Annotated in this window: 49 protein-coding genes (2 of these 49 cut by a window edge); 21 read left to right on the top strand and 28 right to left on the bottom strand. The window is 65.9% G+C overall.

The annotated features are described in order from the left end of the window. A protein-coding gene (gene selB / locus FHG09_RS17855; RefSeq protein WP_227492853.1) for a selenocysteine-specific translation elongation factor crosses the window boundary here: on the top strand, positions 1–150 show its end. The gene continues 1,788 nt to the left of window position 1, outside the view; 150 of the gene's 1,938 nt are visible here — the last part of the coding sequence; its start codon lies beyond the left edge, outside the window; its stop codon occupies positions 148–150. Between the two features lie 64 nt (positions 151–214). Here selB and FHG09_RS17850 read toward each other — a convergent pair whose 3' ends face one another. Together FHG09_RS17850 and FHG09_RS17845 are read right to left on the bottom strand one after the other, a co-directional pair. Continuing rightward, a complete protein-coding gene (locus FHG09_RS17850) occupies positions 215–556 on the bottom strand; it encodes a cupin (protein WP_152348986.1) in 342 nt (113 codons plus the stop codon). Position 557: 1 nt separating this feature from the next. Next, positions 558–1,463 (bottom strand): hypothetical protein, encoded by a 906-nt coding sequence (locus FHG09_RS17845; protein WP_152348985.1) that lies wholly within the window; start codon positions 1,461–1,463, stop codon positions 558–560. A 323-nt stretch (positions 1,464–1,786) separates the two neighbouring features. Between FHG09_RS17845 and FHG09_RS17840 the strand changes: the two genes are divergently transcribed. From FHG09_RS17840 to FHG09_RS17830, 3 genes are all read left to right on the top strand, one after another. Further along, positions 1,787–2,377, top strand: a complete 591-nt coding sequence (locus FHG09_RS17840; RefSeq protein WP_152348984.1) for a hypothetical protein — start codon at positions 1,787–1,789, stop codon at positions 2,375–2,377. Between the two features lie 75 nt (positions 2,378–2,452). Further along, entirely contained in the window at positions 2,453–3,028 is a 576-nt protein-coding gene (locus FHG09_RS17835) for an NlpC/P60 family protein (protein WP_152348983.1), read from the top strand. Between the two features lie 458 nt (positions 3,029–3,486). Continuing rightward, positions 3,487–4,092: a hypothetical protein gene (locus FHG09_RS17830; RefSeq protein WP_152348982.1), complete on the top strand. Its 606-nt coding sequence runs from the start codon at positions 3,487–3,489 to the stop codon at positions 4,090–4,092. 51 nt (positions 4,093–4,143) lie between these two features. On the opposite strand, the gene FHG09_RS17825 is transcribed toward FHG09_RS17830, so the two are convergent. The 3 genes from FHG09_RS17825 to FHG09_RS17815 form a co-directional block, all read right to left on the bottom strand. Then, entirely contained in the window at positions 4,144–5,409 is a 1,266-nt protein-coding gene (locus tag FHG09_RS17825; RefSeq protein WP_152348981.1) for a M20 family metallo-hydrolase, read from the bottom strand. 23 nt (positions 5,410–5,432) lie between these two features. After that, entirely contained in the window at positions 5,433–7,178 is a 1,746-nt protein-coding gene (locus FHG09_RS17820) for a thiamine pyrophosphate-dependent enzyme (protein ID WP_152348980.1), read from the bottom strand. A 64-nt stretch (positions 7,179–7,242) separates the two neighbouring features. Continuing rightward, the gene (locus FHG09_RS17815; RefSeq protein ID WP_152348979.1) at positions 7,243–8,574 is read right to left on the bottom strand and encodes an MFS transporter; all 1,332 of its coding nucleotides are present in this window, start codon (positions 8,572–8,574) and stop codon (positions 7,243–7,245) included. Positions 8,575–8,810: 236 nt separating this feature from the next. On the opposite strand from FHG09_RS17815, the gene FHG09_RS17810 reads away from it, so the two are divergent. Beyond that, positions 8,811–9,941: a PucR family transcriptional regulator gene (locus FHG09_RS17810; RefSeq protein ID WP_227492852.1), complete on the top strand. Its 1,131-nt coding sequence runs from the start codon at positions 8,811–8,813 to the stop codon at positions 9,939–9,941. Here the strand turns inward: FHG09_RS17810 and FHG09_RS17805 are convergent. Further along, positions 9,880–11,055: a DUF2332 domain-containing protein gene (locus FHG09_RS17805; RefSeq protein WP_152348977.1), complete on the bottom strand. Its 1,176-nt coding sequence runs from the start codon at positions 11,053–11,055 to the stop codon at positions 9,880–9,882. The genes FHG09_RS17810 and FHG09_RS17805 overlap by 62 nt on opposite strands. 261 nt (positions 11,056–11,316) lie before the next feature. On the opposite strand from FHG09_RS17805, the gene FHG09_RS17800 reads away from it, so the two are divergent. Both FHG09_RS17800 and FHG09_RS17795 read left to right on the top strand, forming a co-directional pair. Beyond that, complete coding sequence (locus tag FHG09_RS17800; RefSeq protein WP_152348976.1) at positions 11,317–12,681, top strand: MFS transporter; 1,365 nt, start codon at positions 11,317–11,319, stop codon at positions 12,679–12,681. Between the two features lie 91 nt (positions 12,682–12,772). Continuing rightward, positions 12,773–14,209: an FAD-binding oxidoreductase gene (locus tag FHG09_RS17795; protein WP_152348975.1), complete on the top strand. Its 1,437-nt coding sequence runs from the start codon at positions 12,773–12,775 to the stop codon at positions 14,207–14,209. 98 nt (positions 14,210–14,307) lie between these two features. Here FHG09_RS17795 and FHG09_RS17790 read toward each other — a convergent pair whose 3' ends face one another. Further along, positions 14,308–15,192 (bottom strand): LysR family transcriptional regulator, encoded by an 885-nt coding sequence (locus tag FHG09_RS17790; RefSeq protein ID WP_193627433.1) that lies wholly within the window; start codon positions 15,190–15,192, stop codon positions 14,308–14,310. Between the two features lie 82 nt (positions 15,193–15,274). On the opposite strand from FHG09_RS17790, the gene FHG09_RS17785 reads away from it, so the two are divergent. Continuing rightward, positions 15,275–16,117 (top strand): DMT family transporter, encoded by an 843-nt coding sequence (locus FHG09_RS17785; RefSeq protein ID WP_227492851.1) that lies wholly within the window; start codon positions 15,275–15,277, stop codon positions 16,115–16,117. Positions 16,118–16,218: 101 nt separating this feature from the next. On the opposite strand, the gene FHG09_RS17780 is transcribed toward FHG09_RS17785, so the two are convergent. Next, the gene (locus FHG09_RS17780) at positions 16,219–17,238 is read right to left on the bottom strand and encodes a siderophore-interacting protein (protein WP_152348973.1); all 1,020 of its coding nucleotides are present in this window, start codon (positions 17,236–17,238) and stop codon (positions 16,219–16,221) included. A gap of 295 nt (positions 17,239–17,533) precedes the next feature. On the opposite strand from FHG09_RS17780, the gene FHG09_RS17775 reads away from it, so the two are divergent. Further along, the gene (locus tag FHG09_RS17775; RefSeq protein WP_152348972.1) at positions 17,534–18,538 is read left to right on the top strand and encodes an ABC transporter substrate-binding protein; all 1,005 of its coding nucleotides are present in this window, start codon (positions 17,534–17,536) and stop codon (positions 18,536–18,538) included. Here the strand turns inward: FHG09_RS17775 and FHG09_RS17770 are convergent. Further along, positions 18,528–19,133, bottom strand: a complete 606-nt coding sequence (locus FHG09_RS17770; protein WP_152348971.1) for a TetR/AcrR family transcriptional regulator — start codon at positions 19,131–19,133, stop codon at positions 18,528–18,530. The genes FHG09_RS17775 and FHG09_RS17770 overlap by 11 nt on opposite strands. A gap of 107 nt (positions 19,134–19,240) precedes the next feature. Here FHG09_RS17770 and FHG09_RS17765 point away from each other — a divergent pair, with 107 nt between their 5' ends. Then, positions 19,241–20,074, top strand: a complete 834-nt coding sequence (locus tag FHG09_RS17765; protein WP_152348970.1) for an SDR family oxidoreductase — start codon at positions 19,241–19,243, stop codon at positions 20,072–20,074. A gap of 134 nt (positions 20,075–20,208) precedes the next feature. Then, a complete protein-coding gene (locus FHG09_RS17760) occupies positions 20,209–21,009 on the top strand; it encodes an SDR family NAD(P)-dependent oxidoreductase (protein WP_227492850.1) in 801 nt (266 codons plus the stop codon). A 3-nt stretch (positions 21,010–21,012) separates the two neighbouring features. Here the strand turns inward: FHG09_RS17760 and FHG09_RS17755 are convergent, their stop codons facing one another. Continuing rightward, positions 21,013–21,591 (bottom strand): TetR/AcrR family transcriptional regulator, encoded by a 579-nt coding sequence (locus FHG09_RS17755; protein ID WP_152348968.1) that lies wholly within the window; start codon positions 21,589–21,591, stop codon positions 21,013–21,015. Between the two features lie 160 nt (positions 21,592–21,751). Here FHG09_RS17755 and FHG09_RS17750 point away from each other — a divergent pair, with 160 nt between their 5' ends. From FHG09_RS17750 to FHG09_RS17740, 3 genes are all read left to right on the top strand, one after another. Then, positions 21,752–23,569, top strand: a complete 1,818-nt coding sequence (locus FHG09_RS17750) for a flavin-containing monooxygenase (protein ID WP_152348967.1) — start codon at positions 21,752–21,754, stop codon at positions 23,567–23,569. Between the two features lie 278 nt (positions 23,570–23,847). After that, positions 23,848–24,699 carry an SMP-30/gluconolactonase/LRE family protein gene (locus tag FHG09_RS17745; protein ID WP_227492849.1) on the top strand — a complete coding sequence of 284 codons (852 nt, stop codon included), beginning with the start codon at positions 23,848–23,850 and terminating at the stop codon, positions 24,697–24,699. 32 nt (positions 24,700–24,731) lie between these two features. Further along, positions 24,732–26,087, top strand: a complete 1,356-nt coding sequence (locus tag FHG09_RS17740) for a D-serine ammonia-lyase (protein WP_152348965.1) — start codon at positions 24,732–24,734, stop codon at positions 26,085–26,087. Between the two features lie 9 nt (positions 26,088–26,096). On the opposite strand, the gene FHG09_RS17735 is transcribed toward FHG09_RS17740, so the two are convergent. Beyond that, positions 26,097–29,327, bottom strand: a complete 3,231-nt coding sequence (locus FHG09_RS17735) for a hypothetical protein (protein WP_227492848.1) — start codon at positions 29,325–29,327, stop codon at positions 26,097–26,099. A gap of 173 nt (positions 29,328–29,500) precedes the next feature. Between FHG09_RS17735 and FHG09_RS20155 the strand changes: the two genes are divergently transcribed. Then, a complete protein-coding gene (locus FHG09_RS20155; RefSeq protein WP_227492857.1) occupies positions 29,501–30,487 on the top strand; it encodes a hypothetical protein in 987 nt (328 codons plus the stop codon). A 21-nt stretch (positions 30,488–30,508) separates the two neighbouring features. Here the strand turns inward: FHG09_RS20155 and FHG09_RS17725 are convergent, their stop codons facing one another. Beyond that, complete coding sequence (locus FHG09_RS17725; RefSeq protein ID WP_152348964.1) at positions 30,509–31,918, bottom strand: APC family permease; 1,410 nt, start codon at positions 31,916–31,918, stop codon at positions 30,509–30,511. Between the two features lie 146 nt (positions 31,919–32,064). Between FHG09_RS17725 and FHG09_RS17720 the strand changes: the two genes are divergently transcribed. Further along, positions 32,065–32,457, top strand: coding sequence for a hypothetical protein (locus tag FHG09_RS17720; protein WP_152348963.1), 393 nt, complete (start codon positions 32,065–32,067; stop codon positions 32,455–32,457). On the opposite strand, the gene FHG09_RS17715 is transcribed toward FHG09_RS17720, so the two are convergent. Continuing rightward, on the bottom strand, positions 32,393–33,319 hold the full coding sequence (locus tag FHG09_RS17715; protein WP_152348962.1) for a LysR family transcriptional regulator: 927 nt from the start codon (positions 33,317–33,319) through the stop codon (positions 32,393–32,395). The genes FHG09_RS17720 and FHG09_RS17715 overlap by 65 nt on opposite strands. A gap of 155 nt (positions 33,320–33,474) precedes the next feature. Between FHG09_RS17715 and FHG09_RS17710 the strand changes: the two genes are divergently transcribed. Continuing rightward, complete coding sequence (locus tag FHG09_RS17710) at positions 33,475–34,812, top strand: aromatic ring-hydroxylating oxygenase subunit alpha (RefSeq protein WP_152348961.1); 1,338 nt, start codon at positions 33,475–33,477, stop codon at positions 34,810–34,812. Next, positions 34,809–36,173, top strand: a complete 1,365-nt coding sequence (locus FHG09_RS17705) for a hybrid-cluster NAD(P)-dependent oxidoreductase (protein WP_227492847.1) — start codon at positions 34,809–34,811, stop codon at positions 36,171–36,173. Before FHG09_RS17710 ends, FHG09_RS17705 begins: the two co-directional genes overlap by 4 nt. Before the next feature lie 9 nt (positions 36,174–36,182). On the opposite strand, the gene FHG09_RS17700 is transcribed toward FHG09_RS17705, so the two are convergent. The 6 genes from FHG09_RS17700 to FHG09_RS17675 all read right to left on the bottom strand — a co-directional run bounded on the left by FHG09_RS17700 (position 36,183) and on the right by FHG09_RS17675 (position 42,032). Beyond that, positions 36,183–37,724: an ABC transporter substrate-binding protein gene (locus tag FHG09_RS17700; protein ID WP_152348960.1), complete on the bottom strand. Its 1,542-nt coding sequence runs from the start codon at positions 37,722–37,724 to the stop codon at positions 36,183–36,185. Further along, positions 37,724–38,557: an ABC transporter ATP-binding protein gene (locus FHG09_RS17695; protein ID WP_152348959.1), complete on the bottom strand. Its 834-nt coding sequence runs from the start codon at positions 38,555–38,557 to the stop codon at positions 37,724–37,726. The genes FHG09_RS17700 and FHG09_RS17695 overlap by 1 nt, the downstream gene beginning before the upstream one ends. Continuing rightward, entirely contained in the window at positions 38,554–39,369 is an 816-nt protein-coding gene (locus FHG09_RS17690; protein ID WP_152348958.1) for an ABC transporter ATP-binding protein, read from the bottom strand. The genes FHG09_RS17695 and FHG09_RS17690 overlap by 4 nt, the downstream gene beginning before the upstream one ends. 2 nt (positions 39,370–39,371) lie before the next feature. Further along, positions 39,372–40,313 (bottom strand): ABC transporter permease, encoded by a 942-nt coding sequence (locus FHG09_RS17685; RefSeq protein WP_152348957.1) that lies wholly within the window; start codon positions 40,311–40,313, stop codon positions 39,372–39,374. Beyond that, positions 40,313–41,251 (bottom strand): ABC transporter permease, encoded by a 939-nt coding sequence (locus FHG09_RS17680; protein ID WP_152348956.1) that lies wholly within the window; start codon positions 41,249–41,251, stop codon positions 40,313–40,315. The genes FHG09_RS17685 and FHG09_RS17680 overlap by 1 nt, the downstream gene beginning before the upstream one ends. A gap of 100 nt (positions 41,252–41,351) precedes the next feature. Beyond that, positions 41,352–42,032 carry a TetR/AcrR family transcriptional regulator gene (locus FHG09_RS17675; RefSeq protein ID WP_152348955.1) on the bottom strand — a complete coding sequence of 227 codons (681 nt, stop codon included), beginning with the start codon at positions 42,030–42,032 and terminating at the stop codon, positions 41,352–41,354. A 45-nt stretch (positions 42,033–42,077) separates the two neighbouring features. Between FHG09_RS17675 and FHG09_RS17670 the strand changes: the two genes are divergently transcribed. Then, positions 42,078–43,046, top strand: coding sequence for a quinone oxidoreductase family protein (locus FHG09_RS17670; RefSeq protein WP_152348954.1), 969 nt, complete (start codon positions 42,078–42,080; stop codon positions 43,044–43,046). An 18-nt stretch (positions 43,047–43,064) separates the two neighbouring features. Here FHG09_RS17670 and FHG09_RS17665 read toward each other — a convergent pair whose 3' ends face one another. Both FHG09_RS17665 and FHG09_RS17660 read right to left on the bottom strand, forming a co-directional pair. Then, positions 43,065–44,111 (bottom strand): proline racemase family protein, encoded by a 1,047-nt coding sequence (locus FHG09_RS17665; protein ID WP_319803271.1) that lies wholly within the window; start codon positions 44,109–44,111, stop codon positions 43,065–43,067. After that, positions 44,108–46,231, bottom strand: a complete 2,124-nt coding sequence (locus tag FHG09_RS17660; protein WP_152348953.1) for an FAD-dependent oxidoreductase — start codon at positions 46,229–46,231, stop codon at positions 44,108–44,110. The genes FHG09_RS17665 and FHG09_RS17660 overlap by 4 nt, the downstream gene beginning before the upstream one ends. A gap of 188 nt (positions 46,232–46,419) precedes the next feature. Here FHG09_RS17660 and FHG09_RS17655 point away from each other — a divergent pair, with 188 nt between their 5' ends. After that, on the top strand, positions 46,420–47,166 hold the full coding sequence (locus FHG09_RS17655; RefSeq protein WP_152348952.1) for a GntR family transcriptional regulator: 747 nt from the start codon (positions 46,420–46,422) through the stop codon (positions 47,164–47,166). A gap of 285 nt (positions 47,167–47,451) precedes the next feature. Here the strand turns inward: FHG09_RS17655 and FHG09_RS17650 are convergent, their stop codons facing one another. Beyond that, a complete protein-coding gene (locus FHG09_RS17650) occupies positions 47,452–48,990 on the bottom strand; it encodes an MFS transporter (protein WP_152348951.1) in 1,539 nt (512 codons plus the stop codon). A gap of 327 nt (positions 48,991–49,317) precedes the next feature. Continuing rightward, positions 49,318–50,862 (bottom strand): aminotransferase class I/II-fold pyridoxal phosphate-dependent enzyme, encoded by a 1,545-nt coding sequence (locus FHG09_RS17645; RefSeq protein WP_227492846.1) that lies wholly within the window; start codon positions 50,860–50,862, stop codon positions 49,318–49,320. 91 nt (positions 50,863–50,953) lie between these two features. Here FHG09_RS17645 and FHG09_RS17640 point away from each other — a divergent pair, with 91 nt between their 5' ends. Further along, on the top strand, positions 50,954–51,958 hold the full coding sequence (locus FHG09_RS17640) for a LysR family transcriptional regulator (protein ID WP_152348950.1): 1,005 nt from the start codon (positions 50,954–50,956) through the stop codon (positions 51,956–51,958). Between the two features lie 141 nt (positions 51,959–52,099). On the opposite strand, the gene FHG09_RS17635 is transcribed toward FHG09_RS17640, so the two are convergent. The 5 genes from FHG09_RS17635 to FHG09_RS17615 form a co-directional block, all read right to left on the bottom strand. Next, on the bottom strand, positions 52,100–53,485 hold the full coding sequence (locus FHG09_RS17635) for a tripartite tricarboxylate transporter permease (RefSeq protein WP_152348949.1): 1,386 nt from the start codon (positions 53,483–53,485) through the stop codon (positions 52,100–52,102). Continuing rightward, positions 53,482–53,904, bottom strand: coding sequence for a hypothetical protein (locus FHG09_RS17630; RefSeq protein ID WP_152348948.1), 423 nt, complete (start codon positions 53,902–53,904; stop codon positions 53,482–53,484). The genes FHG09_RS17635 and FHG09_RS17630 overlap by 4 nt, the downstream gene beginning before the upstream one ends. Before the next feature lie 48 nt (positions 53,905–53,952). After that, positions 53,953–54,888, bottom strand: coding sequence for a hydroxymethylglutaryl-CoA lyase (locus FHG09_RS17625; protein WP_152348947.1), 936 nt, complete (start codon positions 54,886–54,888; stop codon positions 53,953–53,955). After that, the gene (locus FHG09_RS17620; protein WP_152348946.1) at positions 54,885–56,159 is read right to left on the bottom strand and encodes a hydroxymethylglutaryl-CoA reductase, degradative; all 1,275 of its coding nucleotides are present in this window, start codon (positions 56,157–56,159) and stop codon (positions 54,885–54,887) included. Before FHG09_RS17620 ends, FHG09_RS17625 begins: the two co-directional genes overlap by 4 nt. Before the next feature lie 150 nt (positions 56,160–56,309). After that, positions 56,310–57,671, bottom strand: the 3' portion of a protein-coding gene (locus FHG09_RS17615; protein WP_152348945.1) for a helix-turn-helix domain-containing protein. 537 nt of this gene lie beyond the right edge of the window; 1,362 of the gene's 1,899 nt are visible here — the last part of the coding sequence; the start codon falls outside the window, past its right edge — the gene reads right to left on this strand; it ends in the stop codon at positions 56,310–56,312.

Raw genomic sequence — 57,671 nt, 5'->3', positions numbered from 1 at the left:
CTCGCCGGTCTCGAACAGCCGTTCACGACCAGCCAGGCCAGGCAGGCGCTGGGGACGACCAGGCGGACCGTCATCCCCCTGCTCGAGCACCTCGACTCGCGCGGATGGACTCGTCGCCTCGACGGTACGCATCGCGAGGTCGTGCGTTAGGGGAGTCAGCGCTGGTGGGGCGGCGGGGTCTCGGAATCCTATGGTGAGGAGATCTTCGCAGCGCTCAGGAATAGGACGGTTTGTCCACGCTGGTCACCGTGGTGAGCAGGAATGCGCATTCTTCCAGGGCCAGCACCGAGTGGCGCTCATGGGTGAGGATCCACAGTTCGCCGGCCCCGAACTCCCCCTGCATCTCCTCGCCGAGTTCGACCCGTATGCTGCCGGTCAGCACCTGGATGCTGGCCGCCGGGGGCGAATTGTGAGCGGGAAGTCGAACGCCATCTGCCAGAGCGATCACTGATTGGCGAAGTTCGCCGTCGTGGGCGACGAGTTCGGCGCTGCGTCCGTTCTCATTTTCGCGTGCAAGCGCCAAGTGGGATTCGGTCAGTTCATTCAGGTCAGCCATGTCAGTCCTCAGGGTCGTCGGAGTGTGATCCACGATACCCGAGGGCTGCTGCGAGGATGTCGTCCATCGCGGAGGCGGTCAGCGCTCGGCGTTCGTGACGTGGGGGCGGCGACGGGATCCGCTCTCCGCGGACCTTGGCCAGGGCCACCTCGGTGATGGGGGCATGCTGGGGAAACGTTTCGAGCATGTGGATTCCCGCGCGTTCCTTGCCGATGATCTCACCGGTCGCGAGGGTGTGATGCATGCGCGCGGGCCCGAGCACACACCACGAGACGGCGTCGGCGGTCAGTCCTCGCGGGGATGTCAGGAGTCGGCGGAGCAGAGCCCGCGGGGTTCGCCGCGGGCGGTCGCGCAGCTGTGCGGCCAGCGGCATCCAATACTCGCGCAGGTTCGTGCGGATCCAGGGAGCGAGCTCTGCGGGTTCGGGGTCGAGTCCCCAGTCGGCGACGGGATGACCCCGGACGGTGACGCCGCCGTCCTCGAGCTCCTGCCAGATCACCGGGTTGACGTCGAACGCGTCGCCGACGTCGAAGATCTCCCCGGTGTGGGAGGCGATCGGCCGAATCTCGGTGACGGGACGGCTGACCTCGGATTCGGGGATGAAGACGGTGTTGCAGCACGCGCTCACTCCGCGACCGCGTGCCGCACCCAGCGTCAAGCGGGGCACCTGTGTGAGGTGAAGCAGGCGCAGTCGCCGGATGAGATCCGGGCGTGTTCGCCACTCATCGGCGATGACCGCGACGAGGTCGATGTCGCTGCGGCCCGGACGAAAGGCCCCGAGCGCGATCGAACCGGTGACGGCGCAGGCGATGATGCCGCCGGGCAGGATGCGATCGGCGGCGCGCAAGTAGGACCTGACCGCGCGGTCGGTCTCGGCGGGCAGTGCTGGTGGCAGGGGAGGGGGCATGAGATCAACGGTATAGGGACACCGCCGCAGAGTGCGATTGCTGAACCCCTGGACTCCTGGGCTTGTGCAGTGGGTGACTCCTTCGCCGTCGGACGAGCCCGACTGATCCGTGTTCACGTGTTGTTGAAAGCGTGTTGAGACGGCTGTGACGAGATGTTGAAACGGAGTTTGTTGAGGACGCTCTTCGGCTCGGACAGTGTGGAGGACGTGAGCGAATCGGCAGGATCGCTTGCGTGATCGATGCTTGTTTCCGATCGCTTCCCCAGACAGCTCGTCTCGCGTTCTCGCTCACAGCGCCCGCCTCTCAAGAGAACAGGAAGCAGATGAAACTCGCACGCAAGTTCGCGGTGACAGCTCTTACCGTCGCTGTCGCGGTCGGTGGCATGTCCATGGCGACCGCCGCCTCCGCCACGCCGACGTCGGCCTCGGCAGAAGCCGCACCATTCACGAGCAAGGCGCTCGACGGCGGCAAGGTGCCCAGCACCCAGGACGCCACTCAGCTCACCCAGGAGCAGATCGACAATGCTCGGACCATCATCGCCGTCGGCAAGGGAGCAGGACTGTCGACGCAGGCGCAGAAGATCGCCGTGATGACGGCCCTGCAGGAGTCGAGCCTCATGAATCTCGACGGGGGTGACCGCGACTCAGCCGGCCTGTTCCAGCAGCGTCCTTCCATGGGCTGGGGAACTCTGGCCCAGGTGACCGATCCGGTCTATGCCGCGAAGTCGTTCTACGGCGTCAACCCCGAGGGTGCGAACCTCGGTCTCATCCAGATCGAGGGCTGGGAGACGCTCACCCCGGGAGCTGCCGCCCAGGCAGTGCAGGGCTCCGCCTACCCCGACGCCTACGACAAATGGGAACCCCTGGCGACCGAGCTCGTCAACGGCAACCAGGACGTCGCCCCGATCAGCTGATACGCGTCTGTCACTTACCCGAAATCGCCCACTCCGAAGACACACGTGCACACACGAGAAGAATCAGGAGAGAAGATGAAGATCTCGCGCACGATCACAACTGCTGGCCTCACCGCCGGACTCCTCGTCGGCGGCACCATGATGGCCACCGCCCCGGCACAGGCCGACCCAGCTCCCGCTGCACAGGCGACCGCCGGACAGGCAGACTCCGGCACGACCGCCTCGACGCAGGCAGATGAACGCCGAGCCGCGATCATCGACCGCGCCCAGAGGTGGGTCGACCAGGGAGTGCCCTATGACATGGGTGCCTATCACCCGGACCCCGAGGGCAAGAACTACCGCACCGACTGCTCGGGATTCGTCTCGATGGCGTGGGGCCTCGATGACAGCCTCAGCACAGTGACCCTGCCGGACGTGTCCCACGAGATCAGCAAGGACGAACTCAAACCGGGAGACATCCTGATCAAGGGCGGACCCGGCACCGAGGGCGCCAACGGCCATGTGGTGATCTTCAACGGCTGGGCCGACGACGACAAGACCGCGTACCATGCCCTCGAGGAGAACGGCTCCCTCGGTTCGGTCGCCCACGAAGTCTCGTACCCCTACGACCAGGACGACAGCTTCGTCCCCTACCGCCTCAACGGTCTGTGATCCTCAGCTGATCCGAAGACCGTGCTCGACGAGTCTGAGCACTGATCGTCGCCGCGTCCCATGGAGGGCCGCGGCGACGATACATGTGACGAGGGCGTCGGGCCGGAGCCCTGAGTTTTCCCTGGCCCGCGCCTGCAAGCAGCCCGACGAGCCGATCGAGACCCCGGTCACGGGCAGATGAGAGCGCCGCTGGTGACCGCGAGGCGTTCAGCGAACTCTGATCGCATGCACACGGAACCGTGACGATTCGTTGCGACGAGAATGAGCCTCCTCGGAGTCTCTCTGCATTGAACGGGGCCGCTCGGTCCGTCAGTGTGGTGTGGGGCGATTCCACGGCACCTTCTGCTCTGGTGTTCCTGTGCCGACCACAGACCGAATACCGCAGAACACAACACGTATGCCGCGCACCAGGAGTCGCCGACCGGGTCGAGGACCCGATCGAGAGAAAGTGAGAACAGATGAAACGTGCGCGCACTCTTGCGGTGACTGCACTGTCCGCCGCCGTCCTCGCCGGGGGAGTCTCCCTGGCAACGGCGACCTCGGCCTCGGCCGGCCCGATCTCCGGAGGCGTCAGCCAGGAGAACGCAGAAGCACCGGCCGGTGACGGCTCCGAAGCCGGATCGACCGGAGGGATCCACGACCCGGACGAGTTGAGCGAGGAGCAGATCGACAATGCGCGCACCATCATCGGCGTCGGCAAGGGCGCGGATCTGTCGAAGCAGGCGCAGACGATCGCTGTGATGACCGCCCTGCAGGAATCGAGCCTCAACGACCTCGACGGCGGAGACCGTGATTCCGCCGGTGCGTTCCAGCAGCGTCCGTCGATGAATTGGGGATCGGTCGATGAAGTCACCGACACCGTGTACGCATCGAAGGCCTTCTACGGAGTCGACTCCGGAACCGCCAACCCGGGCCTGACCCAGATCGACAACTGGGAGAGCATCGATCCCGGTGACGCCGCACAGGAGGTGCAGCGCTCTGCCTTCCCCGACGAATATGCGAAGTGGGAGCCGCTGGCTGAGAAGCTCGTCGACGACAACCAGGACGTCGACGACATCGACTGATCCAGCGGCGCTGTCAATTGGGTTGTCCCCGCCGCAGCCCTTCCGAAGAGATCAGGCCAAGGCGCCGGCGGCGAGCCGGCGAACCACCTCGGTGAGGTGATGGAGTCCCGAGACGAGATCCTCGTCCTTCGTGAACTCGGCGAGGCTGTGGGAGACCCCGTCGACGCTGGGGATGAAGAGCATAACGGTGGGCACCTCGTCCTTCATGTTCGTCGAATCGTGCCCGGCCACTGTCATCACCCGCGCCGAGGTGAGTCCCAGGTCGTCCGCGGCCGACCGTGCCAGCTCGACCCCGTCCTCGGAGTACGGATTCTGATCCCAGCTGTGTTCGGCGACGATCTCGATATCCACGCGATCATCGGCGCTGACCCGGGCGATCGCGGACATCAGCTTCTCATGGGCGGCGGCGATCACCTCGGCGTTGGGGGAGCGCAGGTCGAGCAGCAGGCTGACCTCACTGGCGACGACGACCGGGGAATTCGGATACACGGTGAGCTGACCGCACGCGGTGTGCAGCGCGCCGGGCTCGAAATCGTCGACGAGCTCACGCGCAGCCACGACGAGACGAGCGGCCCCGAGCAGGGCATCCTGCCGATCCGACATGAGCGTTGACCCGCTGTGAGCCTGAGCGCCGGTGACCTTGAACTCGTACTTGTGTGCCGCCCACGTGGCGTTGACCAGGCCGATCGTCACCCCGTCCTCTTCCATGCTGCGGCCCTGCTGGACGTGGATCTCCGCATAGGAGGCGATCTCGGGGGCGGTGAAGTCACCGCGCTCGCCGATCGCACCGAGCGCCTCGGCGACAGTGGTCCCCGCAGCATCACGCGTGGTCAGGGCCGCCTCGAGCTCGGCCTTGCCGGTGAAGACGTTGCTGCCCATCATCGAGGGCTTGAACCGGGAGCCCTCCTCGTTGAACCAATTGACGACGGCCAGATTGAACCTCGCGCGCGAGGGATCCGCCCGCAGCTCATCGGCGACGGCGAAGCACGCATGCGCCGAGGCCATCACCCCATAGGCACCGTCGAAGCGTCCGGCCGTGGGCTGCGAATCCATATGCGAACCCGTGAGCACGTACGGGGCGCCCGGCACGAGCTCGAGAAGCCCGAACTGATTGCCGATCGCATCCCGGTGGACGCTGAAACCGTGCTGCACAAGCAGATCCTCGAACCATTTCCGCTGTTGCCCATCGGCAGCACTCGCCGCCTGCCGGTCGACCCCGTTCGTGCCCTCGACCGCACCGAAACGCGAATGCACGGCCCAATCGGCGAGGAACTCGGCTTCGCGATCGGCACTGATCAGAGTGAGTGAAACGGTCATGATGGGTCCTTTCGACAATGGGGTCAGTCGGTTTCGTCGGCGGCCGGGGGCTTGGTCGCCGGGTCGATGAGCACGTGGATGAGCGCGGGAGAATCCGAAGCCAAGGCGCGGTCGAGCGCCGGCCCGAACTCCTCGGTGGTCTCGACGCGTTCCCCGTGCCCGGTCAGACCGGACACAGAAGGTCCTGCCCCGTTCCCGGAATCGTCGCCCACCGAGGCGGCCCCGGAGCTGCTCAGATCGAACGCCGTCATCCAGGCCGCGAAGTCAGGGTTGACCATCCGCGTGCCCGAGGGCCGGCCCGGATAGTGGTTCTCCTGGTGGGACACGATCGTGCCGTACACACCGTTGTCGATGACGATGATGAGCGGCTTCGCTCCGTGGGCAAAGGCCGTGGCGATCTCCTGCCCATTCATGAGGAAGTCTCCGTCGCCGCAGATCGCGACGGCTCGCCGGTCCGGGCACGCCAAGGACGCGGCGACCGCTGCGGGAACGGCGAGCCCCATGGCTCCGTTGCGTGCCCCGACGAGGGTCGCAGGTCGTTCGTGCCGGATGAAGCGGTGCCCCCAGATGGTGGCATTGCCCGCCCCGTAGGTCAGGATCGCTTCCCCGCCGAGGCGGTCGTCGAGGATCCCGAAGGCCACCCCCAGATCGACCCCGGGCCGGTCTCCGGCGGTGGCTTGCGAATCGGCGGGTGCCGCCTCGGCGTCGGGTCGGTGAGCGGCGAACCGGGCCTGCGCCGCCGCGCGGGCGTCCCTCCAGTCATCGGTTCGCGCACCCCGCGCAGCGGTCGTATCGAGACTGGTCAGTGCCTCGGTGAAGGATCGTGGTGACGCGAAGATCTGCTGATCGATCCGGCCGGCATGCTGTGTGGCTTCGGCATCCAGGGATACGAGCACCGTCTCGGCGTCGAAGCCGAGGGTGTACCCGTCGCTGGCCACATCGGAACGGGTGCAGCCGACGAAGACGAGCAGGTCCGCCTCGGCGAACCCGGCCGCCACGGCAGCGGCGCGACCATAGCCGAGCCACCCGGCCCACGCAGGCGAGTTGTGCGACAGCGCATCGTAGGCGCGCCAATCGCAGAAGACCGGCACCCCCGCCGAGGCGGCGAACCGAGCGAGATCGGCACCGCAGCCCGACTGCCAACCGTCACCGCCGAGGACGAACGCGGGACGCTCGGCTGCCGCGATGCGGGAGGTCAGCGACTCGAGCTCGGCGTTCGCCGGGATCGGCGGGGCCGCCTCGGTGAGGGGCGGGGCGGGGGAATCGGTGAGACGGACGAGGACGTCCTCGGGCAGGCCGACGACGACGGGGCCGGGCCGACCGGACGCGGCGATGCGCAGGGCATCGGCGGTGAGCTCTCCGGCACGGTGCTCGTCATCGACGGTGAGCACGCGCTTCGCCGTCGAGGAGAACCATTCGGGCAGGCTGAACTCCTGGAACGATTCCCGCGACCGGTCGGTGAGCGGGACGAGGCCGACGAAGAGGACGAGCGCGGTCGCATCCTGCCAGGCCGTGTGGACGGAGATCATCGCGTTCGCCGCACCGGGCCCGCGGGTGACCATGGCGATTCCCGGACGACCGGTCAGGCGCGATTCGGCCAGAGCCATGAACCCCGCGCCGCCCTCCTGACGGCACACCACGGTGTCGATGGACGAGTCATAGAGCCCGTCGAGGACGTCGAGGTAGGACTCGCCGGGGACCGCGTAGACGCGTTCGATTCCCGCGCTCTCCAGGGTCTCGACGATGAGGTGGCCGGCGGAACGCGACATGGGTGTCCTTTCGACGATCGAGCGATGAGGGTCCGAGACTCCCGGCTCAATGGTGTGCTGGTTCTCAGTGTTTGAAGCCGGGCAGGGCGACGCTCATGCGGGGAGCGACATATCCGGCGAAGGCGGTGAACAGGGAGAGGAAGACGAGCATCGCGGCGGCCGGCCACCAGTGGTCACCGGCGGAGGCGACGAAGCTCGTGGCCAGCAGCGGGATGAATCCGGAGATCATGCCCGCGGCATTCTGCGCCATACCCACACCCGTGTAGCGGGTGGTGGCGGGGAACAGTCCGGTGAGCACTGTGCCAGAGGCCGCGTAGGGCAGGGACAGGGTGGACACGGCCAGGGTCATGGCGATGACGACGAGGACCGGATTGCCGGACTCGAACATGAAGAACGCAGGCACCGCGACCACCGCCGAGGCGACTCCACCCCAGAGGATGACCTTCGAGGCTCCGTACTTCGTGCCCAGGGCACCGCCCCAGAGGAGGGCGAGGATCTCGACGGCGGCCGCGACCATGCTGCCGAGCAGGAGGAGCGAATCGTCGTAGCCGAGGATGTTGACCCCGTACCAGACGCAGAACGCGGTGACGAGGTAGAAGCCGCCGACGCCGAGCAGGGCCGCGGCCATGCCGATGATGATCTGCTTCCACGAGTCACGGAAGGTCGTGCGGATGGGGCTCTTCTCGACCTCACCGGACTCTTCGAGCTGACGGAAGACCGGGGACTCCTCGAGGCGGGCACGCAGGTAGATGGCGACGACGAGCAGCGGCAGGGCGATGAGGAACGGGATCCTCCAGCCGAAGGAGTTGAAGCTGTCCTGGGAGAACACCAGGGTCATGACGAAGAAGCCGCCGGAAGACAGGATCGTGCCGATCGGGGAGCCGATCTGCGGGATCGCCGCGTAACGGGCGCGCAGGTGGAGCGGGGCGTTCTCGACGACGAGGGTCATCGCGCCCGACCATTCGCCGCCGACGAAGAGTCCCTGGAGGATGCGCAGGAGCACGAGCAGGGCAGGGGCGGCGAAGCCGATCGCCGCATAGGTCGGCAGGAGGCCGATGAGGCCGGTGACGACCCCGATGCCGATGATCGTGATGAGCAGGACCTTCCGGCGCCCGATCTTGTCGCCCATGCGGCCGAAGATCAGACCGCCGATGGGGCGAGCGGCCAGACCGACGCCGAAGGTGGCGAACGAGGCCATCGCGGCGGCCGTGGCGTTCTCGCTGGTGAAGTACTGGACATTGAAGACCAGGGCGGCCGCTGCCGAGAAGAGGAAGAAGTCGTACCACTCGAGGGCGGTGCCGATCAGGGCGCCGGCGGCGACCTTGTTCGCGTCCTTGATGCTCAGTTCCGTCGTGGCATTGAGCTCGGCGGACGCCGTGATGTTCTGCTCGCTCATGGTTCTCTCCGTCGAGTACTGGGATAGCGGCCCGATCGGCCGCATCCGATTGCGGATGGTGCACTGACCGGTGTGTTCGACCGGCAGGTATCGACCTTACAGAGTGCCACATGTCCTGATCCAGGCACATTTGTCGCCGAAAAGCGGACCGTGTTTGTGCAGATGCACATAATCTTGAGGGTGTGATGGAAAAACAGGATGGAATTAAGGGCACACGACAACTTCGGGACCGGCCGGTGCCCGGGGACGAAGGACGGTGGCTCGAACTCCTCGACGCCCTCGACCTCGACGAGCTGACCGAGCGGTTCATGACGCGCGTGGTCACGGTCTCCGGCTACGATCCCGCCCCGATTCCGATCTCGGAGCTGCGCCGGACCGGGCGACTGTCCTTCTCCACCCTGATCGAGGGGCTGCGGGCAGGCGGTTTCGACGGGCCTGTGGCGGTCTCGACGGAGGTCGGGGTCTCCCGGGCGCGTGCAGGCATCCCGCTCGAGGCGCTCATGACGGCGATCCGGCATGACTTCAATGTGCTCTGGGAGGTGCTCACCCGGGTGGCGAGCCAGGAGGATGCGGAGCTCGTCATCCGCCACACCGGCATCGTCTTATCCACCGTCGACGAGTACGTCTCCCAGGTCCAACAGGCCTACACGGCGGAGCTGGCGCGGATGCGGGCGGAAGAGGATTCGGTGCATGCGGGCCTCATCGCAAGCCTCTTCGACGATCCCGATCCGACCGGCGAGAGGTTATCGACGATCGCGACCGGTCTCGGCCTCGACGTGGACTCACCGCTGCTCGTCATCGCCGCCACCGGGGACGATGTCCGGGCCCTGCGGGTGATCGTCTCCGATCATGCCCGCGCGGGCGGGACCATGTTCACGCACCACCTCGGCGAGGTGCTCATCGCCTTCACGAGTGCTCACGAGACTCCCGGCCACTCCTCGGAGACGCTTGCCCGCAGGATCGCCGAGGCCCGGGTGGGGTATGTACGCGCCGAGAGCATCGGGGCCCTGCGGCGTTCGGCGCTGACGGCCCGAGACCTCGCCGACGTCATCGCCGCTGATGAGACGTCCGCGATGACGTGGCGCAGCGGATGGGCGCGCCTGGCCGCCCGGTCGCTGAACGCGGCGGGCAACCCGATCCTCGCTGATGTCGAGTCGGCACTGTCCGCCTGCGGCCCGGTCGAGCGCGAGCGCCTCATCGAAGCGGTGCAGGTCTACCTCGCTTCGGGCAGCATCGGCGCGAGTGCCGCGCAGCTGTTCTGTCACCGCAACACGGTGGCCAACCGGCTGCGCCGCTTCGCCGAACTCACCGGTGTCGACCCGATGATCCCCGCCGAGGCGGCCCGCCTCGTCGTCGGTTGGGCGTGAGCTGGTCGCGGCGGGACTGCGGCAGTCCGGTGAGGCTCTGCCCGTGTGGTCCGGTCAGAGCGACAGCTCGGCCGTCGACGCTGAGGACGAATCGCCCATCAAGGTTGATACCAAGCGCCTCGAGCTGTGCCCGGTTTTCGGGGAGCACGCCAGCTCCCTCATTGCTGATCCACACGAGGTCTTCGCACGATTGCATGAGCGAAGCGAAGCTGGCACGCGCCTCGGCGTCGACATAGGCCAGCACCGCACTGTGGAACACGACCGGCTGGGTGCCGTCCGGTACCTCGGCGAGCAGGGACTCGACGGTGTCGAGCAGGTCACCGCGGACGAGCCGGGGCGGATCGGCGGCGACGAGTGCAGCCGCCGCAGTGAGCCGTTCGCGTCGCTCATCGTGCTCGGGCCAGATCAGTGAGGTGAGCCATTCCCGCTGGTCAGGTTCGGTGATGTCGAGCGGATTGAGATCGATGCCTGCCCGCCACGCGACCTCGGGGATGCGGAAAGGTGCCTCGACATTAGTCAGTTCGCATTCGAGGACGACCGGACAGGGGCCTTTCGCCGGGTCGAGGCTGACCAAGCGGCCGGACTCCGTTCCGGGCTCCGGCCGGGACCCCGACCCGGACGAAGCGGACTCCGAACTGGGCGATGCGTGCCCGGCACGTTCGGCCCTTCCTTCCGCACCGACCACCTCGGTGAGGGTATAGCGGTAGCTGTAACGGTCGGGATAAAGGCAGAGACCGGCTGAAGCGCCGACCTCGATGAGCGCAAGCGGCCGGTCGATCTGCGCGAGGGCCGGCAGCAGCGCCGCGCACCGGCCGGCCTCATTCGTCTGCGTCGAACGGGCGAACATGAGTTCGCGCACCTTCGCCCAATGATCAAGCAGCCACGACCGCAGCTCAGCATAGGAGCTCTCACCGGCGCCGAGGTGGCGGGCTGCAGCGAAGAGCAGGTTGGCTTGGCGCTTGGGGCGAGGCAGTTCGAGGAGGAGTGCGATGATCTCGTCATCGGCGGACACGCCCTCGGCCCAGGCAGTGTATATCGGGGAGGTGCCGGCGGCCTCGAGACGGGCGAATGTCCGGTAGTAGTCGCGCAGGGTCTCGGCGTCGAGTTCGGACATCGGCTGCACCGTGGCTCCCCCTTCGCAATCGGGTTGTCTGCACTCATCGTAACCAAGTCGCCCAAAGCTAATTCTCGAAACCAGCTGGTCAGTGATCAGGCCCGGGTTCGGCACACGCTGCGTCCCGGTATTCGGAACTTCGCGCCCGAACCCTAGGCCAGCCGCCCGCGCTGTCGTAATGTGTTGCCGTACTGCGCCGACGGCCGCCACCGCGGCGCATCCCGTGCCACCACCGTGGCCGGCCCGATTGAAGGAGATCGCATGTCATCCGAGGTGAGCCCGCCGACCAGCGGACAGACCCCCGCCGATTCGGCCCTGGAGAAGAGGACCCTGCGCAAGGTTCTCCTCCGTCTCATCCCGTTCATCATCGCGATGTACTTCATCAACTATCTCGACCGCACGAACCTCGGCATCGCCGGACCCGGCGGAATGAACGAAGACCTCGCGATGAACGCAACCCAGTTCGGGTTCGCGGCAGGCATCTTCTTCTTCGGCTACCTCATCCTCGAGGTGCCCTCGAACCTCGCGCTGCACAAGTTCGGTGCCCGCATCTGGCTCGCCCGCATCCTCATCAGCTGGGGCATCGTCGCCGCCGCGATGGCCTTCGTGCCCAACCACGGTTGGCTCTACGTCCTGCGGTTCCTCCTCGGTGTTGCCGAAGCCGGCTTCTTCCCCGGCATCATCCTCTACCTCACCTACTGGTTCCCGACCTCGATGCGCGCCCGGGCCACCGCCCTGTTCATGCTCGCCATCCCGCTCTCCAGCGTCGTCGGCACCCCTGTCTCCTCGTGGCTGATCTCCAGCGGCAACGCGATCTTCGAGAACTTCGCGGGCTGGCGCTTCATGTTCATCATCGAAGGCGTACCGGCGATCCTGTTGGGCATCATGTGCATCTTCTACCTCACCGACCACCCGCGCGAGGCGAAGTGGCTGAGCCCCGAGGAGCGCAACTGGCTGCAGACGACGATGGACGCCGAAGAGAAGTCCAAGGAAGAGACCTTCCACTACCCGGTCCGCCGCTCCCTGCTGCAGCCGCGAGTCTGGGCGCTGTCCTTCGTCTACTTCGGCATGGTCTACGGCCTGTACGCCATGAGCTTCTTCCTGCCCACGATCATCTCCGGCTTCCAGGAGACCTTCGGCGTCGAATACTCGATCGTCGAGATCGGCTTCATCACCGCCATCCCCTACGTCTTCGGGGCGCTGGCCATGTACTTCTGGTCCCGCCACGGCGACCGCACCGGCGAACGCGTCTGGCATGTCGCCCTGCCGCTGTTCGTCGGCGGAGTGGCGATCCCGATCGCCCTCTATCTGTCCTCGCCGTTCACCACGATGGTCGCCGTGACCATCACCTGCATGGCCATCTGCGCGGCCCTGCCCACCTTCTGGCCGCTGCCGCAGACCTTCCTCGCCGGGGCCGGTGCGGCCGCCGGGCTGGCGCTGATCAATTCACTGGGCAATTCGTCGGGATTCTTCGCCCCGTACATCACCGGCTGGCTCGCCGATCTCACCGGCACCCAGAATGCCGGTATGTGGGTCGTCGGGGCTGTGATGATCGCCGCCGGAATCGTCACCCTCATCCTCAAGGCCGCTCCCGCGCCCGATAACCTGGACGCGAACCACACGTGAAGGCAGGCAGAGCTGACGTCTCCCGTCACCGAGGCGGCCGATCGTCACCGTGTCCCGTCCGCCTTCGCCGCCACCGATCCGAGGAGCAGCATTGACGACCCCGACGTCCACCGCACCCGACTTCCCCGCCCTCGACCCGACAGCTCTCGACGATCTCGCCGCGCGGCTCAGCCCGGGCGCACTGACGACGGACCCCGACGTCATCGACGCCCACTCCAGCGACGAAGCCCTGTTCTGCCCACGCGAGGGCGCGATCGCCCTGGTCAGGGCCGCCTCGGCGGAGGATGTGCAAGAGGTCATGCGGTTCGCCACCGAGCATCGCATCCCCGTCGTCCCACAAGGGGCACGGTCCGGAATCTCGGGTGGAGCGAACGCCTCACCCGGAGCGATCCTGCTCAACGCGTCGAAGATGAACGATGTCGTAGCCGTGAACGAGGCCGAACGCCTCGTCACCGTCCAGCCGGGCATCATCAACCAGGACCTCAAGGACCACCTCACCCCGTTCGGACTGTCGTACCCACCGGATCCGGGCTCGGTGGCGTTGTCATCGATCGGTGGGAACATCGCGACGAACGCAGGCGGACTGTGCTGTGTGAAATACGGTGTGACCAGGGACTATGTTCGGTCGCTCACGGTTGTTCTCGCCGACGGGACCATCACCACGCTCGGCCCGCAGACGGCGAAGGGTGTGGCCGGACTCGACATGCGGCACCTCTTCATCGGCTCCGAAGGCACTCTGGGCATCGTCGTCGAGGCGACGCTGCGCCTGGTGCCCGCCCTGCCCGAGCCGTTCACCGCGATCGCGACGTTTCCGAATGAGCGCAGCGGACTGCAGACCGTCGCCAACTTCATGGCCGGAGGAGGGGTGCCGAGCCTGTTCGAGTTCCTCGACGGGGCGAGCCTGCGCATGCTCAACGACTATGGCGACTTCGGCCTCGACGGCGATGCCGGGGCCATGCTCATCATGCAGGTCGACGACAACCCGACCGAAGCGGAAGCCGCGATGTCGACCTTCACCGAGGTGGCTCAGGGCTGTGGTGCCCTCGACGTCGCGTACTCCGACGACCCGACGGATTCCGCGGCCCTCATCACCGCGAGGCGGATGATCCAGCCGGCCTACGAGAAGTTCGCGAACGCCCACGGCGGCGGTCAGCTGCTCGACGATGTGTGCCTGCCCCGCACCGCGGTTCCCGAATTCTGCGACCGACTGGCCGAGCTGCGGGCATCATCCGGACTCGAGATCGCTCTCGTCGCGCACGCCGGTGACGGCAATATGCACCCCTCGGTGTTCTTCGACTCTGCGGATGCGGCCGAGACGGCGAAGGCCGAAGAGGTCTTCGAAGAGATCATGCACGTCGGCCTCGAACTCGGCGGCACGATCACCGGCGAACACGGGGTCGGGTTCCTCAAACGTGCCTGGCTGCCGAACGAACTCGACGAGGGCTCACGACGGATCCAGCTGGCAGTGAAGAACGCCCTCGACCCGCAGGGCATCCTCAACCCCGGAAAGATGCTCGCCGAGATCTGAGCCCAGTCGCGACCCTCGGCAGAGGGCGGATGTTCCGCCGAGGCGCACAGGGCTGGCGGCGTGCCCCACCAGGAAGAGGGCTGGCGGCGTGCCCGCAGTCAGCTGGTGGCGAGCTCGCACAGAGCGGTGACCGCATCCTCGATGAGTTCCTGCTGTGGGTGACCCGGATCGCTGATCGCGTGGATGTACCGGATCGGACCGGGAGCTGCCACGGGAACGATCACGACACCCGGAGGCAGAGGTTCGACACCGAGCCTCGGCAGAATCGTCAGACCCAGACCCCGACTGACCATGTGCAGGGCTGTGACGAAGCTGTGGGCCTCATGCTTGAAGTGGACGCGCACGCCTGCGCGTGAGCAGGCATCGAAGAGAATCGTTCGGCACGGGCCGTCCCCGGTGTCATTGTCGATCCAGGGGAAGTTCTCCAGCTCGCTGAGACCGACTTCCGCACGAGAAGCCAGCGGATGGTCCTCCGGCACTGCGACGACGTACGGGTCCTCGGTGAGGAAGTGACCCTCCACCCGCGGCGGGAACTCCGGTGCCGCGGTTTCCGAGATCACCACCTGCAGATCGGAATGGAATGCGGTCCAGGGTCCCTCGGCCAGATTGAGCTGGACGGCGACGTCAGGGTGACGGTGCTCGAGGTAGGAGACGAGTTCCGGCAGCCACTGCGTGCCCGCCGTGCCGAAATATCCGATCGACAGTCGTCCGATTCGATTCTCGTGCAGGTCCGAGATGCGCTGCCCGAGTCGCCCCGAGCTCTCGAGCACGGAGTCGACGTCGGGCATGATCGCGGAGCCGGTGTCAGTCAGGCACAGGCCGCGCCCCTGTCGCTGGAAGAGCGTCAGCCCCGTCTCCTGCTCGAGGAGTTTGAGATGATGACTGACCGCAGACGGAGAGAGGCCGAGATGCTGAGCGGCGGAGCGGACGGACCCGGTGAGGGCAACCGACTTGAACGACTGCAGATGAACCACGTTGTGCATGATCCAAACGTACGGATTCATCGCACAGTCGTGCAATGGTGTGCGCTTTTATTTCATGGTTGAACGCCGAATAATCGGACTCATGAACAGACCGGCAACCGACCTTCGAGACTCGACTCCGAACCTCCAACCACAGGCAGGCCCCCGAGGCCTGCCGTGGATCGCGGCACTGCTCACCATGACCTTCTGGGCGTCGTCCTTCGTCGTCATCCGCGACGTCGGTGAGGCCTTCTCGCCCGGGCCGATGGCGCTGCTGCGCGGCGCATCTGCGGCTGTGGTGCTCTCCGTCTGGATGCTCTTCCGCCGCCCGAAATTCCCCACCCGTGCGGTCACCTGGCTGATCCTGATCCTCTGGGGCGTCGCCTGGTTCGCCGCCTACGTGGTGGTCCTCAACGCAGCCGAACGGTCCATCGACGCCGGCACGGCCGCGATGATCGTCAATATCGCACCGCTCATCATCGCCGTCTTCGCCGGACTCGTCTTCGGCGAAGGTCTGCCGAAGCGTCTGCTCATCGGCATCGTCGTCTCCCTGCTCGGGATCGGGATGATCACTGCCGCCACCTTCACCGGCTACTTCACGATCGGCGGGCTCGTCCTCAGCCTCGTCGCCGCGCTGCTCTATGCCGCCTGCGTGCTGCTGCAGAAGCACTTCCTGTCCAGAGACGACTCCGTGACCGTCACCTGGGCGGGAATCCTCGTCGGGGCACTCGTCAGTCTCGTCTTCGCTCCGGGCCTCGTCGACGAGGTGGCCGCGGCGCCGGTCGAGATGACGCTTCAGGTCGTCTACTTAGGGGTTGTTCCGACCGCCATCGCCTTCAACCTGTGGGGATATGCGCTCAAGTTCCTTCCGGCAGGACTGCTCAGCTCCTCGAGCCTCGTCGTCCCCGCCGTCGTCGTCCTCCTGGCCTGGGTCGTACTCGGATAGGTTCCGCCTCCGCTGGCTGCGGCCGGCGGCGTGCTGTGCCTTGCCGGGGCGGCCACTGCGATCGGACCTCAGATCGCCGGGGCACTTCGCAGGTCGACGACTCAGCCCTCGGCTTTGCCCTGCCGCCAGTAGCCCATGAACGCGATCTGCTTGCGATCGACCCCGACCTCCTGGACGAGGTAGCGGCGCAGACGCTTGACCGGTCCGGCCTCTCCGGCGATCCAGGCATAGAAGGGACGGTCGTCCTCCTCCGTCGCACTCGAACTGCCCTGGGCTGCCTCGGTGAGGGCAGCGGGAACATCCCAGAGGATCTCCTCGTCGATGTTGACATCATCGAGTTCCCGCACCGGACCACTCGGCCCGCCGGCCGACCCTGCCGATCCGGCCCCCGCCTCGGCAGGGATCCGGGTCTCAGAGCGCACGGCCTCACGGACGGCGGGTTCGAGCAGTTGTCCGAAATCGGCGTTGCCGCGCGGCAGCCATTCGATCTCGAAGCCGGCGGGAGCAGTCATGTCGATGATGTCCTCGGCGCTCGGGACCTCGAGAACGGCCTTGCCCAGGGCCTGGCTGTCCTTGAGCGAATCGAGGATCGAGGCGATCGCGGGCACGGCGGTCTCGTCGCCGGCGAGCAGGATCTGGTGGGCGTCGCCGGGGGCGAATTCGATCCCGGCGCACGGGGTCTCCGAGGCACGGGAGGGGCCGATGATGTGGAGACCGTGCCCCACCTCGGCGGCTTCGGCCCATTGGGCCGCCGGACCCGAATGACCGTGCTCATCGGTGTGGAGGACCATGTCGATGACGAGTCTGCGCTCGGCATCGTTCCATTCCCGCACCGTGTAGGTGCGCATCGCGCCGCGAACCTCGGGATCGATCTGCAGCCAGGCCTGGTACCAGGACACACCGGCGGCTTCCTGCTCCGTGAGGAATGCGGGCAGATCGAACTGCGGCACGGCAGCACGCTGAGGAGGGATGACGAGTTTGATCCGCAGGTCACGAGGGTGCGTGTTCGGGCCGAATTCCTCGAGCCCCGCACCCCCGAATGTCACCCGACGGAAAGACGGGCTGAGGTCTTCGACGGCGAGGACCTCTGCTTCGAAGGCACCGATGGGGGCTCGTGACACTGATTCTCCTTCGCATCCCACGACCACAGGGGCGCGGGTTCGTCCCCGCGGGGACGCGTTGTTCGTGTGTGCAGCTGTCGAGGACGTCGGAACATCCACAACACTGCTCTACTCTAATTCAGTAAGGCTAGCCTTTCCAAATAGTGTTACGGTGGTTCCGGTGTCACCACAGGCGTCATCAACAGGGCCAGCTGAGCCGCTCTGACCAGCACTTCCACCGATCCGTCACGTCCAACGTCCCCGCGGGGACCTGCCCGATCCGTCCTCGCCGGGACTCACCCATTCCGTCCCCGCGGTGGCGCTCACCGAAAGGCTCTCGATGCGTCGTCGTCAGCTTCTTGCCCTCTCCGTTCTCGCCCCTTTCGCCCTCGTCGCCTGTCGAGGTGAGGCCGATGGCGCCGCAGGAAGCGGTGCTTCCGGCTCCGCAGGCGGCGTCCCGAACTTCACATACTCGCCCGACGGCTATGACGGGCTGACGATCGAACTCGACCGGCCTGCCAAGCGCATCGCAGCGGACTTCTACTCGGCGGCCGGGCTCGCGCAGTACGGAATCACCCCGGTCGCGGTCTTCGGCTTCGGGCAGAACGAATCCCCGGGCAAGGCCTTCGACTCCGAAGGAGTCGAGGTCGTCGGCACCGATATGGAACTCGATATCGAGGCCCTCGCGGTCGCCGAACCGGACATCCTCGTCGCCTACGGCAATGAGGCCGGGGACGGGTGGACTTGGTGGGACGATAAAGTGAAAGGCCAGGTCAGCGAGCTCGTGCCCTTCGTCCCGGTCAAACTCGGCGGGCAGGGGCCCGATGCGATGTTCGCCCAGTACGCGGCCATCGCAGAAGCGCTGGGCAAGGACACGGACACCGGCGACATCGCGGACAGACGCAAGGACTTCGACGACGCCCGCACCCGCATCCGCAGCGTGGCGAAGAAGCAGGACGAGCTGACCGTGCTGCTGGCGAACTTCACCGCGGAGATCAATTACACCTCGAACTCCCTGGGCATCGCCGAGATGCTCAGCGAGGACGGACTCACCCTCGTCGGTCCCGACGCCACGGGTGAGAGCAGCTGGGCCGAGGTCTCCTGGGAGAAGATGTCGGACTACCCGGCCGACGTGGTCCTCGTCCACGACGCCTCGACCGACTATGAGGACAACCCCGTCTACAAACGGCTGCCCGCAGTGGAGGCGGGGCAGCTGGGCACCTGGGACGACAAACGCGCATACACGTATGACGGCTATGCGAAATGGCTGAACGAACTCGCCGACGTCCTCGAATCCGCGAAGAAGATCGTCAAGGATTGACCTGATCCGCCGGCTCGGTGATTCCCTGCAGTATGACGTCGGTGAGTGCTGCGAATCGGGAAGTCGTGACCGGTTGTCGTGATAGGACGAGGAACACCAGTGAGCCGATCAGAGCATCGACGGCGACGGTGATGTCGGCATCATGGCGGACCTCCCCCGCTCTGACGCCGTCTTGCAATCGCCGGGTGAGGATACTCCTTGCCGGCAGAGTGAACCTCTCCCACAGCCGCTCGCCGACTTCCTCGTTTCCCGCAGCGGCCGAGGCAAGCGCCCTGATGAGGGCGGAACCGCCCGGTTCGTCGACGCTTGAGGTGAACCACCCGACGAGAGTGCGGAGATCGGCGGCGAGGTCGTCGGTTGCTGTTGGCGCCCGTGCCTCCAGCGGAATCACACCGGATAGGACCGCCTCGGCGACGATCTCCGCTTTCGACGTCCACCATCGGTACACCGTCTGTTTGCCGACGCCCGCCGAAGAGGCGATCTCACCAACCGACATCTGCTCGTAGCCATCGCTGATAAGCAGAGTCTTCGTGGCTTCCAGCACGGATCTGCGAGACGACTCTGAGCGGGGTCTGCCGCGTCGGGATTCAGCCATCTCCCCAGTATACGAAGTACCATTACATTTACGAGACGACGAGTCTCGGAACTATGAGCTCCCGACCGCCCCTGGCCGAGGGCAGGAACTGAATAGGAGAGATGAAGATGGGCGAGACGGCAGTCATCATCGGTGTCGGTGGCATGGGCGAGGCGATCGCTCGGCGTGTGGGGTCGGGCAGGGACGTGCTGCTCGCCGATTCCAACCCTGCTGCCCTGGACAGAATCGCGACAGCTCTGAGCGACGACGGCTATTCGGTGACGACCCAGCGAGTCGACGTCTCCGACCGCGATTCCGTGATAGAGCTCGCTGGGAGGGCCGGTTCCCTCGGGTCTGTGGCGCACGTGGCCCACACTGCGGGCCTCTCGCCCGAACAGGCCGACGTCGCCGCCGTGCTCGACGTCGATCTGATCAGCGTCGCCAACAGTCTCGACGAGTTCGGAGCAGTGATCGCTCCCGGAGGGTCGGGAGTCGTCATCAGCAGCATGGCCGGATGGCTCGTCGCCGGGCGGATGTCCGCGGAAGAGGAGACCGCCCTGGCGCTCACGCCCACCGCGGAACTCCTCTCACTGCCGATGTTGCGGGGCCTCTCGGATTCGGGGGCCGCCTACGGCATCGCCAAACGTGCCAATCAGCTGCGTGTCAGCGCGGCGAGTCCGATCTGGGGTCGGCGAGGCGGCAGGATCAACAGCATCAGTCCCGGAGTGATCTCCACTCCGATGGGGCAGCAGGAGCTCAGCGGAGAGTCCGGTGAGGCGATGCGGGCGATGATCGACGGTTCCGGCACCGGCCGGATCGGCACTCCGTCCGATATCGCCGCTGCGGCGGCCTTCCTGCTCGGCCCCGAAACGAGTTTCATCACCGGCGCGGACCTCCTCGTCGATGGCGGAGTGGTCGGCAGCGTCCGTGGAGGTGTCAGCGTGCCCGGGGACGAAAGCTGACGGAATTCGCCGGTCGACTCCGAATGGGCCGTCCGGTCCGACGCGGAACCACCCAGCCAGACGCATGGACGCGCAGCCACGCGTCGGCCCACACATTCAGGCACTGCGCAACACCAGGAGGAAAGGAACACGAAATGACGAACAGCACAGCAGAACAGATGACGGTGACGTCGCAGAACTTCGAGGAAGGTGTGCAGCGTTTTGCCGGACAGACGGTCATCGTCACCGGAGCCGGTTCCGGCATCGGCCGCGCCACGGCGTTGCAGATCCTCGCCGAAGGGGGTCGCGTGATCGCCGTCGACATCTCCCGCGACCGTCTCTCCGAGCTCGAGTCAATGCCCTCGGGGGAGAGGGTCGTCACCGTACGTGCAGATGTCACCGACGAAGAGGACATCAAGGACGTCGTCGACTCCATCGGGGATTCGCCGATCGCGGGGCTGGCCAACATCGCCGGCATCACAGACGGTCATCGGCCGCTTCATGAGACAGAGGACGAAATCTGGCAGAGAGTGATGGCAGTGAACGTCGATGGGCCCTTCCGGCTCACCCGCGCTGTCGTTTCGCGAATGCTCGCGGGCTCCGGAGGCGCCGTCGTCAACGTCGCATCCGAGGCCTCGCTGCGTGGGAACGCGGCGGGCACGGCCTATACCGTGTCCAAGCACGCGATCGTCGGACTGACCCGCAGTGCCGCGTTCCTGTACGGATCCGAAGGCATCCGTGTCAACGCTGTGGCGCCGGGGCCGGTCGCCACAGGTATCGAAGGTGCCTTCGCCTCGGAATACTCGCAGCAGCGCCTCGGGCCCTTCATGCGCATGATCCCGCCGATCGCTGAACCCGAGGCCATCGCGGCGTCGATCACCTGGCTGCTCAGTGCGGAATCGCACAATGTCAATGGCGTCGTCCTGCCCTCGGACGGCGGCTGGTCGGTGCAGTAGAAGTCACTGCGGCGGTTCAGTTGTGAACAGCCCCCGATGGAGGATTGCGCGGACCCGATCGATCAAGGGGCCTGCGGGAGCCTGACGGTCCACGACGAGAACGGTCATCGCCATCGGGAGAGTGAGGAGCATGTCCGCGGCCATCACCGACGAATGCAGCAGGCCCTCCCTGTGGGCTGCCTCCACGAGTGGTTCAAGGGCGGCGAGCGTTCGTTCGGAGAGCTCGCTCGTCGCTCGGGTGCTGCGTCCCTCTCGAGGGCCCTGCGAGATCATCTGAGCGAGCCAGGGCACGTCGAGTTGGACGTCGAGCAGGTAGTGGTAGAGCTGCACCGCCCCGTCGGGTACGTCGGCGAGGGAGGACGCGCGCTGCTCGATGTCAGCCACATTGTCGCGCAGCACAGCAAGCGCGAGGTCCTCCCGGTTCGCGAAATGACGGTGGAGCGTGGTGCGACTCACACCAGCCTCGCGAGCGATCTCATCAAGGGGAACTTCGGTGCCGCGCTCGGCGACGATGCGGCGGGCGGCGTCGAGCAGGAGGCCGCGGTTGCGGGCGGCATCGCGTCGATGGGGGACCTCGGGCATGGCTGCATGCTATCAGCGGTGCAGGGTCGCAGCACTGGACGGTGTGCGGGGGTGATCGGGCGGAAATCTCGAGCCGCGGTTTGCGTGCGAAACGTACATATATGTACGGTTTGGATCGCTCGCACTGATCGTGCGGGCCTTCGACGAAAGGCCCATTGCTATGACCGCTCCTTCGGGATTCACGGAGCTCCCCTTCGACCCCGACGCCTTGCGCGAGAAGTATCGCGCAGAGCGCGATCGGAGGATTCGACCGGATGGCAGCTCCCAGTACCTGGCCGCTGCGGGAGAGTTCGGCTACTACGCCCACGATCCCTATACGCCGAGGACAGAGCGGAGTCCTGTGGCCGATCGTGTCGAAGTGCTGGTGATCGGTGCCGGCTTCGGCGGATTGGTCACTGCGGCGCGACTGCGAGAAGCCGGAGTCGAATCGATGCGGATCATGGATGAGGCCGGTGATGTCGGAGGCACCTGGTATTGGAACCGCTACCCAGGCATCCACTGTGACATCGAGTCATATGTCTACATGCCGCTGCTCGAGGAACTGGGCACAGTGCCCAGTAAGCGCTACGCTCCCGGCGAGGAGATTCGGCAGCACGCGATCGCGATCGCCGAGCACTACGACCTCTATCGTGATACCGCCTTCCACACCCGCGCTACCGAGATGCGCTGGGACGAGGACGCCGACGAATGGATCGTGAGCACCGACCGTGGTGACAGTATGCGCGCCCGCTACGTCATTGTCTCCTCCGGCACGCTGACCCAGCCCAAGCTGCCCGGCATACCGGGGATCGAGGACTTCGGTGGGCACACCTTCCACACCAGCCGATGGGACTACGGCTATACGGCCGGCGACGCCTCGGGCGCTCTCACAGGCCTGGCAGACAAGCGTGTGGGAGTCGTGGGCACCGGCGCCACCGGACTGCAGGTGATACCGCACCTGGCCCGCGACGCTGAGCAGCTGTTCGTCTTCCAGCGGACTCCGTCATCGGTCGATGTGCGCGACAACCGACCGACGGACCCCGAATGGGCGGCGAAGCTGCGGCCGGGTTGGCAGCGTGAGCGGATGGAGAACTTCCTCTCCATCCTGTCCGGGGAGGAAGTGGATGAGGACCTCACCCAGGACGGTTGGACATCCACTGCGCGACTGCAGCGCAAGATGATCAGCGGCGCCGTGGATACGACTCTCGAACCGACGGAAAGGGAAAGACGGGACGAGCTCGCCGACTTCGCGAAGATGGAGCAGATCCGCGAGCGCGTCGATTCCGTCGTCTCCGACCCCGCAACTGCCGCTGCGCTCAAACCTTGGTACAGGTACATGTGTAAGCGACCCGGCTTCAGCGACGAATACCTGCAGGCCTTCAACCGGCCGAATGTCACGCTCGTCGACACGGCGGACCACGGCGGGGTCACTCGCATGACTGAGAATTCGGTGGTCGTCGGCGACGAGGAGTACGAAGTCGACTGCGTCATCTTCGCCACCGGATTCGAGACCGGCGTCTCAGGCGTCATCTCGGGCACTCTTCCGGTGTATGGCCGTCACGGAGTCGAACTGCTCGATGCGTGGGCGCAGGGACCGAGGACACTTCACGGATTCTACTCACACGGGTTCCCGAATCTCTTCCACCTGGGATCGCTGCAGAACGCGAACGCAGTCAACTTCGTCCACATCCTCACAGAACAGGCCGAACACATCACCGCTGTGATCGCGGCCGCCAGGCATGCGGGCGCTCGCCGCGTCGAACCGACCGCGGAGGCGGAGCAGGAATGGTGTGAGACCATCCGTGAGGTCGCTGCCGACAACTCTGCCTTCCTCGCCGAATGCACACCTGGTTACTACAACGGCGAAGGGGCAAGGACCGGGAAGTCGAACTCCTACGGTCCCGGGCCCATCGCCTTCCACCGGCTGCTGGCGCAGTGGAGGTCCGAGCGCCTCTCCGAGGTGCTCGTGTCGTGTGAAGTCGAAAGCACGGTGGCCTGATGCTCGACCGTGATGCCGCCCCGGCTGCCGGTCCGTCGCGCTCGAGCGGCACTGAGGACGAGTCGACCATCCGGTCGGCGGCGCACTCGACGAGCCGTCGTGCGCGGTTCTCGCGTGGACGAACCGCTGGTCTGGCAGGTGGCGTCCTTGTCTTGACGCTGACGGCCTGTACCGCACACTCCGGTGCAGGGTCCGCCGAAGAAACCAAGCCCTCAGCCGTCGGGGAGATCACTGCGGAGAGAGTCCTCAAGGTCAGCGAGCCGCATGAGGAGACGGGCATGACTCTGTTGGAGGGGCCCACATTCGACGATGAGGGTAACCTGCTCCTCGTCGATGTGACGGCCCCGGCGCGGGAAGACAAGGTGATGCGCATCGATCTCGACTCCGACCGGGTGACGCGGTTCCATACCGATGACAAGAGCGCATTCACCTCAGCACAGTGGGGGCCGAACGATGACAGGCTCTATCTCACGGACTATGCCGGAGGGCGCATCATCTCCGTCGGATCCGATGGAGATGATGCGAAGACGGTCTTCGAAGGAGATGTCGAGGGGCGACAGATGCACCCGGACGACCTCGCCTTCGATTCCGATGGGAACCTCTTCGTCTCGGACTCCGCTGCGACCGCCTATCCGGATGCGGAACCCGCAGGCAGGGTCATTCGCATCGATGCCGACAGCTCCGAGGCCACCGTTCTGGCGAAGCGACAACCAAATCCCAACGGAATCTCACTCGGTCCCGACGATGATGAGCTCTGGGTCAGTCAGCTCGATGCCGACCGGCTCGACCGACTCCTGCTCAACGATGACCATACGGCGGTGACCACGGGGCACACTGCGTTCCACATCGACGGCGGCGCGGCTCAGACGGACTCCAACGGGATCGATGCCGAGGGCAATGTCTATCAGGCGATGCACGGCATCCCCGAGATCCGCGTACACAGTCGTCACGGTCAGCACCTGGCCACGGTCCGCATCCCCGACGGCGACGATGAACTCGAATCCGCGACGAACATCGCCATCAGACCGGGAACCGACGACGCCTACGTCACCGTCAGCGGGCCCGAAGGCGGCTTCGTCTACCGCTTCGATGCTTTGGGGGAGGGCACACGACAATCCAACGGAGGCTGAGCATCTGCGTCTGGCCCGGCTACCATCGGTGCATGAGCGAACTGCCTGACGAACTCAGCACCGACGAGATCATCCGATCCCTGGCAACGGGCCGACCGACCATATGGGTTCGGTCCAACCCCACCGAGGCGGCCCTGCCCGATCTCGCCGAGGTCATGGACTCCGCGGCGGCCCGGTTCGACCGCTTCGCCCCCTGGTTCGCCGAGACCTTCCCGGAAACGGCAACGATCCCGGCCGAGCTCGAATCGGCATTCCCCGAGGCCCGCGGCGGGATGATCGAATCGGCCCTTGTCCCCGCCCCCGCGACGCAGCAGCGCCTCGACGGTCTGTTCGGATCGGACTTGGTCGGACAGCTGTGGCTCAAGCGCGACGACAGCCTGCCGGTGAGCGGGTCGATCAAAGCGCGAGGCGGCTTCCACGAGGTGCTCGAATTCGCCGAGGCGGTCGCCGCCGATCGCGGCCTCGACGCTCATGATCCCGCCACCTACTCGAGCCCGCAGTTCCGGGAGATCGCCGCGAACCACCGCATCGTCGTCGGCTCGACGGGCAACCTCGGGCTGTCGATCGGAATCCTGAGCGCTCGCCTCGGATTCGCCGCCTCGGTGCACATGTCCGCCGACGCCCGCGCCTGGAAGAAAGACCGGCTGCGCGATCACGGAGTCGACGTCATCGAACACGCCGGTGACTTCGTCGAAGCCGTCGAAGCCGGCCGAGCCTCAGCGGAAGCCGCCGAGAACACCCACTTCGTCGACGACGAGGACTCGGTGAGTCTCTTCGCCGGATACTCGGTGGCCGCACTGCGGCTCAGACGGCAGTTCGACGCCGCCGGAGTGACCATCGATGAGCAGAATCCTCTCACCGTCTACCTGCCGTGCGGAATCGGAGGCGGTCCCGGGGGAGTGACCTTCGGACTCAGACGCGTCTTCGGTGCTGCGGTGCGCTGCGTCTTCGTCGAACCGAGCCAGGCACCGGCGATGTTCCTCGGCGTGCGCACCGGTCGGCACAGCGACATCTGCGTTCAGGACATCGGACTGACCGGAGCCACCGCCGCCGACGGACTGGCGGTCGCCCGCCCGTCACGATTCATCGGACCGACGATCGGGCCGCTGATCTCCGGTTTCGCCGCCCTCCCCGACGAGGTCATCCGGGCCGGAGTCGGCGTGCTCCACGAGACCGAAGGCATCGATGTCGAGCCCTCGGCGACCGCTGGGCTGACCATTCCGTGGCGGATGGGCGACGCAGCGGCTGCGTCTCCGTCGGGCGTCCACCTGGTGTGGCTCACCGGTGGGGCGATGGTGCCCGACGATGAGCGGGCTGCCTACGTCGATGAAGGACGAGGGCTGCTGGAGAGGATCGGCGGCGCCGCCTCGGCGATATTCGTCGACTGACGCGCCAGCTCACCAGTCCCAGGGGTCGTCGGTGACGGTGATGACGACCTTGCCGTCGACGATCTCAGCCGTGCCGGTGAGGTCGAAGGTCACGGTGTCATCGAAGGGTTCGGACTCGTCGAACATGTCGTAGCTGCCGGTCACGAGCGCCTCACCGGAGGTGTCCGAGGAGATCAGCCACGCAGGTCCGCCGTTCGGACCGGTCGCATCCGCGGGATCCGAATACTGGTCGGCACCGATGGAGTCATCGGCGACGGTCACCGTCGGATACGACGAGATCGACCACGTGAGTCCGGTGGCATCGAAGCTCTCCGCCATCGAGGAGCCGAACGGGCACCCGTCGGGCTCGGCGACGGTCTTCTTGGCGCAGCTGTCGATGAGGGTCTTGACCTGCTTGTCGACCTCGCTGCGGAACGCGTCCGAGGGGTGGGCGGCAAGCAGCGGCGTCTCCTCACCCTCCATGTCCGCGTCGTCACCGAGGAAGGCCCGCACCTCGACCGCGTCGGCGGTGATGAGATCGGACTTCTCAGCCAGATCGATCGTGTAGAGACCGGGGAAGGCCGGCAGGGACAGCGTCGACCCGTCGCTGTCGACATCGATTCCGTTGACCTTGACCTTCTTGAGGCCGGGAGTGTCGACGGTGAGGGTGAGCAGATCCGGGCTCTTGAGCGCCCAGTCGTCGAAGAACAGCGCCTTCTTCCCCGCCTTGTGCAGGGTCAGGGTGCTGTTGCCCTTGGACCCTCCGACGTCATAGGTGACCGCGACCTTCGCTGTGTCGCCTGCGAACTCGGCATCCTCGACGGTGACATCGCCGGGCAGCGCCTTGGATCCTCCGAGGACGTCGTTCGTCAGCAGGGTCCGTGACTCCTGTGGAACATCGACGTCGGCGACCTTGAGCGCACCCTCGGCGTCTCCGTCGGAGAGCTCCGCGAAGTACTTCTCCACCGTCGCTTCAGGACCGAACATGTGACCATTGAGCTGGGTGACGACGATGAGCGCGGCGACGAGGAGAAGGACGGCCCCTCCGGCCACGACCGACACCAGCGTCGTCTTCTTCTTGTCGAAGGGTTTGGCCGGACCCGCATACGGCTGCGCGGCGTACATTCCCTGCGGAGCCGAGTACGACTGCTGCCCGGCCGAACCCTGCGGGTAGGCATAAGGCTGCTGGTCTGACGGTGTCGGATCCTGCTGCGGCCCGACCGGGGCGGAGAACTGCTGCGGACCCTGCGGCGGCCCGACCGGTCGGCCCTGCGAGCCGAACCCTTGAGGCGATGCCGGCTGACCCTGATATTCGCCGGGCCCCTGCGGACCGAGTTCGCCGGGGACGGGGCCGACTTCGCCGGGGACGGGAGCGACCGGCGGCGGGGTCGGGGCGGTTGCCTGGGCCAGATCGGGATGAACGAAGGCGAAACGCGGTTCGCTCATGCCCAGATACGGTCCCCAGTGCGGATGCACGGTCCGTCCGGCGGCGATCCGTGCCAGGGCCGGGAAGGTGAGGGCGAGCCGTGGGCCGAGGGTGCGTGAGAGCACCTCGATGATCCCGCCCCAGACGGCGAAGATGAGGAACGTCCAGGCAAGGGGACCGATCCCGGCACGGGCCGCACCGGACCCACCGAAGTACATGGCCGCCTCGGCGGATCCGGACATCGACAGGTTCGCGGGAAAGGCCAGCAGCGACAGCAGGCCCCAGACGAGGCAGAACGCCACCGGCAGCTTCCAGGCACTCGACCACTGCTGTTTGTCCTGGTTGATCACGGTCCAGGCTGGACGTCGGGTGACGGTGGCGACGATCGTGGCGATCAGCACCGCGACCGCAACGACGAGCAGTCCCAGCCACAGCAGGCCGGGAGCGTCGCGACTGAACAGGGTGAGGCTTTCGCTGAACGAGTCCGAGTAGAAGCCCAGGTCACCCTGGGCGGTGGCGCTGATCCCGCCGAGGTGGGTCAGCGAGGTGAGGATGAGCCCCATGTTGACGAACGTCAGCAGCACCAGCTGGCCCGGCATCTCGACGGACAGCGGCAGGACGAAGAGCGCGACGATCGAGAATACGGCCACGCAGAGGGCAAGGTGGATCCAGGTCACCAGCAGCGGAGGGACCGCCCAGCGCAGGAACGGTGCGCCGATCGCCTCGGTGCCTTTGAAGTGCCCGGCGACCCGACCGGCGATGCTCGCGACGAGGATGACGAGCAGAGGCAGGAAGAACGACCTGACGGTGACCGCCGAGTAGGAGAAAGTGAGAGCACCGTCTTCTTCGAACGAGGAGAAGCGGGCGGCGAAGATGACCTGGAGGAGGAAGAGCACGAGCGTCATCGCCAGGGTCGCGAGCCCGATGCGGATCCACGTGGACACCCGATTGGGTGCAGGGGAGCGGCGTTCGCTGATCTTCGTCATCCACCACAGCAGACCCACGATGACGATGGTGACCAGCAGAGGTGCTCCCGTGGTGAAGAGGCTCAGCTGGGCATTGAGGCTGTCAGGGGCGTTGATGTCCAGGCGCAGCGCCGCCGAACCGAACAGAGACAGCGCCATGAGGATGAACGGCAGGGCGTAGCTGAGGCTGTCGAGGTTGAAGCCGGTCTCCTCGGTCAGGGAGCTGAATTCTGACATCGACGCGAGGATGACCGTGAGGGTGATGGAGACGATGATGCCGCCGAGGAGGGCGATCCCAGGCGGGATCAGGGCCGTCTTCCACGTGGATCCCTTCGCCAGCGCCGAGGCGAACTTCGACCTCGGGACATGTGCCGGGTAGCCCGGTGGTGCCGGGTAGAGCATGGGACCGGATTGGACGGATTGGTAGCGGCCTTGCTGGTGAGGGACTTGCTGGTAGGGGCCCGAGCCCTGCGGGAAGGCTCCGTGTTGGTAGGGATCGGGTTGGTTGGGGCCGGCGCCTCGAGCGTATGGACCTGCCGTCTGCGGATGCGAACCCGAACCCTGGGGGTACGCGCTCGCCGCTTGGGGCTGAGGGCCGGTGTTCGCAGAGTCGTTCTCGGCGGTGTTCTCGTACGGATCGACTGTCTGCGGGATGGTGGGCGTGCCGTCTTCCGGAGGCGCCCAGCGAGCAGTCTCTTCGGTGGCCTGACCCTCCGGGGCCTCGGCGTCGACGCTCTTCTCGGATTCAGGGTCCGGCTCGGGTTCGGCGCTCGCCTCATCAGAAGGCTCGGGACTCTCCTGAGCCTCGGCGTTCCGATCCTTCGGCTCCTCGGCGGCGGTCGGTGTCGTCTCGTCGGATTCGTCGTCCATACCCAGTCCTCAAATGCCGTTGCCCGACAGCTCCGCAATGTAGTTCAAACCGAAACAATCAACTGAGCAGATCAAGCATGTGTAGTTCACAACTTATATTAGGCTGTTAATGCAAGAGAAGTTCTATATCGGGACTTTTTCTGGAATACGGCGTGATCGATCTGGAGTTGCGGATGAGTACGAACCCTCCCGGACGCGGGGATGAGGACGAATGGGACGTCAACGACCGGTCGGGAAGCCAATGGTCGCCGCAGCCCGGATCTCAGCCGGGATCCCAACCGGGCCCTCAGTCGGGCAATGGCTGGGGCACGCCACCTCCGCCACCTCAGCCGCCGCAGCGCCCGTATATCCAGACCCCGCACCCGCAGAGCGGCCCGCCTCACCGCGCCGGGCAGCCTCCCCAGCAGCAGAGCGGCCCGCCTCATCCTCAGGGCACCCAGGCCCATCCCGTCGGCGGCCAAGCACACGCCGCAGGCATGCCCCCGCAGCCCGGCCAGCCCGCACACCAGCAGCCCTTCGCCTATGGACCGGGACCGTACCAGCCGGCCGGACAACCTGCGCAGAAGAAGCGCGGCGGACTGATCGCCCTCTTCGCCGTCGTCGTCATCGTGCTCGCCGTGGGCATCGGCTGGGGCGCGGCGACCTTCTTCTCGCAGGACTCCGACGACCCCGCCACCGTCGCCTCCACCGATGAACCGACAAACGCCGACAGCGAAGACGGTTCGGCCGCAGCCAGCGAAGCGCCCGAACCCACCGAGACCGAATCGGCGCTTCCTGACGATCCGAAGAAGGCCCTCGAACAGCTCGCCGACTCCGACGGTCAAGCGGCCAAGAGCGAACTCGACGGCAGATGGGTGCCCCAGCTGAGCTCGAAGAAGGTCGGCCTCGAAGCCGAAGGAAAGACCTGGGACGAAGAGGCGATCCTCGAGGAATTCGAAGGACTGCGCGAAGAGTTTCCACGAGTGAAACTCCTCTGGTCCGGCGACTTCGACAGCTTCAAGGAAGACGACTTCTGGGTCACCGTCGTCGGCATCGGCTACGACGACCCCGACGACGCTCTGTCGTGGTGCTCATCGCACGGACTCGGACCCGACAGCTGCTACGCCAAACAGCTCAACACCTCCGGTGGCCACGACGGAACGACCCGCCTGCAGGACTGACGGCCCCCTCGCCGAGGAGGCTCAGACGTGGGTATGCCGTCGGTTGTTGACAGCGAAGACCGCAAGCCCGATGACGAGCCAGACGCTGCCGATGACCAGGGCCAGAGGATTCGCGCTGACGAGGACCGCGATGAGCAGCCCGGCACCGATGACCGGGACGACGCCGTGATTGAACCAGTTCGGGGCCTCCCCGCCCTGCTTCTTCACCAGGAAGTATCCGACCACTGAGGCCTGGAGGAACACGAACGCCGTCAGCGCCCCGACGTTGACGATCGAGGTCAGCTGGTCGAGACCATCGGCACGGGTCGCCGCCCACCCTGCCACGATGACATTGCCGCCGGCGGCCACGAGGATCCCCTTCCACGGAACACCGGTCTTCGGGGCCACCTCGGCGAGGAATTTCGGCACCTGCCGGGACCGTCCCATGTCCATGAGGATCCGGGAGCCGGCGGCCTGACCGATCATCGCGGAGAACGCCGCCCCCACGGCCTTGGCCAGGGCGAGCAGCCAATGCAGCCACGAGCCGAGAGTCGAGTCGACGGCACTGTAATACGCCGCCCCTTCGAGCGCGGGATCGGCCTGCAGCTGCGCCGGGGTCAGCGGTGAGAGCAGACTGCCCACCCAGGTCTGCGCGACGAAGAAGACGCCGGCGAGCACGAGGCAGATGAGCGTGGCCCGACCGACGATCCGCGGCCCGCCCTTGGCCTCCTCGGAGAACGTCGCCAGTGAATCAAAGCCGAGATATGACAGGACAGCCACGGACACGGCCGCGAGCACCGCGGTCACGGAGAACGCATCCACCCCGGTCAGAGGGGTCATCCATCCCCGCGTCGGACCATGCTGGAGAAGGTAGGCGATGCCGAGGACGAGGACCAGGGCGAGGACGGCCACCTCGGCGAGTACGACTCCGGTGATCACGCGGGAGGCGACCTTGACCCCGGCGAGGTTGAGGCCGGTGGTGAGGACGACGGCCACGGCCACGAACACCCAGACGGGCAGGGCCGGGAAGATCGAGTTCAGGGCGATTCCGGTGAACAGATAGGCGACCGAGGGGATGAAGAGATAGTCGAGGAGGATCATCCACCCGGCGACGAAGCCGGCCGGTCTCCCGATTCCCGCCGAAGCGTAGGCGAAGACCGTTCCCGCGCGGGGGACCTCTCGTGACATGCGCATATAGCTGACCGCGGTGAAGGCCATGACGATCGTCGCGACGATGTAGACCAGAGCCACTGCACCGCCCGAACGGGCGTCGAGAGTGCCGAACACTCCGACGGCGGCCGCCGGACCGATGAAGACGAGACCGAAGAAGACGAGTTCGCTCAGGCCGATCGTCCGTCGCAGGCTCCCCCCACTCGCCGAGGCGGCCGTGCCCTCGGGCGCTGATGGATCTGTTCCGGTTCCGGATCGGTCGTCGGCAGTCGTGTCGTCCATCGTGGTGCCGTCCCTTCGCAGCGAGGTTCGATTCGCTATGTTCCGTCCGCGGTGTGCGATCGGGGAGTGTGCGCTTCAACTCTACGCGCCGGTCATGGTGTGGTTTTCGGTCCCCGATAGGATCGGGGGAGACGAAGGAGGCCCGGATGACGCATCACCCGCACATGATCCGGCCCGGTGGGTTCCCGCCGGGTGGGGTGCCTGCGAAGAAACCGTCCGTGGTGCCGGGAATCCTCCTCATCATCGCCGGAGTCCTCGGGCTCGGTGTGGGGTTGTGCATCCTCGTCATCCCCATGTTTCTGTTCCTCCTCGGAGGCGGCGGGAACGTCGATGCCTTCGACGATTTCGCCTCCGGCTTCTACACCACCGGGTTCGTCGTCGCCGTCGTTTCCGTTCTGGTGCTGATCGCCGGGATCGTCCTCACCACCGTCGTCGCCAGAAAGCGACGCAGAATGCGACCGCAGGTCTGGATGGTCAGGCCCCCTGGCGGGTCGCAGATACGGCAGCCTCCCGGAGGACCTCCAACGCCGAGGCGATGATCGGCTGAGCGCCCGAACCGCGGCGAATGCCGGAGAGGATCTTCCGCGACGGCACCGGATCTCCGCGCAGCGGCACCCGAACCACATCGAAGCCATCGGGCAGGCGGGCCAGACGAGGAATGAGCGCGACCCCGAGCCCCGCCGAGACCAACGACGCCCCCGTCTCCCACTCCCGTGACTGATGGCCCTGCTCCGGTTGGAAGCCGGCCGCCGCACACGCCGTGCGCACCAGACGGTGATACGGCGAACCCGACCGATCGAGGATCCAGGACTCCTCGGCGGCCTCACTCAACGGCACCGACGCCTTCTCGGCCAGACGATGCCCGACGGGAACCAGCAGATCGAGACGATCGCTCAACAGTGCGGACTGCTCGAATCGAGGATCGCTGCGCGGCGGCAGCGGGTCGGTGGCCACGACCACGGCGACATCGGCGTGGTCGGAGACGAGAAGATCGAAACACTCTTCGGGATCGGCTTCGATGATGGTGACTTCGGCACCCGGGAACCGCTCCATCACCGTCAGGGCCGTCGGTGGCAGCAAGGCGGCCGCGGCAGTGGAGAACCCGCACAGGCGCAGCCGCCTGTTGCGCGTGTCGTGCCCGGAGCCGAGGCCGTCGAGCTCCCCGCGGATCTCCTCCCACCGGTTGAAGAGCTCCTGCGAACGCTCGAGGAGGAGCTGACCGGCGCGAGTGAGGACGAGACCGCGGCCGCGCGGTTCGACGACTTGCACACCGAGGTCCTTGGACAAGCCTCTGAGCTGGTGCGATACGGCCGAAGGGGTGTACCCGAGGCGGTGTGCCGCCTCGGTGAGGGTGCCGACTTCGGCGAGGACCCGAAGGACGTGGAGACGTGGATCGATCATGCAATAGTATTGCACGTTTCGGATGAAGAAGATTCGCTTTTCTTCAGCATACCTGTGGCGGACACTGGGGGCAGGAGTACGAACTCCCGGGCCGCGGCCGGCGAAGGGGCCGGCAGGAGAAGCGGTCGAGACATTACGACGAGGTGGTGGACGAAATGACTCTGGCACCAGAGCAGAAGAGAACCGATTCCGGCGCGAGCGGTACTGGAGCGGGCGGGCACGGCAGGACCGACATCGACCGACTCATCGACGAACGCGTACCCGGCTACTCGTTGGCGGCACCGTTCTACATCAGCCCGGAGTTCTTCGAGCGCGACATCGAGGCGATCTTCGCCTCGACCTGGATCTTCGTCGCCTCCGCCGCCGAAGTGCCCGAAGCCGGCGACTACCTCACGATCGACATCGGCACCTACTCGGTCATCGTCATCCGCGATGACGATGGGGAGATCCGCGCCCACCACAATGTCTGCCGGCACCGGGGCACCCGACTGCTGGGCGACCTGTCCGGGTCGGTGGGCAACATTGTGTGCGGCTACCACCAGTGGACGTACACTCCCGCAGGCGAGCTCATCTCCGCGGGCGTCCAAGCTCCCGGTTTCGATCGGACCTGTTTCTCGCTGCGCTCGGTGAACGTGCGCGTCATCGGCGGGCTGATCTTCATCTGCCTCAGCCCCACCCCTCCGGACGATATCGACGAGGTCGCCGCCGTCATCGAACCGTATCTGGCAGGGCATGACATCGCCGGAACGAAGGTGGCTGCGCAGAGTGACCTCATCGAGGACTCGAACTGGAAGCTCGTCATGGAGAACAACCGCGAGTGCTACCACTGCGAAGCCGGTCACCCGGAGCTGACCTGCACATTCTTCCCCACCTACGGCTACGCACCCGACGAGATTCCCAAGCGTCTGCAGCCGGCTTACCAGCGTTACCTCGACGCCGAGGAGCAGTTGCGTGCCGACTGCGACCGCAACGGCCTGCCTTATGCCCTCGTCGAGGAACTGAGCGGACGGCCGACAGGGTTCCGAATCGAACGGGCCGCCCTCGATGGGCGGGGTGAGTCGTACACGATGGACGGGTCGGCCGCCTCGGCGAAATTGTTGGGCGAGCTCGACACCTTCGTTCTGGGCCGGGCCTCGCTGCACGTGCAGCCGAACATGTGGTTCCATGCGATGGGCGACCATGTGGTGACGTTCAGTCTGCTGCCGCTGGCCGAGGACAAGACGCTGGTGCGCACGACCTGGCTCGTCCACGCCGATGCGGAAGAAGGCGTCGACTACGACCTCGACAACCTCACAAAGGTGTGGATCAAGACGAACGAACAGGACGCGACCTTCTGCGAACGCGGGCATCTGGGCATCTCGTCGCCGGCGTATGAGCCCGGCCCCTACGCACCGACCGAATCGCAGGTCGACGACTTCGTCACCTGGTACATCGAACGGCTCCAGGCACACAAGGAGCTCAACGCCCACAAGGAGAAGGGAATGCGGCGATGAGATACCGTCACTCGACGCTGGCATCCAGGCTCGTCGACGCGGCAGCTGCGGCAGTCACTGCAGCAGAAGATGCGGCGACTCTGTCTCCGGCAGGCAAGGCGACTTTCCGTGTGCCCGCGAGGACCGGGCGGGCCTGGGCCGAGTGGCCTGCCCAGACGAGCGCGGCCGCCGGGGCTGCCTGGCCCGCTCAAGCGACCATGGCTGCTCCGGCCGCCCCGTCCACGTATCCGGCTGCGACTACCCCGGCCGTCCCGCCTGCCCCGACCGGTCAGCTTGCCGTCGTGGAGGAGCCGCTCGACCCGGAGCTGCTCACCGGACCCGTCGAGGTCACCGGCATCACGCAGGTCACTAACGACGTGAAGACCTTCGAGCTGCGGGCGGGGTGGATGTCCGCCGTCGACTTCGCGCCGGGCCAGTACGTGACGATGCGCATCCCCGAGCTCGGACTCGAGCGCTGCTATTCGATCTCCTCGGCGCCCTTCGGCGCGAACATCTTCACCATCACGGTCAAGCGCGTGCCCGGAGGGGCGGTGTCGACCCATCTGCATGACAATGTTCAGGTCGGCGATCGGCTTCACGCGGACGGGCCCTACGGGCTCTTCAGTACGAGCTTCCATCAGGCCGAACGCCACCTCTTCCTCTCCGCCGGCTCCGGGATCACCCCGATCATGTCGATGGTGCGCAGCCTGCTGGCCCGACAGGGCGGGTTCGGCACCGACATCGTGTTCGTCCACAGCGCCTCGACGCCGGAAGACATCATCTTCCGAGCCGAGCTCGAACAGCTCGCCGAGGTCGCCGGGGTCAGCGTGACCATCCTCTGCTCCCGGGGCACTGAGGCGGAGACGTGGACCGGCCGTCACGGTCGGATCGATGCGGCCACCCTCGCCGAGGTGATCCCCGACGCCGCCGATCGCGAAACCTTCGTCTGCGGCCCCGGTCCGTACATGGACGCGGTGCGTCCCCTGCTCGCCGACGCGGGGGTGTCGCAGGCTCGGACGCATGAAGAGTCGTTCGTCTTCGCCACCTCACCTGCCGATCGTCTGGCCAGGACCGGGGCGAGGGCGAAGGCCGCAGGCGGGGCCGCTGGAGTCACTGGTGTGAGCCATGCGGTCGAGTTCACGGTCTCCGGGCGCGTGGTCGACTGCGATGAGTCCACGACCGTCCTCGACTCCGCTCTGGACGCTGGACTGTCAGTGCCCTCATCCTGCTCGGAAGGCGCCTGCGGAACCTGTAAGTCCGTCCTCGTCAGCGGGGAGGTCGAGATGAAGCATGCCGGTGGGATCCGGCCGAAGGAGATCGCCGCCGGGAAGTTCCTGCCCTGCTGCTCGACGCCCCTGACCGACCTCGTCGTCGAACGGTGAGTGGCTGCCTCAGTGTTTGAGCTTCGTCTCCTTCAGCCCGTAGGTGCCGAGAACATAGGGCTCGAAGTCGACGACGTCCCTGCTCATTCCGTACAGCGCTCTCTGGTAGGCGATCGGAACGATCGGTGCCTCCTCGGCGACCTGCTGCTGGATCTGGGCGTACAGCTCGTTCTGCTTCTCCGGATCCTCTTCGGCCACGGCCTCCTCCGCCCACGTCTCCACCTTGGGATTCGCATAGCCGGAGCGGACTCCGGAGTCGTCGGTGACAGCGAGGAAATTGATCATCTGTGAGGTGTCGGAGACATCGGAAGTCGCATAGCTGACCTGGACTTGGAAGTCACCGTTCGTCCGGTTCGTCGTCAGTGTCGCATCGTCGAGCTTCTTGACGTGGACGGTCAGCCCGATGTCCTGCCACGCCTGCTGGGCGATCTGCGCCAGCAGCTCACGATCGGCGACACCCGAGGGAATCTGAATGGTGATGTCGATTCCGTCGGGATGGTCGGACTCCTTGACCAGCTGCTTGGCCTTCTCCATGTCGAACTGGCTGCTGTCGACCTTGTCCGCATGACCCGCAAGGCCCGGTGAGATGAACGAAGTCGCGGGCTTGGCATAGCCGGCGTAGACCACCTCGACGATGGACTTGCGGTCGACCGCATACGACATGGCGCGGCGCAGCTTGGGATCGTCGAGCCCCTTCTCCTTGTTGTTGAGGTTGAAATAGAGGATCTTCGTCGAGGTGAAAGCCTGGGCATTGATGTCCTGAGAGCGTGAGAGCTGACTCATGCTCAACGGTGCAGGTTCCTGATTGATATCGGCCTGGCCTCCCTGCAGCTGCAGACGACGAGTGTTGTCATCGGCGACGACGTTGAAGGTCACGGAATCCAGTGAGGGAACGCCCTTCTCCCAGTAGTCCGGGTTCTTCACCAGTTCGAGACTCTGCCCCTTATTCCATCTGCCGACCTCGAACGGCCCTGTTCCGTCGGCATGTGCGGCCATGTACTCGGCGTCGTGTCCGCCGAAGTCATCGGGATAGATCGATGCGGCGAACAGCGCCATATAACTCGGCAGAGGACCCCATGGCTGCTTCAAGTCGATGCGCACCGTCTTGTCGTCGACCTTCTTCACGTCTCTGATCGGATCGAACTCGGCCGCCCAGAGGTTGTTCTCATCCTCCTGATCGCGGGCATAGTTGAGGGAGAAGACGACATCGTCGGCATCGAGCGTCTTGCCGCTGTGGAACTTCACTCCCTCGCGCAGGTGAAAAGTCCAGGACATCTTGTCCTTGGACTCCTCCCAATCGGTTGCCAGACCCGGTTCGACCCCGGACCCGTCGGGTTTGTTGAGGGTGAGAGTCTCGTAGACCTGCTGCAGCGTCCAGATGTCTTCGTTCTGGGTCGTCGTCGGCGGCAGAAGAGTGGTGGCATCGGCGGCGCGAGCGAAGACGAGATCGCCTCCGGGACGAGCGGTCTTCTCCCCTCCCGAACCGCACCCTGCGAGGACCAGGAGGCAGGCACAGAGCGCTGCAGTCACTGCTGCGAATCTTCTGGCCATCACCCTTCGCCTCCTCGGATCCGGTTGAGGTAGGCGCTGTGGAAAGTCGGTATCGCCTTCAGCAGCGTCTTCGTGTAGTCGTCGCGCGGGGACGTGAAGATCTCCTCGGTCGTGTTCTCTTCGACGAGGCGGCCACGGTGGATGACGTAGATCCGCTCGCACAGCTTTCGGACGACGGCCAGGTCATGGGAGATGAAGAGGATCGACAGGTCGAGCTCCTCCCGCAACCGGGCGAAGAGCGCGACGATCTCCGCCTGAACACTGACATCGAGGGCGGAGACTGCCTCATCGGCGACGATGACGCTGGGTTCGACGGCCAGGGCACGAGCGATCGCCACCCTCTGCCTCTGTCCGCCTGACATAGCGGTCGGGGTGCGGTCGAGGAACTCCTCGGGCAGCCGCACCATCTCCATGAGTTCTCGGCAGCGGTCGCGCAGTGCAGATCCGGAGGCGAGACGATGATGACGGATCACCTCGGCGAGGGTCGCCCGCACCGTGTAACGGGGGTCGAGGGAGGCGAAGGGATCCTGGAAGACCATCTGCACGATCCGCCACTGTGCGCTCGTGCGCTTCTGCGCGAACTCCCTGCCCTCGACGCTCACTTTTCCGTCGTAGTCTCGCTGGAGTCCGCAGATGACGCGGGACAGCGTCGATTTTCCGGACCCCGACTCGCCGACGAGTCCGACGATTTCGCCGGGTCGGACATGCAGATCGGCGGAATCGACGGCGGTGAAGGCTCGATCTCCGCGTCCGAAGGTGACGGTGACGTTCTCGGCGCGCAGGCCGAGCGACGGTGCCGGCGTCGGCGAAGGCTGAGTCGGGGTCTCGATCATGGCGCCTCCTCGGCAACGCCCTCGTCGATGCGCGGAGTCGCTGTGAGCAGTCGACGCGTGTACTCCTCCTGAGGGGCGTCAAAGACGTCCTGCAACACTCCGTGTTCGATGATCTGTCCGTCCTTCATCACGCTGATCGTCGAGCAAAGCTGAGCGACGACCGCGAGATCGTGCGTGACGTAGAGCAGGCCGAGCCCCTCGTCCTGCTGCATGGAGCGGAAGAGGTCGAGCACCTGGGCCTGGATCGTCACGTCGAGCGCGGTCGTCGGTTCGTCACAGAGCAGAACCTGCGGCTCCTGAGCCAGCGCCGCCGCGATCATCACGCGCTGACGCATGCCGCCGGAGAGCTGGAACGGGTAGTTCGACGCTCTGCGGTCGGGCTCGGCGATGCCGACGCGGTCCATGAGCTCGACGGCGAGGTCGTGTGCCTGCCTCTTCGACAGTCCCCTGCGCTCGGCGATGGCATCGGTGATCTGGCGTCCGACCTTCATCACCGGGTTGAGTGCGATGGCAGGTTCCTGGAACACCATCGAGACGCCGGTGCCGCGGATGCGCTGGTCGAACCTTCCTCCTGGCCCGGAGGAGAGGATGTTGCGACCGTCGAACCGGATCTCTCCGTCGACGACGGTGGCTCCGGGTGGAAGCATCCCGAGGACGCTCCGCAGCGTCATCGACTTACCCGACCCCGATTCGCCGACGAGCCCCATCGGCTCACCGGCCTCGAGGCTGATCGACACATCATCGAGGATCCGGCGTCGACCGGCCTCTCCGTCGATGTCGACGGTGAGCGAGTCCACTTCGAGGATGGGCATGATCACCTCTTCGGTTTCAGTGTGTTCGTCAGTCCGTCGCCGATGAGCGCCAGTGCGAAGGACACGATGACGACGGCGAATCCCGGCCATAGGATGAGTCCGTAGTTGCCGGTGCCCATGTACTGCTGACCGTCATTCATCATCTGACCCCAGTCGGCGGTCGGTGGGACGATGCCCATGCCGAAGTAACTGAGGGTGACGACGACTCCGATGTTGAGCACGATGTCGGACATCGCGTAGATGACGCCCTGGCTGACGGTGTTCGGAATGATGTGGCGAGACAGGATCCGGGGTGTGCTCAGACCCGAGGCGCGGCAGGCGGAGATGAACTCCTGCTCTCTCAGGACGAGCACCTCGCCGCGGACGATGCGGGCGTAGGCCACCCAGGACACGGCGCTGATGGCGACGAAGATGCTGCCCATCCCGTTGCCCATGACGAAGACGAGCACGATGACGAGGACGTAGAAGGGGAACGCCGAGACGATATCGGCCAGGCGCATGATGACGATGTCGACCCATCGGCCGAAGTACCCGGCCAGCGAACCGAGGACGGTGCCGAGGAGGAAGGGCACGATGACGGCGACGACGGCGACGATGAGGTCGACGCGTCCCCCGTGGAGGAAGCGGGAGAGGACGTCACGGCCGAGCTGATCGGTGCCCAGTGGGTGCGCGACCGAAGACGGGGCGAAGGTGTTGAGCAGGTCCTGCCGGTTGGGATCATCGGTGACGAAGAGCGGCCCGATGGCGAGCAGCAGCACCATCGCACCGAGAATGACCGCACCGATCCACAGCTGCAGATTGTGCCGCCGCAGGAACGCCGGCAGGGGAAGCGTGAACCGTGCGGTCGGCGTCGCCCGGGACGCCGTGCCGCCGCGGGTCCGCGGTGGCTTGCCTCCGGAGCCACCGGGGCCGGCCGTCGCGGGGGAGGTCATCGGTTCGGTCATCAGGCCCCCAGACGCACGCGCGGATCGACGAGGCTGTAGACGACGTCGGTGAGCAGGTAGACGAGGACGACGAGGACACCGAAGATCACGGTCAGGGCCTGCACGACGTCGTAGTCGCGGGCGAGGACGGCTTCCATGAGGAGTGAGCCGACTCCGGGTATCGCGAAGACGTTCTCGACCACGAGCGCACCGCCGACGAGGTGGCCGACCTGGATGCCGAGGATCGAGACACCCGTGATTCCGGCATTGCGGAATGCGTAGTCGATCACGGTCCGCTTCCTGCTCAGTCCCTTCGACAGGGCGAAGTTCGTGTACTCGGCCGACATCGAATCGTTCAGTGCCGCCGTGAGGCTGCGGATGAGCACGGGGCAGATCGTCAGCGCCACAGCAAGTCCGGGCAGGACGAGGGAGTAGAGGTGCTCACCGAAGTTGCTGCCGTAGCCGCCTACCGGGAAGATTCCCAGGTTCACGCCGAGGACGAGGATGAGCAGCGTACCGACGAAGAACGCCGGCATGCCTTGGACGGTGGCGGCGAAGACCCTGGACACGATCGCCGAGGCGGCTGATCTCTTTGCGGCCACCCACAGTGACAGCGGGACGGAGATGACGACAGCGAACACCAGGGACACGAGCATGAGCAGCAGCGTCGCCGGCATCCGCAGCTTCAGCAGCTCGAGCACCGAGGTCTGGAAGATGAATGACTGTCCGAAGTCACCGACGAGGAGGCCCGCGAGGAACTGGAGATACTGGATGATCATCGGTTCGTCGAGACCCCAGGCCTGACGAAGCTGAGCGACGTTCTCCGGAGTGGCTTTGTCGCCGAGATAGGCGGCGGCGGGGTCCCCGGGGGCAAGCTTCATGAGGATGAAGGACAGCGTGGCGACACCGAGGACGATCGGGATCATCAGCAGCACACGCCGGAGGATGTACTTGCCCACGGCTGGCCTCCTGCGACTCCGAAGTGTGACCTGGATTACACCTGTCAGTCTATTCGCACTACGGCTTGCCTCTGCGATTCGGGATGCGGCGTGTCGGTCCCTACTGTGAGGCGATCGCGGTGACGATCGTCTGGATCTGAGGGATCAGTTCGTCGAGTGCGCGCCCCTGCCTGTGCAGCCACTGATCGATCTGTGCGGCCGACAGAACTGCCATGACCGCCTCGGCGCGGGTTCGGATCAGATCGGACTCGGGTGCGTTCGCTGCCGACGGCTCGGGGGTCTCGTTCGTCCAGATGTCGGTGATGAGGATCTCCACGTGGCGTCGCCAGAAGGGGTAGGTCTCTCGGTCGAAGCGTCCTTTCGGGGAGCTGCTTTCGGTGAGGAGCACGAGGTCGAGATTGCGCGCGATGTGGTTGAGGTAGGCGGCGACGAATGCTCGGAGGCGCTCGCCTCCTGAGGCGCCGGGCCCCAGTGGGGGCGGCCCCTGCAGCATTTTGGCGTGCATGTCCCTGACGCGGTCATCGAGCAAGGCGGAGGCGATCCCCGCCTTGTCGGTGAAATTGCGGTAGAGGGTGCCTTTGCCGACCCCGGCACTCCGCGCGAGTTCGTCCATCGTCAGCCCGTCCACTCCGTGCTCGACGAGGATGTCAGCGGCCGCATCGAGGACCTTCCGCCGATTTCTCTGCGCATCGGCGCGCAGAGGTGCCTGCGAGGGGACCAAGGGGAGAAGCTTCTCGTCCCCACTTCCATAAGCGGACTGCGGTCCGATAATCTCTTCCATACCCGGACTATAGTCCGCATCGATCTCGACTTCGAGGAGGCAGCAATGACATCGATCATCGTCAACGAACACGGTGGACCCGAACAATACGTGGTCACCGCTGATGACTCCAGCACATCCGCCGCGCCCGCCGAGGGTCAGCTGCAGGTCAGTCTGAGCAAGTCGGGAGTGAACTTCCTCGACGTCGTCCAGCGACGTGCCGCCCTGCCCACCCCCTTCCGCGCCGGAGTCGAAGGGGTCGGCACGGTCACCACCGTCGGTGACGGAGTCGACGGCTTCTCCATCGGCGATCGCGTCGGCTGGATGGCCGGCGGTCAGGGAAGCTTCTCAGCGACCGCGCTCGTCAATGCCGACAAGGCAGTGCCGCTGCCGGATGACATCGATGACGAGACCGCTGTTGCCGCCCTCATGCAGGGCATCACCGCCCACTATCTGACCACGGACACCTACCCGGTCTCATCCGGCGACGTCGTCCTCATCCACGCGGCCGCCGGTGGCCTCGGTCAGCTGCTCACCCAGATCGCGGTGCTCAAGGGAGCCACGGTGATCGGCACGACCTCCTCCGAGGCCAAAGCGGAGATCGCCCGGAAGAACGGCGCCGCCCACATCTTCGGCTACGAGGACTTCGCCGAGAAGACCCGCGCAGTCACCGACGGCCGGGGCGCCTCGGTCGTCTACGACGGGGTCGGCAAGACCACCTTCGACGGCGACCTCGAAGCCGTTGCTACCCGCGGCACCATCGTCGTCGTCGGCAACGCCAGCGGACCGGTCGATCCGGTCGACGTCAATACCCTCAACACCTCGGGCTCGCTCTTCCTCACCCGTCCCACCGTCGCCGACCATGTCCGGACCCCGGAAGAGCTCCGCACTCACACAGACGAGATCTTCGGTTGGATCCGCAGCGGAGACCTCAAGATCGATATCGGCGACCGGTTCCCCGTCACCGAGGTGGCCGCCGCCTTCACAGCGCTCGAGTCCCGGGCGACGACCGGAAAGATCATCCTCGAGCACTGATCGACGAGGAACGGAGACTCACCGCAGCACGAACCCGGGCACGAGGTCATCGAGCGGGTCGATCTCGAAGGTCGAGGTTGCCACGCGGTGGGCACTGCCGCTGATGACCGGAACGACGCCGTCAGCGGTCTCCTCGAGCACTCTCGCCCGAAAACGCGTGCCGACGATCGACTCATGGATCAGCGTCTGCCCCGGTCGAAGCTCACCGGTGGCATGGAGAGCGGCCACTCGAGCCGCCGTTCCCGAACCGCAGGGTGAGCGGTCGACCTGACCGTCGGCGAAGACCGTGACATTGCGCTGATGCAGCGCCCCGTCGGGCAGGATCCCGAACCGGTCGACGAAGATCGTGCCGTAGACGCCGGAGAGGCGGTCGTCCTCGGGATGGACGGTGTGCGGATTCTCGGCGAGACCCGCCTTGATCTCCCTGCCGACGGCGATGAGCGCGGTGAGATTCTCGGGAACGACCTGGCGACCGGGGGTGCCGAACCCGGTCGCGTCGACTGCGGCGGCGTCGAACTCCGCGGTATCGACGATCGCGTAGATCGCCCCACCCCATGCGAGGTCGACCGATACCGGTCCCCGGCTCGTGGGCACTGTGATCCGAGAAGTGATGAGTCGACTGGGCACATTGACGAAATCCACCGAGGTGGCCCGCCTCTGAGCATCGGTGTGCACCTGCGCACGCACCCGACCCGAGGGGACGTCGATCGTGACCTCGGTGATCCCGGACGGGTCGACGGTGACGATTCCGGACGCCACCGCCCACGCCCCGAGCGCCATCGTCCCGTGGCCGCAGGCCGTGGAGAAGCCGTCCTTGTGCCAGAACAGCACCCCGAAATCGGCCCCGTCATCGTCGGGGGCGGTGATGAAGCCGCCGTACATGTCCGCATGACCGCGCGGCTCGAAGCACAGCAGCCTGCGCAGATCATCGACCGCCGAGCCCGGCACGGCCAGCGCCCGACGCTCGGCCACGCTCGCGCCGGGGATGTCCACGGGCGGTTCGGCCACGATCCGGAACGGTTCGCCGGCAGTGTGGAAATCGATGCTCGTGCAGATCGTGCTCACAGACCCATGCCCACTCTCAATCCTTCCAACACCGCCGCATGCACATTGCGGGAGGTGACAGCGTCACCGATCCGGTACAGCGCGAACTTCGGCCCCGCCTCGGCGTCGGTGGATGTGCTCTCCGGGTCGGCACCGGAATCCGGCTGAGGCCGTCCCCGCACCCACGCCTCGAGATCCGTCGCTCCGTGGTTCGACGACTGCGATTTGAGCTCGAAGTAGACCTCATCGTTGGGGGTCGTCCCGAAGTCGACGACCACGGCATCGGTGACGACCTCGGTCTCCCGATCCGAATAGTCGTTGCGCAGCATCGCCACGATCTCCTTCCCCTCGATCCGCGGCTTCTCCGTCAGGCGCTCGCCGAGGCGGACCTCGACCCCGAATTCGGAGAACGCCTGCAGATAGGCGGGGGAGTTCATCGATCCCACGTCGATGCCGATCGTGCGTTCGGGGCTGACGTAGGTGACCTGCTGGCCGCCCCGAGCCAGACGTTCGACGGCGTCGAGGGCGGGGTAGAACCCGTGGTCGTCGAAGACGAGCACCCGCTGCTTCGACTTGAGCCGGTCGTCCATGACGTCCCAGACGTCGAAGCTCGGGCCCTGCTCACGGAAGGGATACCCGGCGTCGGGGACTCCTCCGGTGGCGACGATGACGACGTCGGGGTCCAAGGCGAGGATGTCGTCCGCCTCGGCGAAGGTGTTCAGGCGCAGATCGACACCGTGCTTCCTGCACTGCTGGGCGCGCCAGTCGATGATGCCGATGAGGTCGCGGCGACGCTGCGAGCGGGCGGCGAGGCGGACCTGCCCGCCAGGGGCGTCCTCGGCCTCGAGCAGGGTCACGCGGTGCCCGCGCACGGCGGCGACGCGGGCGGCTTCGAGCCCGGCGGGACCGGCACCGATGATGACGACATGCTTGGATCCGGTCTCGACGTCGTGGGGGATCTCCTGCGGCAGGTCCGCCTCCCGGCCGCTGGCCGGGTTGTGGATGCAGGTCGCCGCTCCCGAGGTGTAGATGGAGTCGAGGCACATGTTCGCACCCACGCAGGGCCGGATGTCATCCTCGCGCTTCTCCTCGATCTTCGTCACCAGATACGGATCGGCCAGCTGTGCTCGGGTCATGCCGACGAGGTCGAGGCAGCCGTCCTCGATCGCGAAGCGGGCGGTCGGAGCGTCAGCGATGCGCGCGGCGTGGAGAACGGGGAGATCGATGGCCTCACGGATGCGTCGGCAGGTTTCGAGCCAAGGTGCCGAGGGTGTGCCCATGCCCGGGATCGCCTCGGCGAGTTCCCGGTCAGAGCTGATCGTCCCGACATTGAGGTTGAGGAAGTCGATGCCGTGGGCCGCATATTCCGTGAGTGCCTCGATGGCCTGCTCCTCGGACGTGCCTTCGGCGACCTGCTCGAGCACTGACATGCGCACGCCCAGCGCCATTCCGGTGGACTCCTTGCGCATCGCGTCGATGATGCGCAGGGGGAACCGCAGGCGGGCTGAGAGGTCTCCGTTGTACTCGTCGTCCCGGTCGTTGAATCGGGAGGCGAAGAAGTAGTCGATGAGGTGTCCGGTATGGAGGAATTCGAGCCCGTCGAAGCCGGCCGCCTTCACGCGCGCCGTGGCCGCGGCGAAGTCGTCGACGACCCGCTCGATGTCGAAGTCCTCCATCGCCTTCGTGAACGAACGATGAGTCGGCTCGCGATGGCGGCCGGCTGAGATCAGCGGCAGCCAGTCGGCAGTGAAGTTCGAGTTCCGCGGCCCCAGATGCGTGAGCTGGATCATCACCGCAGTGCCCTCGGCGTGGCAGTCCTCGGCGATCGCGGCCAGCCACGGAATGACCTCGTCGGTGGAGAGATCGACGTTGCCGAAGGCGGCGGGGGAGTCCTTGGAGACTGTTGCCGAACCTGCGGTCATCGTCAGGCCGACTCCACCACGTGCCTTCTCCCGATGGTAGAGGCGGTAGCGGTCCTTGGGCATGCCGAGTTCCGTGTAGGCGGGTTCGTGGGCAGTGGACACGATGCGGTTCTTCAGTTGCACCGGCCCCAGCGTGAACGGTTGGAGCAGCGGATCGGCGGACGCTTTCGCCGCGGGCGTGGTCGGTGCAGATGTGCCGGGTGCGGGTTCGGCAGTCATGGGTTCCTCCTTCGTTGCAGGAACGTCATTGTGGGAACGACTCCGGTGAGGAGTCGAGGTGGGTAATCGATTACCGACTACCTACGTCAATGGTGCGATCTCGCGGTTATGCTGTCAATAGTCGGCGAGCAGATCGGGGCTCAGAGATCGAGCCGGCGGGCCGACCGCGATTCGAAGGGGTGTGTGAGATGGAGCGAGTGAGACCGCAGGCCGAATCGCTGCGCGAGCAGGCATTGGGCATCATCCGCGATGCCATCACCGCAGGTGAGCTCGCGGAGGATCGCATCTACTCCGCTGCTGGCCTCGCCAAGCAGCTCGGCATCTCGCTCAGCCCGGTGCGTGAGGCGATGATGGCGCTCGTGACCGAAGGGACCGTCGAAGCCGTGCCCAATCGCGGCTTCCGCCTGGTCACGATCACCGAGGCGGACCTCGAGGAGATCATCGCCATCCGCGTCCTTCTCGCCGTTCCGGCCGCCCGCAGCCTGGCCGAGGCGGGCAGCGATGACATCGTCGGCCGTGCGGCGGACGCTGACGGCGAAGCAGGCGGGGCGAATGCAGGGCCGATCTGGGCGATGAAAACAGCGACCAAGGCCGAGGCGATCGCACGACTGCGAGATTTCGCCGAGGCGACTGTCGCCGCCGCCGTGGCCGGCGAATTCGCGGAGTTCTACACGCAGGACCGCCGGTTTCACGAGGCTCTGCTCGAGTTCGGTCTCGGCGGGCGGGCGGCATCGATCAGTCTGCGCCTGCGCGATCAGTCCCGCCTCTACCGGCAACAGGACCACATCGGGGCCGTCGCAGTGGACTCGGCCGGCGAGCTGCCGAGAATCGTCGATCTCATCGAAGCGGGAGACTCCGCCGAGGTGGCCGAGCTCGTGACGTCGAACCTCTACTTCTTCAAACGGTTCCCGGCCACGACGGACGCCGAAGGCTGAGTCGTCACTGTCGAGCCTTGCACCTTTCGACAGACGCGCTGCGGCTTGAACGAGGCGATTGCGGCGCCGTTGCATCGATGCGACCTGGCGAATCGGCACACCTTTTTCTCAACTGCACAGGGAGGAACGTGAGGAGTTCAGAGAAGACAGTGCCGAAATAGCCTTGGCTGCCTGCCCACGCCTACGAACCGCACCGAGAAACGACGCTGGGCCGCCCGGAAACGGAACGGCCCAGCTTCTTCTGCACTCGATCTGGCATCGCAGCCGATCAGGTTCTCACCTCGATCAGGCAGGTGCCTTGTCGGGGTCGATGTCGACGATCGGCATGGAATCGATGTCCATGTCCGGGTTGTCCGCCTGGGTCCGTGCCAGCTCCTCGGCCTCTTCGTGGGTGTTCACCGTCGGGAACGAGCCGGGCAGCGGCCTGTGTGCCGATTCCTTCATGAGCAGCACGGCGACGAGCGCGACGACCGAGAAGAACATGATGTAGAACGCGGGCATGTACGAGTTGCCGGTGAGGTCGATGAGTGCCTGAGCGAACAGCGGCGTGGTGCCGCCGAACAGGGAGACGCCGAGGTTGAACGTCAGCCCCATCGCACCGTAGCGCGACGCGGTCGGGAACAGAGCCGGCAGCGTCGAGGCCAGGCACGCGATGTAGAACCCGGCGGGCAGGGCGACCATGAACAGGGCCACGATCACCGCCCACATCTCACCGATCTGCATGACGGCGAACGCGGGAACGATGAGGACGATCGTCATGATCGCGGCCGCGAGAAAGACGAACTTGCGTCCCAGCCTGTCGGAGAGCCTGCCGATGAGCGGCAGGCACAGCGACATGATGACGAGGACCGGGATCGTGGCCACGGCGGCCTGGACGTTCGAGACCTTGACGGTCTCTTCCAGATAGGTGGGCATGAAGCTCGTCAGTGCGTAGCCGACCGTCTGGGAGCCGGCGACGACGGCGATGCCGATGAGGATCTCCTTCCAGAAGTGGCGGACGACGCCGATGAGACCGTGGCGGGCGTACTTGTCGTCCTTGACCTTGACGTCGCGTCCGGCTTCCTCGCTCGACTCGAAGCTCGGGGTCTCCGGGATCTTCAGACGGAACCAGATGGCGACGGCACCGAGCGGGATGGCGATGAGGAACGGGATCCTCCAACCACCGTCGAGCATGGCGTTCTCGCCGTTGATGGACGTGGTGACCACTGTTGTGATGGCCACGGTTCCGGCACCGGCGGCGAAGCCGAGGTATGAGCCGACATCGAGCCAGGAGGCCCAGTAGCCGCGGGACTTGTCCGGAGCGAACTCGGAGACATACGTGGTGGCACCGGCGTACTCGCCGCCGGTGGAGAAGCCCTGGATCATCTTGAGCAGGTAGAGGGGGACGATCACCCACAGGCCGACCTGGGCCGCGGTCGGCAGGACGCCGATGAGGGCGGTGGCGGTGGCCATCGTGGCCATCGTGAAGAACAGGACCTTCTGTCGTCCGATCTTATCGCCGAGCGGTCCGAGCACCATGCCGCCGAGCGGGCGGACGAGGAAGGACACGGCGAAGCCGAGGAGGGTCACGAGCAGACCCATCTGTCGATCCATGCCTTCGGTGAAGACCGAGGTCATCGTCACGGCCAGGTAGCCGTAGACACCGAAGTCGAACCATTCCATGAAGTTGCCGACTGTGGTGCCGCCGATGGCGGTGCGGATCGATTTTGTTTCGACGACGATGCAGTCATCGGCCTCGAACCGCTTCTGTTTCTTGATCGCACGCCGTTCCCTGCGGGTCGGCTTCTTGTCTGTCTGCGCGGGTCTGTCGTGGGCCTCTGGCATCAGTGGTTCCTCGTTTCAGCTGCTGCTGGGCAAGTTGCAGTGCCGAGTCGCCGGAATGGAGCGAACTCTGCGCGGCAGTTGCTGTCGAATTTCGACAATGCAGAACATCCTTACGTGGCGGTGAAAGCATGTCAATAAAAATTGTGACACAGTTCACGCCGAATGCACCCGCGGGCAGTTGCCTTCGTTGGAATCCGTCCAGTGGTCCAGAAGATACGCAACAAGGATATAGCCTAATTCGCAGTGCCCCTTGTCCAGTGACGTTGTCGCCCGAGGACATCGGGATCGGCCGGAGCGCTGACGGAGTGCTGACGGAGCGCTGATCGATCAGTACCTGACGACGCGATAGGTTTCGAGGCCGGGATCGACGGCGCCGCGGACGTGACCGGAGGGGCTCGCCGCCACGGCCTGGAGGAAGCCGATGGTCTCGCCGGTGATCTCCTCACCGGGCAGCACATTGGGGATCCCGGGCGGGTACGCAGCCAGCGAGCTCACACTCACCCGTCCGACCGCCTCGGCGGCGGTGACGAGTTCGGAATCGGCGAAATACGCCTCACGCGGGGTCATCGCCAGCCGGCCGGCCGTGGGCAGCGGCGGGAGGGCGGCTGCCGGGCTCGTCGCCGAGGCGGAGTCCGCGGTTTCGAGGCGCAGGGTCTCCAGGGCATCGATGAGGCGGCCGATGTCCGGGGACTTTCCGATGCCGATGAGTGCGACGAGGGTGGTCGCCGTCGACATCTCGGGGAAGATGTCGAACTCCTCGGCCAGGCGCTTGCGGACGGTGTGTCCGTCGAGGCCGGTGGCGGTGATGTCGATGGGCAGGCGGAACGGGTCGATGTCGACGACGTCGGCATGGCCGAGGAACTCGCCGGAGAGCAGGTGGTAGCGGTCGGTCGCCTCGATCTGCGCGCGGATCTGGCGGATGTTCTCCAGCGAATCCGTGATCGCCTCGGTCGAGGTCATGAGTTCGCGGCGGGCCAGGTCGATCGAGGCCATGAGGTGCGCGTTCTCGCTCGTGGAGGCGGTCATCATGAAGGCGCGGGCCAGCGCCGGTTCGAGACGATCGGCGAACTCGGTGTCACCGAGGTGGAGCAGCGCGGACTGAGTGAGCGAGCCCGCGAGTTTGTGCGTGCTCATGATGACGATGTCGGCGCCCTGGGTGACGGGGGAGGCCGGCAGGTCCGGGTGGAAGCCGAAGTGGGCGCCCCAGGCGGCGTCGATGATCAGTGCCGCACCCGATTCGTGAGCCGCCTCGGCGAGGGCTTCGACGTCGGCGACGGCACCGAAGTAGCTCGGGGTCACGAGGTAGACGGCGGTCACCGGCTCGGGATGACTGCGGATGGCCCGGCGCAGGGCGTCGGGGGTGACGCCGTGGGCGATGCCGTTGACCTCGTCGACGTTGGGGTAGACGAAGCCGGGGTTGAGTCCGGCCAGCACGATGCCGTCGATGAAGCTCGAATGCGCGCTGCGCTGGGCGACGACGCCGGACCCGAGGGTGCCGACGGCCAGGGCGGCCATGCGGTTGCCCTGCGAGGAGCCGTTGGTGAGGAACCAGGTGCGGCGGGCGCCCCAGGCCTCGGCGGCCAGGCGCAGGGCTTCGTCCTTCGGGGTATCGACGCCGAGGTCGATGCCGTCGAAGAGCGGGGGGATGTCCAGGGAGAGGGTGTGCTCGCCGAAGAATTCGGCCTGACCTGCGGAGATGCCCTCAGTCGTGCCTCCGTGTCCTGGGGTGGACAGGAACAGCGAGTTGCGGTCGGCCGCGTGTGCCAGAGCTTCGGCATAGGGTGCGCGGGACTGCGTGAGGGCGGGATGCGTCGGTGACCCCGAGGAGGTGTGCGGGGCCGGGGGCATGGGGGAGTCCTGGTGCACGGTCATGCGTCCAGATTAAGGAGGCGAGCAGGTCCGAGAGAATAGCAACTTTCCTCCCTTGCTCTATAGTCAGTATTGAACTCAATGGGGGAGAGCAATGGGACCTCTGGATACTCGCGGGCTCACCGCTCTGCGTGCCGTCGCCGAGACCGGATCCGTGGCCGCGGCCGCCGCGCAGCTGCAGTGGAGCCAGCCGACGGTCAACCACCATCTGCGCAATCTTGAGCGGGCACTGGGCGCCACTCTGCTCGATCGCACACCGCGCGGATCGCAGCCGACGACCGTGGGCAACCTCGTGGTGACCCGGGCCGTGGAGATCCTCGGTCTGTGTCAGCGGCTCGGTGCCGAGGTGGCCCTCTGGCGGGAATCCCAGGCGGTGCCGGTGCGCATCGGGGCCGTGCCGACGGTCGGTGCCCGTGTCATCCCGCGCCTGCACGATCAGCTGCAGGTCCGCCCCAGGTGGCAGACCCGTGATGAGGCGGTCGCCGGCGACCGGACGGATGTCCTCACCGCGGCCCTGGACGTGACGATGGACGAGCACGCGAAGCTCGTCTCCCGGCTCGAATCCGGTGACCTCGACCTCGCACTGCTCGTGTCGACCGATCTCGATCGGACGTGGATTCCGACGACGCTCACCGCCGCCCACCTGTATTCGGAGAGGCTGTTCCTGTGCGTGCCGAAGTCCATCGGCCCGATCGGCGTGGACGACCACGGGCTGCCGGACCTCAAGGCACTCGTCTCACAGACCTGGGCGTTCAGCATCGACCCCGGTGACGCCATCGACGAGGTGGTCCGCTCCTTCTGTCTGAGCGCGGGGTTCGAACCCCGGGTGGGAATGCGGATGGATGACTATGCGGCCATCAACCGGATGATCTCGGCGGGATTGGCGGTGGCGATGATCCCCGAGTCCTCGCTGTCGACCGACCCGGACATCGAGGTCATCCCGATGCCGCTGAGCGACTGTCGCCGCGATGTGCTGCTCGTGTCGCGTGCCGCACAGTCGCCGGTGCGCACCCGCCACGATCCGATCGTGGATGCGCATAACGCCGCCATCGCCGAGGTGGTCGCCGACGTTCGTACCGTCACCCGGCAGTGGCGGTGATTGCGCGAATCCGGACCGAACCCATGGCCCAGGTCCGTTTGTGGTCACTGCGCCGAGGCGGGGAGTCCATTTCTGCCGATTTCCCTCGGCGCAGTGACCACAGACGGCGGTTGCTGACGATCGTCGGATTCGCGCGGTCACTCACAGGGCGAGGAGTGCGGGCACGGTGAGCACGGCGACGTAGTAGCCCATGAACTGAACTCCCGCGTGCATGCCGATGAACCGGTTGAACAGGCCGCCGACGAGTCCGACGGTGAGCGTCACGCCCAGAGCCAACAGTCCGCCTTCATAGAGGCAGATGACGCAGATGAGCGCGGCGAAGCCGGCGATGATCGCTTCGTGGGAGACCGACTTCATCACCCAGGTCGCCGCCCGATGGGCGTTCGTCATCACGAAGGGGTAGGCGATGGCGACGGCGATGATCGCCGCGATGACGGAGAAGAGAGCGAACTCACCGGTCGTGAGCAGGTCGTGGAGATTGTTCGTCGTTCCCGCCTCAGCATCGAGGGTATAGACGGGAGGAGCGTTGAACAGCGGTCCTGCGGGACCGGCCGCCATCGGTGACAGCGGCAGGCCGATCGCGATGAGCGGGATGAGAGTCTCGGCGATGTAGGTCGACTCTGTGGTTCCGTTGCGGACAGTGATGACGGTGGTGAGTCGTTCGTACCCGTTCTTGACCCGGCTTCCGACGATCTCGCCCATGAGCACAGCCATGGCGACGGGGGAGAAGACGAAGGTCGCGCTGGTGATCGCCGCTGAACCGCTGGTGTATGCCAATTGCTTTCCGGTCAGCACCTTGAAGGGGTTCGGCATCCTCGATCCCCCTGCGGGCCGGACGTCGGGGGCAAGGTTGAATTCCCGCTTGCCCGACTGCTGCATCGAGCGGCGTCCGACGGGGGAGAGCGCGGCGAACAGGTCGAAGATGAGCGGTCCGGTGGCGATGCCGAGGAAGAACGAAGTGGTGAACGTCGCTTCCTTCTGCTCCATGATGAAGGCCTGGAGGCCGACGATGAGCAGGACGAACGGGATGAGCCCGGCGATCGCAGCGAGCTTGCCCTTCGAGGTGTAGGCGACGAGGACGGCCGCGGCGATGAAGATCCAGGGCGCGGCAGCGCCGATCGCCTCGGCGAATGGGGTGAGTACGAGGGCGAACACGATCGACAGCGGAATGGCGATGGCCACCGAGACGACTCCACCGGAGATCGCCTTCTGCAATGCGATATGCGGGATTCCGAGCGACCTCAGCAGCTGCGCCTCACGCAGCATCGGCACCGCTGTGGTGTCACCGGGGATTCCGAGGAGAGTCGTCGGTACGGCGTGGGAGATGTGTTTGGCGATGATCGCGGCGAGGAAGAAGGCGATCACCCCGGCAGGCGGCACCCCGATGAGGATGACAAGCAGCGCCAGCGGTGCCACGATCGCCGTCTCGTCCGTGCCCGAGATCAATCCGATTCCGGTGAAGAGCACCCCGGCCAGCAGCGCCATCCCGACCGCCCACAGGATCGGTTCGATGAGTTCCGCAGTCACTGGTGCCCACCCTTCTCCTGGGCGCGCGCCTCATGGTTGTCGACGAGGGCGTCGAAGAGACCGAGGGCTCGGACTTCGGCTTGAACCGCCGGACCGAGGTCGCGGGGGTCACCGAGATCCCCGTATTCCTCGACGACCTCGTCGATGATCTCCTGGCGGCTGCGGGTGTCGGCTGCCGAGGTGGTGATCACTCTCTTGGGTTTGAACAGGAGCCCGGAGATCACGGCGCCGACGATGCAGCCGACGACGCCGACGAGGAGCGCATAGGAGTGACCCAGCGCTTCGTCTCCTCCGGCGGCGAAGAGATGATCGGCGATGAGATAGGCCGGGACTGCCGTCCCGACGGCTATGGCGATACCGCCGATGAGATGTCTGGGGTCGACGGTGTCATTCCACACCTCGAGCAATTGCGGCATCATTGCCTGCCTTCTGTCGGCCGACGGCTGTCGGGAACGTGAACGATGGAACTACCGGCCTAGGACGGCCGAGGATGTTGCGGATGGAAGCGGAATGCCGAGCTGCTCGCCCAGCCACTGGCTGACCGTCGCCACGGCGTCGATGTCGACGCCGGTCGAGATGCCCAGACCCTGGAGCATCCAGAGAAGATCCTCGGTCGCCAGGTTTCCGGAGGCGGTGCGGGCGAATGGGCAGCCACCGATCCCTCCTGCCGATGCGTCGAACTGACTGACACCTGCTTGAAGCGCGGAGTAGACATTCGCAAGCGCCTGGCCATAGGTGTTGTGGGTGTGCAGGGCGATCCGATCGATCGGAATCCCGGCGCCGACCAGGCTATCAAGAACAGCGGTCACATGACCGGGAGTCGCGGTTCCGATGGTATCGCCGAGCGAGATCGTCAGGCAGCCCGCATCGACGAGGCGACGCGCAGCTGTCGCGACGCGTTCAGGATCGACCGTGCCTTCCCAGGGGTCCCCGAAGACCATCGACAGATAGCCGCGCACCCGCAGGCCCGCCGCAGTCGCCGCTCGTGCCACCTCGAGGCTGCGGTCGGTGGTGTGTTTGAGGGAACCGCCGAGGTTGGCCTGCGAGAACGATTCGGTGACGCTGATGAAGACCGAGGCATCCTTCGTTCCCGCCGCGACGGCATCATCGAGACCCCTCCGGTTCGGGACGAGGACGGGGAACGCGATATCGGAGTCCAGGTCGAGCTCTGCGAGCACCGATCGGGTGTCGGCCATCTGGGGAACGGCTCGCGGAGAGACGAAGCTTCCGGCTTCGATGGTCTTCAGGCCGGCACCGGAGAGCCGCCGGATCAGTTCGAGCCGGGTTGAGACAGGAAGTGTGCGTGCTTGCGACTGCAGACCGTCTCGAGCGCTGACTTCGCAGACACTGACCTCGGTCGGCAGGTCCGACGGCGCGAACTGCTGTGGAAGCTGTGCCGTCATCGCGACCCACCGGCGCGGAGTTCGTCGAGGATGGACTGGACCCTGTCGAACCGGAATGCCTTCTCTTCGATCAGGCGGTCCACGATGATCGCGGTCTCCCCGGCGTTCGCTCCGGCAGAGGCAGCGAGGTTCTTCGCATGCAGTGACATGTGTCCGCGCTGCACGCCCTCGGTGGCGAGAACTCGCAGTGCCGCGAGGTTCTGCGCCAAGCCGGCGGCGACGATCATCTCGGCGAGATCCTGTGCGCTCGCCACCTCGGCGATCTGCAGAGCTGCGCGCGCGGCGGGATGGACCTTGGTGGCGCCCCCGACGAGGCCGACCGGCATGGGCATCTCGAGGGTGCCGACCAGGTCGCCGTCGGCATTCCTCTCAAACGTCGAAAGAGAAGAGTAGCGGCCGTCGACGAGCGCATGTGAGTGCGCTCCGGCTTCGACCGCGCGGGTGTCGTTCCCGGTGGCGAGGACGACCGCGGAGATGCCGTTCATGATGCCCTTGTTGTGAGTGGCCGCTCGATAGGGATCGGCTGCGGCGAGTTCGTAGGCATGGAGGATGTTGTCGATGACGTCGTCTCCGCCGAGCAGATCCCTGTCGAAGACTGCCCGTGCCCGAGACAGTCGACGGTCCGCCTTGTTGGTGAGGATGCGCAGGAGTGCGTCACCTCCGGCGATCGCTGCCACGGTTCCGGAGACCGCCTCAGCCATCGTGTTGACCGCATTCGCCCCCATTGCGTCTCGGACATCGACGAGGAGGTGGACGAGAACATATGTCGTCGTCCGCGCCTCGACGAGGCGGACCTCGATGCCCTTGACTCCGCCGCCGACCGCGACGAGCTTGGGGTCCTGCGCATTGGCCAGGTCGATGATCTCTGCTTGGCGTTCGAGAACACGTGTGCGCGCGGCCTGTGGGTCCGCCACGTTGATGAGCTGGATCTGTGCCTGCATGACGGGCTCGGTCGAGCTTGTGAAGAAGCCGCCGTGAGGTCGTGCCATCCGTGCTGCGTTGCTGGCGGCGGCGATGACCGAGGCCTCTTCGGTCGCCATGGGTACGAGCACGTCGGTGCCGTTGATCGTGAAGTTGGTGGCTGCCCCGAGAGGAAGCGAGAACACGCCGAAGATGTTCTCGCTGAGGTTGGCGGCGGCTTCTGGGCCGAAGGCGTCCGCATCGAGCTGGCTGAACAGTTCGGCGTCGAGCCCGGTCGAGGCTGCAACGGCTTTCCTGCGCTCGTCGACCGACATGTTTCGGAAGTCGGCAATTCGGCTGTTCTCTGCCATCGTAAGTCTCCAGTCAGGTCGTCTTCGGCCGACATCGGCCGTCAGTCGGAGTTCCTCCGCAGAGATCAGTCAAACAATGCACGCGCGAATCTGCCATGTCCGTTTCGGACGTGAATGTCGCTCAGCTATGGCTGTTCCAGACATGGAGGCTTAGAAGCATGACTTCAGTTTGTCCAAGCGGAGCGCGACCTGGAGGCGGAACGCCCGCTCCGGTGCCCTCCACTCCTGACCGAGCACGAGATCGGCTCTCTCCAGCCGTTGCTTGACGGTGTTGACATGCACTGACATCTGAGTCGCGGTTCTGCGGATGTTCATGCCGGACTCGAAATACTCCCGCAGCGTCGAGAGCAGCTCGGCTGAATGGGCTCGGTCCCATCGGCGCAGCGGCTCGAGCATCCGTTGCATGAATCTCTCCGCCTGCTCCGGCGCGGTGCCGAACATTGCGGTGTAAGGCGCGAAGTCCTCCGTGGGAAAGATTCCTTCGCTGATGCCGAGGGAATTGAGGATGCGGATGCACGACCACATTTCGTCCTCGGCAGTGCGCAGCTGCTTCCGGTCGTAATCGGTGTCGGAGATGATCACCAGCGAACTGTCGAGGGCGCCCGACTCTTCGAACAGGGTCTCCAAGGTGGGCCTGTCGCGGATCACGGCGCTGGGGAGGAGCACCGTGATCCCGGGGGACCGCTGCGTCATGAGGATGCGCGGCTCCACGCGGACCAGGCGCGCGCCGATGCGGTCATCGTTTTCGATGTCGCCCTGAATCGTCATCAGTCTCCACGGGCCGGAGAGACTGAAGCTGCCGGTTCGGGAGCGGGCCTCGAGTTCACTGAGATCACGCGTGCCGGCAATGATGTCGACTGCGAGTTCTCCGCGGACCCGGTTCTCGGCATCGGCCCGGGCCTGTTCGTTCATTCGGATGAGCGCGAGCGTCTGCGCCGCCTGGGCGACGATGTTCGCGTCGCCGTCCGCCGGTTCGTCGTTGAAACGGACGAACAGTCCGCTGTGCTGTCGGCGGTGGGACGCCACCGAGGCGACGTACAGGTGCTGTGCACCAGCGACCTGTGCGCTTCGGCCCGTGGCTCGGCTGTGGCTCAGCGCCGTTCGGACGTCGGCATTGTCCACCGTGATGCCGTCGAAGAACGCCTCATCGGCGGGGAAGCTCGGAGCCCCGAGGCGTCCGCTGTCGACGACGATCACGTCGGCCTCGAGCAATTCGGAGATGGCGTCGAGAACTGCCGGGACTCCTCGTCCCTGCAGCACGAGCTGCGTCAGCTGCTCCTCGACCTCGACAAGCCGTCGGAGGGTGCTGGCCTGCGCGGCTGCCGTCTCCTCGGCTTCCGCGGAGGCCTGGGCCGCCTCTGCGAGGTCTCCCATCAGCTGCGCCGTCTTCAGCACCACGGAAGCGTGGTCCGCGAGAGCCGACAGCAGGGTGATCTCGTCGGTGGTGAAGTCATGTGGGTAGCGGTTGGCGGCGAAGAGGGCGCCGAGGACTTCGCCGTCGACGACCATCGG

The organism is Brevibacterium sp. CFH 10365, assembly GCF_009299785.1.
GTDB classification, from domain to species: Bacteria; Actinomycetota; Actinomycetes; order Actinomycetales; family Brevibacteriaceae; genus Brevibacterium; species Brevibacterium limosum.
This window is presented reverse-complemented; position numbering and strand designations above follow the sequence as displayed.

Coding starts and splice junctions, on each gene's coding strand:
- FHG09_RS17785 (WP_227492851.1), top strand. CDS start 15,275: ATGAACAGACCGGCAACCGACCTTCGAGACTCGACTCCGAACCTCCAA.
- FHG09_RS17800 (WP_152348976.1), top strand. CDS start 11,317: ATGTCATCCGAGGTGAGCCCGCCGACCAGCGGACAGACCCCCGCCGAT.
- FHG09_RS17840 (WP_152348984.1), top strand. CDS start 1,787: ATGAAACTCGCACGCAAGTTCGCGGTGACAGCTCTTACCGTCGCTGTC.
- FHG09_RS17815 (WP_152348979.1), bottom strand. CDS start 8,574: ATGAGCGAGCAGAACATCACGGCGTCCGCCGAGCTCAATGCCACGACG.
- FHG09_RS17625 (WP_152348947.1), bottom strand. CDS start 54,888: ATGACGGCACAGCTTCCACAGCAGTTCGCGCCGTCGGACCTGCCGACC.
- FHG09_RS17655 (WP_152348952.1), top strand. CDS start 46,420: ATGGAGCGAGTGAGACCGCAGGCCGAATCGCTGCGCGAGCAGGCATTG.
- FHG09_RS17850 (WP_152348986.1), bottom strand. CDS start 556: ATGGCTGACCTGAATGAACTGACCGAATCCCACTTGGCGCTTGCACGC.
- FHG09_RS17745 (WP_227492849.1), top strand. CDS start 23,848: ATGACTCTGTTGGAGGGGCCCACATTCGACGATGAGGGTAACCTGCTC.
- FHG09_RS17685 (WP_152348957.1), bottom strand. CDS start 40,313: ATGACCGAACCGATGACCTCCCCCGCGACGGCCGGCCCCGGTGGCTCC.
- FHG09_RS17645 (WP_227492846.1), bottom strand. CDS start 50,862: ATGACCGTGCACCAGGACTCCCCCATGCCCCCGGCCCCGCACACCTCC.
- FHG09_RS17750 (WP_152348967.1), top strand. CDS start 21,752: ATGACCGCTCCTTCGGGATTCACGGAGCTCCCCTTCGACCCCGACGCC.
- FHG09_RS17715 (WP_152348962.1), bottom strand. CDS start 33,319: ATGATCGATCCACGTCTCCACGTCCTTCGGGTCCTCGCCGAAGTCGGC.
- FHG09_RS17725 (WP_152348964.1), bottom strand. CDS start 31,918: ATGGACGACACGACTGCCGACGACCGATCCGGAACCGGAACAGATCCA.
- FHG09_RS17820 (WP_152348980.1), bottom strand. CDS start 7,178: ATGTCGCGTTCCGCCGGCCACCTCATCGTCGAGACCCTGGAGAGCGCG.
- FHG09_RS17660 (WP_152348953.1), bottom strand. CDS start 46,231: ATGACTGCCGAACCCGCACCCGGCACATCTGCACCGACCACGCCCGCG.
- FHG09_RS17695 (WP_152348959.1), bottom strand. CDS start 38,557: ATGATCGAGACCCCGACTCAGCCTTCGCCGACGCCGGCACCGTCGCTC.
- FHG09_RS17830 (WP_152348982.1), top strand. CDS start 3,487: ATGAAACGTGCGCGCACTCTTGCGGTGACTGCACTGTCCGCCGCCGTC.
- FHG09_RS17720 (WP_152348963.1), top strand. CDS start 32,065: ATGACGCATCACCCGCACATGATCCGGCCCGGTGGGTTCCCGCCGGGT.
- FHG09_RS17755 (WP_152348968.1), bottom strand. CDS start 21,591: ATGCCCGAGGTCCCCCATCGACGCGATGCCGCCCGCAACCGCGGCCTC.
- FHG09_RS17650 (WP_152348951.1), bottom strand. CDS start 48,990: ATGCCAGAGGCCCACGACAGACCCGCGCAGACAGACAAGAAGCCGACC.
- FHG09_RS17740 (WP_152348965.1), top strand. CDS start 24,732: ATGAGCGAACTGCCTGACGAACTCAGCACCGACGAGATCATCCGATCC.
- FHG09_RS17760 (WP_227492850.1), top strand. CDS start 20,209: ATGACGAACAGCACAGCAGAACAGATGACGGTGACGTCGCAGAACTTC.
- FHG09_RS17845 (WP_152348985.1), bottom strand. CDS start 1,463: ATGCCCCCTCCCCTGCCACCAGCACTGCCCGCCGAGACCGACCGCGCG.
- FHG09_RS20155 (WP_227492857.1), top strand. CDS start 29,501: ATGAGTACGAACCCTCCCGGACGCGGGGATGAGGACGAATGGGACGTC.
- FHG09_RS17700 (WP_152348960.1), bottom strand. CDS start 37,724: ATGGCCAGAAGATTCGCAGCAGTGACTGCAGCGCTCTGTGCCTGCCTC.
- FHG09_RS17705 (WP_227492847.1), top strand. CDS start 34,809: ATGAGATACCGTCACTCGACGCTGGCATCCAGGCTCGTCGACGCGGCA.
- FHG09_RS17675 (WP_152348955.1), bottom strand. CDS start 42,032: ATGGAAGAGATTATCGGACCGCAGTCCGCTTATGGAAGTGGGGACGAG.
- FHG09_RS17670 (WP_152348954.1), top strand. CDS start 42,078: ATGACATCGATCATCGTCAACGAACACGGTGGACCCGAACAATACGTG.
- FHG09_RS17805 (WP_152348977.1), bottom strand. CDS start 11,055: ATGTCCGAACTCGACGCCGAGACCCTGCGCGACTACTACCGGACATTC.
- FHG09_RS17765 (WP_152348970.1), top strand. CDS start 19,241: ATGGGCGAGACGGCAGTCATCATCGGTGTCGGTGGCATGGGCGAGGCG.
- FHG09_RS17710 (WP_152348961.1), top strand. CDS start 33,475: ATGACTCTGGCACCAGAGCAGAAGAGAACCGATTCCGGCGCGAGCGGT.
- FHG09_RS17835 (WP_152348983.1), top strand. CDS start 2,453: ATGAAGATCTCGCGCACGATCACAACTGCTGGCCTCACCGCCGGACTC.
- FHG09_RS17735 (WP_227492848.1), bottom strand. CDS start 29,327: ATGGACGACGAATCCGACGAGACGACACCGACCGCCGCCGAGGAGCCG.
- FHG09_RS17825 (WP_152348981.1), bottom strand. CDS start 5,409: ATGACCGTTTCACTCACTCTGATCAGTGCCGATCGCGAAGCCGAGTTC.
- FHG09_RS17620 (WP_152348946.1), bottom strand. CDS start 56,159: ATGGCAGAGAACAGCCGAATTGCCGACTTCCGAAACATGTCGGTCGAC.
- FHG09_RS17640 (WP_152348950.1), top strand. CDS start 50,954: ATGGGACCTCTGGATACTCGCGGGCTCACCGCTCTGCGTGCCGTCGCC.
- FHG09_RS17790 (WP_193627433.1), bottom strand. CDS start 15,192: ATGCACAACGTGGTTCATCTGCAGTCGTTCAAGTCGGTTGCCCTCACC.
- FHG09_RS17770 (WP_152348971.1), bottom strand. CDS start 19,133: ATGGCTGAATCCCGACGCGGCAGACCCCGCTCAGAGTCGTCTCGCAGA.
- FHG09_RS17630 (WP_152348948.1), bottom strand. CDS start 53,904: ATGATGCCGCAATTGCTCGAGGTGTGGAATGACACCGTCGACCCCAGA.
- FHG09_RS17690 (WP_152348958.1), bottom strand. CDS start 39,369: ATGCCCATCCTCGAAGTGGACTCGCTCACCGTCGACATCGACGGAGAG.